This is a genomic window from Zobellella sp. An-6 (assembly GCF_052487945.1).
Window position 1 is genome coordinate 1 of the sequence record NZ_CP199259.1, and the last position, 52,500, is coordinate 52,500.

Genomic DNA, 52,500 nt, shown 5'->3' on the forward strand with positions numbered 1-52,500 from the left:
GTGGACGCGGGCATCACCGGCTGCCACGGCGCCATCGCCGCCACCGGCAGCCTGGTGCTGTGGCCGGGCCCGGCCGAGCCGCGCACCCTGTCGCTGGTGCCGCCGCGCCATATCGCCATCCTCAAGGCCTCCACCCTGCACCCCAACCTGCCGGCCATGATGGCCGCCCAGGGCTGGCACCAGGGCATGCCCACCAACCTGCTGCTGGTGTCCGGCCCGTCCAAGACCGCCGATATCCAGCAGACCCTGGCCTACGGCGCCCACGGGCCCAAGGAACTGCTGGTGCTGATCCTGGAGGACGCATAATGACCGCGCTCATACCCCAACAGACCCTGGCCTATGGCGCCCACGGGCCCAAGGAACTGCTGGTGCTGATCCTGGAGGATGCCTGATGGAACCCCGTTACCAACAACTGGCCGAAGCGCTGGCCGACTTTCTGCCCGCCGGGCGCATCATCCAGGACCCGTCCCTGTGCCTGGCCTACGGCACCGACGCCAGCTTCTACCGGCTGATCCCCAGGATGGTGCTGCGCCTGGCAAGCACCGACGAAGTGGCGCGGGTACTGCAACTGTGCCGCCAGCACCGCATCCACTGCACCTTCCGCGCCGCCGGCACCAGTCTGTCGGGCCAGGCGGTGTCCGACTCGGTGCTGATCACCCTCACCGATGACTGGCGCAAGCACAAAATTATTGAGAACGGCCACCAGATCGCCCTGCAACCCGGGGTGATCGGCGCCGACGCCAACCGCTACCTGGCCCCCTTCGGGCGCAAGATAGGGCCGGATCCGGCGTCCATCAACAGCTGCAAGATCGGCGGCATCGCCGCCAACAACGCCTCCGGCATGTGCTGCGGCACCGCCCAGAATTCCTACCAGACCCTGCACGGCCTTAAGCTAATACTGGCGGACGGCACCCGGCTCGACACCCGGGACCCACAGAGCCGGGCCCGCTTCGCCGAGCAGAAGCCCGAACTGCTGGCCGGCCTCCAACGGCTGAGCGAAGAGGTGAAGGCCAACCGGGAGCTCTGCGAGCGCATCCGCCACAAATACCGGCTGAAGAACACCACCGGCTACAGCCTGAACGCCCTGATCGACTTCGAGGATCCCTTCGACATCCTGGCCCATTTGATGATCGGCTCCGAAGGCACCCTCGGCTTTATGGCCGAGGTCGGTTATAACACCGTGCCGGATCACCCCTTCAAGGCCTCCTGCCTGCTGGTGTACCCGGAAATCGAGACCACCTGCCGGGCGGTGACCGCCCTGGCCGGCACCGAAGTGGCGGCGGTGGAGCTGATGGACGGCCGGGCGCTGAAATCCATCGCCGACAAGGCGGGCATGCCCGCCTTTATCCGCGAGCTGGATCTGGAAGCCGCCGCCCTGCTGGTGGAAGTGCACGGCGCCGACGAGGCCGGGCTGCTGGCCAGGTGCGAGCAGGCGATGGCGGCGGTGGCCGGCTTCGAGCGCCGCAACGAGGTGCCCTTTACCCAGGACAAAACCCGCTGCGCCACCCTCTGGGCCATGCGCAAGGGCATGTTCCCGGCGGTGGGCGCGGTACGCGAAACCGGCACCACGGTGATCATCGAGGACGTGGCGTTCCCCGTGGAACAACTGGCGCCGGCGGTACGCAGGCTCACCGAGCTGTTCGACCGCTTCGGCTACTCGGAAGCCATCATCTTCGGCCATGCCCTGGCCGGCAACCTGCACTTCGTGTTCACCCAGGGCTTCGACTCGCCATCCGAGCTGGACCGCTACGGCGGCTTTATGGACGCCGTGGCCCAGCTGGTGGCGGTGGAATACCAGGGCTCGCTCAAGGCCGAGCACGGCACCGGCCGCAACATGGCGCCCTATGTGGAGCTGGAATGGGGCCAGGACGGCTATGCCCTGATGCAGCGGATCAAGGCGCTGTTCGATCCGGACGGCATCCTCAACCCCGGGGTCATCCTCAACGACGACCACCAGGCCCATCTCAAGGATCTCAAGCCCCTGCCCGCCGCCGACGCCATCGTCGACAAGTGCATCGAGTGCGGCTTCTGCGAGGTGGTGTGCCCGTCCCGGGATCTCAGCCTGACCCCGCGCCAGCGCATCGTGCTGTTCCGCGAGCTGCAGCGCCGGGCCGCCCAGGGCGAAGCCACCGAAGACGGCCTCGAGCAGGTGTTCCAGTACCAGGGGGTGGACACCTGCGCCGCCACCGGCCTGTGCGCCCAACGCTGCCCGGTGGGCATCAACACCGGCGATCTGGTGCGACAGCTGCGCACCGCGCGCTACCGCAAATTCGAGCCCATCGCCCGCTGGACCGCGGATCACTTCGCCGCCACCACCCGCCTGGTGGGCCTGGGCCTGAACTCGGCCGCCCTCGGCCGCCGCCTGCTGGGCGAACAGGCCCTGGGCAAGCTCAACCGGGGGCTGCGCAAGGCCAGCAAGAACAAGGTGCCGCTGTGGCTGCCGGAGACCCCGGCCGCCAACCGGCACCGGCCCAGCGCCAGCAGTCCGCATGAAGGCCGGCCCAAGGTGGTCTACTTTCCCTCCTGCGCCAGCCGCACCCTGGGCCAGTCGCCGGGCGCCAAAGACGGCCGCTCGCTCACCCAGGTCACCCAGGCGGTGCTGGAACGGGCCGGTTTCGACGTGCTGTTGCCCGCGGATCTCGCCAGCCTGTGCTGCGGCCAGCCCTGGCAGAGCAAGGGCATGCTGGCGCTGGCCGACGGCAAGGCCGCCGAGCTGGAGCAGCAGCTGTGGCAGGCGTCGGAGCAGGGCCGCTGGCCGGTGCTGATGGACACCAGCCCCTGTGCCAAACGCAGCAGGGAGCAGGCCAGTCAGCCGCTGGCCATCTTCGAACCGGTGCAGTTCATCCTGGAACAGGCGCTGGACCGGCTCGAACTGAAGCCGGTGCAGGAGACGGTATTGCTGCACATCACCTGCAGCAGCCGGCACCTGGGGCTGGCCGACAAGATGCTGGCGCTGGCCAAACGCTGTGCCGCCCGGGTGGTGGTGCCGGAGCATATCGACTGCTGCGGCTTCGCCGGCGACAAGGGCTTCACCACCCCCGAGCTCAACGCCTCGGCCCTGAAGCCGCTGCGCGCCCAGGTGCCCGCCGGCTGCACCCGGGGGGTGAGCAACAGCCGCACCTGCGAGCTGGGCCTCAGCCACCACAGCGGCATCAACTACGAGTCCATCCTCTATCTGGTGGACGAGGCCAGCCGGTAAGACGGGAGCTGGAAGCGATCAGCAGTCCTTGCGCGACTGCTGATCCCGTGCCCTCTCTCGGCCCTGTTGTCACTCCCGCGAAGGCGGGAGTCCAGTTTTCCGCATCAGGGCAATTGCCGTTACGCCACCATAACCTCTAACATGGCTCCCCTCTTTGCCCGACATCGACGCCGACATGACCAGACTCGCCACCACCAAGCCAAGCCCGAAGAAAACCGCCAAGCACACGCCTGCGGGCCAGTTCCAACTGCTGTGGGAGAGGATAGAAAAGCAGAAAACCCGCCTGGCAGGCCAGGAAAAGCGGGTGCGCAAGATAGTGGATCGCTTCAACGCCGAAATACTGCCCCTGGAGCGAGAGCTGGCCCGTAGCCAGTACCAACTGGTCGAGCGGCTGCTGACCTTTCTCTCCCGCAAGTCCCTGACCCGGTGGCAGAGGGAGGACCTCTGCCACTGGATACAGGACGAACTGGGGGTGCTGTCCAGCAACCCCTTCGCCGATCCCGAGCTGGACAGGGTCCAACTGCTGGTCCGCTTTGAAAGCCTGCTCAAGCAGCACTACCCCCAGCCCGACACCCCGCCACTGACGGAATCCGATCGCGGGAAAATCCGAAGCGATGTCTACCAGGAACTGGGCCTGGAGCTGGACGACGAGGATATCGACCTCTTTATGCACAGCCCGGCCGACTTTCTGCAGCAGATGATGGAAAAGATGCGGGAGGGCGACGAAGACTGGCCGGAAGAGGACGACGAAGAGGACGATATTTTCAGCCCCGGCGAAACCGACGGCCAGGCCGCGGGCAAGGCCCTGATCCACCGCCTGTACAAGCAGCTGGCGAAACGGCTGCACCCGGATATGGAACAGGACAAGGCCCGGAAGGCAGTCAAGCACGAGCAGATGCAGCAACTGCTGGCGGCCAGGCAGGAAAACGACATCCACACCCTGCTCGAGCTACACCGGCAGCATCTCGATGCCGATGCCCTCGATCAGCTCGGGCAGCAGGACCTGAACGGTATCAACGAACTGCTGCGCCGGCAGTTGCGCGAGCTGGAAGAGCAATACGAAGCCGTCTTCATGGACGACAGCCCGGAGTCGGCCATTTGGAACCGCTTCCGGCATCTGGGCAGCACCTCCAGTGACCGCAAGTTCGCCGACCACGCCAGAGGGATCAAGGCCGACATCAGGCACACCAACAGTCTGCTCAACCAGCTGAAAACCCTCAAGGATCTCAAGCAGCTACTGCAGGAAGACAGGGCCTTCGGCTACTGAGTCCCTTTACCACCGCTGTTAACCGTCGTCGGCTCCGTATATGGACTCCCGCCTTCGCGGGAGTGACCACAGAGGAATACGAAGGTTTGTCGGCAGCCTGTATCTCTTCTAGTTACTCCAGCTCCACATCCGACAGGGGAACACAGCAGCAGGCCAGGACGACACCCGCTTCCCGCTCCGCCGCCGACAGGGCCGGGGCCTCGGGCTGCGCCACCTCGCCGGATTTGAGGTTCTGTTTGCAGCTGCCGCAGATGCCGGCGCGGCAGGACCAGGGCAGTTGCAGGCCCTGGCCTTCGGCCTGGGTCAGCAGATCCCGCTGGTTGTTGCCGGTGAACTCATGGCCGCCGATACGCACCCGCACCGCTTTGGTTTCACGTGCCACATCGGTATCGACCGGGCCGCCGAAGCTCTCCTGGTGGATGCGTCCCGCCGGCACCCCCAGCGCCAGCAACCAGGTTCTGGCCTGCTGCATAAAGCCCGCCGGGCCGCACAGGTAGACGTCCCGCTGCTGCAGCGCCGGTATCCCGGCCAGCTGGGCCAGCTCCAGCCGGCCACCCGGGCCCCGCTCCGGCCGGGTCAGCACGAAATCGAGTCGCAGGCCGGCGTGGCGCCTGGCCAGCGCCTTCAGTTCGGCGGCAGCGGGAATGTCCGCCTCGGCGCGGCACACATGCAGGAAGTGCACGTCCTGCAGCCGGTCCAGATCCGCCATGGCCCGCACCATGGACAGCATGGGGGTCACTCCCGAGCCCGCCGACAACAGCAGGTAGCCACGGGCCGGTCGCAGATAGAAGTCGCCCGCCGGAGCATGGGCCAGCAGGGCATGGCCAGGTTGCAGCGCCTCGGCCAGCCAGTTGGACACCACCCCGTCGGGCTGGCGCTTGACGCTGATGCCGTAGCGGCCGGGTCGGGTCGGGCTGGAGCTCAGGGTGTAATGACGCAGGTGGCGCCGGCCGTCGATATCCAACGCCACCGGCAGGTGCTGGCCCGGCCGGTAGTCGGCCAGGGGCCTGCGATCCATCGCCTCCAGCCAGTAGGTGTCCATGTCCCGGGCCAGGGGCTCACGTTCCACGCACACCAGTTGCCGGCGGCGGGGCGCCGCGTCCGGATAGAGGGGAGCGCTGGCGTACTCCAGCACCTCCACCCTGTCATCCAGCCGGATCTCGCCTTCGTTGAGGGGCACCAGGTTCTGGCCGAAATAGACCTCGCCGTCGTCACCCCGACGATAGCGGGTCAGGGTGGCGAGCGGTTCCTTCATGGCATTGAAACGCTCGGAGCCGGGCTCTATGGTGGTCATGATGCAGCGGCTGCAGGGCTTGGCCACCAGGAATTCCACCTCGCCGATGCGGATGCGGCGCCAGCCGTCCTCCTCGAAGGGGCGGCTTCCCCGCACCACCAGGTTGGTGCGGAACTGGGACATATCCATTTTGGCATCGGCGCGCAGGTTGAGATCGGCCAGCGACCCTTCCGAGATCAGCAGCAGGGGGTAGCCGTCGGCGAAGCTGACACCGCTGCCCAGCTTTTCCCGGTAACGGTTGGAGTGCTGGCCCAGCCACAACAGCTGTACCGGCTCTTCCAGGATGGCGCTGAACCAGGCGTCGTAGTCGGCATGGGTGCTCCAGGCGGTGAAGCTGTCTTTCCAGACGCCGGTGGCCACCGGCTGCAACAGAAACCGCTGGTGGCGCAGCGACAACTGCCGGTCGCCATAGTGCAGCTCCAGGCCGCCGGCCACCGGCGTCACCCCGATCCTTTGCAGCCGCGGATGGGTGCGGGCGGTGACGAAGGTGCCGTCCGGTTTGGCCAGCATGTAGCGGCGATCGCCGCGCAGGCCTTCGCGCGATACCCAGGCGTCCGGCACCGCCAGTCCCGCCGCCGACTTGATCGGATAAAGATTGAGCCCCGTGATCACCGCCATATTATTCCACCCTTTTTATCCCCAAAAGTTTACATCTGCATACCAATCGGTAATGGTTGGCAGATAACGCCATTATTATCGTATCAAAGGAGTACAAATGACTATTGAGCGCCAGCAGATCGGCCAGCGCATGAGCCGCATCGTCAAGCACAACGGCACCATTTATCTGTGCGGCCAGGTGTGCAAGGACGCCACTCAGGATATCACCGAACAGACCCGTACCATGCTGGAAAAAGTGGACGAACTGCTGCAACAAGCCGGCTCCGGCCGGGAGCATATCCTCTCCGCCACCCTTTATCTGAAAACCATGGCCGACTTTGCCGCCATGAACGCGGTGTGGGACGCCTGGGTGCCCGAAGGCCATGCCCCCGCCCGCGCCTGCGTGGAAGCCGCCATGGCCCGCCCCGAGCTGCTGGTGGAGATCTCGGTGATCGCCGCCGAGCGTTAAATCACTATACTCAAAAGCCCGGTCTCCCGGGCTTCAGGGTGCTGACAAACCTTCGTATTACTCTGTGGTCACTCCCGCGAAGGCGGGAGTCCAGTGCACTGTGTCCTGGATCTCCGCCTTCGCGGAGATGACCAGGGTTAAAACGGCTGCGAGAAAAGGAAATATCCGGCGAAAAAACAGGAGCTGGACGTTGTCAGCAAGCTGAAAGCCCGGTTGCCCGGGCTTTTTTTGCAGCGCAACAAGATCGATGCCGCGATCCGACCCGATCTACACCGTCAGGTGGCGCTTGACCAGATCGTCGGACAGATCGGCGATCCCGCCCTCGGCCACCTGCCGGCCACGGTCCAGGATCACGAAGCGATCCGCATACTTGCGGGCGAAGGGCAGTTTCTGCTCCACCAGCAGCACGGTGAGGCCGTCTTCCGCCATCAGCCGGCGGATCACCTGGCCGATATCGGCCACGATGTTGGGCTGTATGCCCTCCCCCGGCTCGTCCAGGATCAGCAGTTCCGGCTCCAGCACCAGGGCCCGGCCGATGGCCAGCTGCTGCTGCTGGCCGCCGGACAGATCCCCGCCCCGGCGCTGGCGCATCTCCCTCAGCACCGGGAACAGCTCGTAGACTCGCTCCGGAATGCGGCGCAGGCCGTCGCCCCGGGCCGCCAGGCCGGTGCGCAGGTTTTCCTCCACCGTCATCAGCGGGAAGATCTGCCGGCCCTGGGGCACATAGCCCAGCCCGAGCCGGGATCTGTCCTCCAGCCGCTTTTTGGTGAGTTCGGTGCCGTCGTCCAGGCGGATGCTGCCGCTCTTCGCCGCCACCTCGCCCATGATGCACTTGAGCAGGGTGGTCTTGCCCACCCCGTTGCGGCCCATCACGCAGGTGCAGCGGCCGCGGGGGATGTCCAGGCTCAGATCCCAGAGGGTGTGGCTTTCGCCGTAGAACTGGTTGAGTTTGTCGACTGTCAGCATCAGGCCACCTCGGCGCCGCTTTCTTCCCCCAGGTACACCTCGACCACCCGCGGGTCGTTCGATACCTGGTCCATGGTGCCTTCGGCCAGCACCGCGCCCTGGTGCAGCACCGTCACCTTGCGCGCGATGGCGCGCACGAAGCCCATGTCGTGCTCCACCACCACCACCGACTGCTTGCCCTTGCCGGCCAGTTTGGTCAGCAGCTCGGCGGTCAACTCCATTTCCTGCTCGGTCATGCCCGCCACCGGCTCGTCCACCAGCAGCAGCCGGGGCCGCTGCATCAGCAGCATGCCGATCTCCAGCCACTGTTTCTGGCCGTGGGAGAGGATGCCCGCCAGCTCGTGGGCGGCGGCCTTGAGCCCGATAAGCGCCACCACCTCGTGGATGCGATCCCGCTGCGCCGAACTCAGCCGGGCGGTCAGGGTGGGCAGCACCCGCTTGTCGGCGGCCATGGCCAGCTCCAGGTTTTCGATCACCGTCAGCTCCTCGAACACCGTCGGCTTCTGGAACTTGCGGCCGATGCCGAGCGTGGCGATCTCCGGCTCCGACAGCCGCAGCAGGTTGTGCCTGCTGCCGAACCACACCTGGCCCTTATCGGGCCGGGTCTTGCCGGTGATGATGTCCATCATGGTGGTCTTGCCGGCGCCGTTGGGGCCGATGATGCAGCGCAGCTCGCCGTCGTCGATGGTGAGGTTGAGGTTGTTGATGGCCCTGAAGCCGTCGAAGCTCACGCTCACGTCCTCCAGGTAAAGGATGGGGCCGTGGCGCACGTCCACCGGCGACACCTCGGGCACCATAAAGTCGAACACCTGATCCCGGCGGGCCAGGGATTTGAACATGTTCATTGGCTGACCTCCTTGAGTACAGCGGAAGAACGGCGGCGGGCCAGCAGGCCGGCGATACCCCTGGGCAGCAGCACGGTCGCCACCACGAAGAGGCCGCCCAGGGCGAACAGCCAGGCGTCGGGCATGGTCCCGGTGAACACCGTCTTGGCGTAGTTCACCAGCAGGGCGCCGATCACCGCGCCGTAAAGGGTGGCGCGGCCGCCCAGGGCCACCCACACCACGATTTCGATGGAAAACAGCGGCGAGAACTCGCTGGGGTTGATGATGCCCACCTGGGGCACGTAGAGGGCACCGGCCACCCCGGCCAGCATGGCGGATACCACGAACACGAACAGCTGCACCCGCTCCACCCGGTAGCCGATGAAGCGGGTGCGGGCCTGGGCATCACGCGAGGCCACACATACCCGGCCCAGCTTGCTCAGCACCAGGGCCCGGCACAGCCAGTAGCCCAGCGCCAGGGCGATGCCGGAGGCGATGAACAGTCCCACCCGGGTGGCGTCGGCGCGCAGGTCGAAGCCCAGCAGCTCGCGGAAGTCGGTGAGGCCGTTGTTGCCGCCGAAGCCCATTTCGTTGCGGAAAAACGCCAGCATCAGGGCAAAGGTCAGCGCCTGGGTGATGATCGACAGGTAGACTCCGGTCACCCGGGAGCGGAACGCCAGAAAGCCGAACACCAGCGCCAGCAGTCCCGGTGCCAGCAGCACCATCAGAAAGGCAAACCAGGCCATGTCGAAGCCGGCCCAGTACCAGGGCAGGCTGTCCCAGTTGAGGAACACCATAAAGTCCGGCAGCTCCGGGTGGCCGTACACGCCCCGGTCGCCGATCTGGCGCATCAGGTACATGCCCATGGCGTAGCCGCCCAGGGCGAAGAAGGCGCCATGGCCCAGGCTGAGGATGCCGAGATAGCCCCACACCAGGTCCACCGCCACCGCCAGCAGGGCATAGCTCAGGTACTTGCCGAGCAGGGTGACGGTATAGGTGGACACATGCAGCGGGTGCGCCGCCGGCAGCAGCAGGTTGGCCAGGCTCACCAGCAGCAGGGCCGCCAGCAACACCGCCAGAAATACCCGGGTCTGGCGTTCTTTAAGGGGTTGGGTCAGCCACATGCGTTATGCCTCCGCCGCCCGGCCCTGCTGCGGGAAGAGCCCGCGCGGCCGTTTTTGAATAAACAGTATGATGAACACCAGCACCATGATCTTGGCCAGCACGGCCCCGGCCCAGGGCTCCAGGATCTGGTTGACGACCCCGAGCGATAGCCCGGCCACCAGGGTGCCCCAGAGGTTGCCCACGCCGCCGAACACCACCACCATAAAGGAGTCGATGATGTAGTTCTGGCCCAGGTTGGGACCCACGTTGGTCAGCTGGGACAGGGCCACCCCGGCCAGGCCGGCCACGCCGGAGCCCAGGCCGAAGGTGAGGATGTCCACCCGGGTGGCGCGGATGCCCATGGCCCGGGCCATGGCGCGGTTCTGGGTCACGGCGCGCACCTCCAGCCCCAGCCGGGTGCCCTTCATCACCCACATCAGGCCGGCGAACACCAGCAGGGCGAAGCCCAGCACATAGAGCCGGTTGAGGGTGAGCGACAGGGCGTCGTTCACCACCAGGGAGCCGCTCATCCACTCGGGGGTGACCACGGTGCGGTTGAGCGGGGAGATCAGGGTGCGCACCAGCTGCTGCAGGATCAGGCTGACGCCGAAGGTGGCCAGCAGGGTTTCCAGCGGCCGTCCCTTGAGGAACCGGATGACGCCGCGCTCGATGGCGATACCGGCCAGCGCCGCCACCAGGAAACCGGCGGGAATGGCCAGCAGCAGCGCCAGCCCCGGCTGGCCCGGCAGCCACTGCTGCAGCAGCCAGGTGGTGTAGGCGCCGAGCATGATCAACTCCCCGTGCGCCATGTTGATCACCCCCATGACCCCGAAGGTGATGGCCAGGCCGATGGCCGCCAGCACCAGCACCGAGCCCAGGCTGAGGCCGAAGTAGAGGGTCTCGGCGGCGCGGTTGAGCCTGAGGTTCTGCTCGATGCCGGCCAGCGCCTTGCGGGCCGCCTCGGCCAGCTCGTCGTCGCCCTGTGCCGCCCGGTTGAGGGCGATGCGCGCTTGGTTGTGCAGGCTGCCGGCCAGCGCCTCGATGGCGCTGATGTCGCCCTGCTCCAGCCGGTGGATGGCCAGGGCCTGGGCCAATCGCCGCCGAGTCTGGCCGTCGGCCTCCTCCGGGATCAGCGCCGCCAGGGTGGGCGCCAGTTCGGCATCCACCTCGCCCAGCAGCCGCTCGGCCGAGGCCCGCCGCAGGGCCGGGTCGTCCGCGTGCAGATCCAGCACCGCCAGGGCGCTGCGCAACTGGTTGCGCAGGCGGTTGTTGATGCTGATCCGGCTCAGTTCCCGGCGCCCAAGGGTACCCAGATCCGCGTTATTGAGGGCATCGACCACCGGCCACTGCCGGCCGCCGGTGCCGGTGACCAGCACGAAGCGCCGGTCTGCCTTGCCGCGTTGCAGGCGGCCGTCGAGCAGCGCCGCCAGCCAGTCCCGCGCCCGCGGATCCCGGCTGGCGACAATGGCGTCGATGGCCTCGCCCTTGGCCTCGAAGGCGCGCACGTCCAGCGCCTCGAGCAAGGCCTGGCCGGCATCAACCTGGGCCGCCACCGGCAGCACCGGCGCCAGCAGGCCCGCTACCAGCCACAGCCTGACCATCAGGATCCTGAACATCTTCATGGTGTTATCCTTAATTTCCCAAGGTTTCCGGGTCACGGAAGGGAGCGCAGGCGGGCCGCCTGCACCCCAAGGGGGCATACCACACCCCAGCCACGGCCGCCTGTGTCACCCCCCGCGAAGGCGGGGGTCCATCTGTACCGGCCCCTTATTCCTCTCACAGGATAGGTATTACCCGTTTAGGTCCTCCTGAAAGCTTCCGGCTTCCCGCTCTCAGCTTCCGGCTTAATTCCCCAGCGCCGCCTGGGCTTCCGCCACGGCCTGGCTGCCGCCGCACTTGCCGGTGGTCACGTTGTAGTTGCCGCAGCGCATGGGCGCGGTCCAGTCGGCCACCAGATCCCGGGAGCCGGGCAAGTAATCGGACCAGGCGTCGCCCATCACGGTACCCGCGGTCTGCCAGACCACCTCGAACTGGCCATCGTCCTGGATCTCGCCGATGAGGACCGGTTTGGTGATATGGTGGTTGGGCAACATGGTGGCGTAGCCGCCGCTCAGGTTGGGCACCGTCACCCCGATGATGGCGTCCTTTACCGCGTCCACCTCGGTGCTGCCGGCCTTGCGCACCGCCTCGGCCCACATGTTGAAACCGATAAAGTGGGCCTCCATGGGATCGTTGGTCACGGCGTCGTCGTTCTTGGTAAAGGCGGTCCAGGCGTCGATAAAGTCGCCGTTGGCGTCGCTATCCACGCTCATAAAGTAGTTCCAGGCCGCCAGGTGGCCGACCAGGGGTCCGGTGTCGATGCCGGACAGCTCCTGCTCGCCCACCGAGAAGGCCACCACCGGGATGTCGGCGGCGTCGATGCCCTGGTTGCCCAGCTCGCGGTAGAAGGGCACGTTGGCGTCGCCGTTGATGGTGGACACCACGGCGGTCTTCTTGCCGGCGCTGCCGAAGCGCTTGATCTCGGCCACGATGTTCTGCCAGTCGGAATGGCCGAAGGGGGTGTAGTTGATCATGATGTCGGCCTCGGCCACGCCATGATCACTGAGGTAGGCCTCGAGGATGCGGTTGGTGGTGCGCGGATAGACATAGTCGGTGCCGGCCAGCACCCAGCGCTCCACGCCCAGCTCCTTCATCAGGTAGTCCACCGCCGGAATGGCCTGCTGGTTGGGCGCCGCGCCGGTGTAGAACACGTTCTGGGAGGATTCCTCGCCCTCGTACTGCACCGGGTAGAACAGCAGGCCGTTCAGCTCTTCCACCACCGGCAGCACCGCCTTGCGCGACACCGAGGTCCAGTTGCCGAAGATCACGTCCACCTTCTCCTGGGCCAGCAGTTCCCGCGCCCGCTCGGCGAACAGCGGCCAGTTGGAGGCCGGATCCACCACCACCGGCTGCAGTTTCTTGCCCAGCAGGCCGCCGGCGGCGTTCTGCTGCTCGATCAGCATCAGTACGGTGTCTTTCAGGGTGGATTCGCTGATGGCCATGGTGCCGGACAACGAATGCAGCACCCCGACCTTGATCACGTTGTCCTGGGCCTGGGCGGTAAAGGTGGCCAGCAGGGCGGTATAACAGAGGGATTTTTTCACGATAAGCTCCTTGTGCTGAAACACTTTTTTCGATTGCCTGCTTCGCTTGAAGCAAAGGCTGTGCCAGCACAGAAGCATCTACCAAAACAGTGATATACCCATTATTGGGTATCCTGTTTTCTCCCCTTCCCCTCCAAAAAGGTGCAATACCGGGAGGGCGAGGCAGGGCCCGCACCAAAGTTGGGCGAACCGGAAAAATAAAAGCCCGGTATACCGGGCCTTTAGACGGGGTGGAGCGAACCGCTCGCTTACACCACGCCCTGCTCGATCATGGCGTCGGCCACCTTGCGGAAACCGGCGATATTGGCGCCCAGCACCAGGTTGTGGGGCTCGCCGAACTCGGCGGCGGTGGTGCTGGCGCTGAGGTAGATGTTCTTCATGATCACCTTCAGCTTCTCGTCCACCTCCTCGAAGCTCCAGCGCTGCATGCTGGCGTTCTGGGCCATCTCCAGCTGGCTGGTGGCCACGCCGCCGGCGTTGGCCGCCTTGCCCGGGCCGTAGCAGATTCTGGCGTCGAGGAAGACTTCCACCGCCTCCTGGGTGGAGGGCATGTTGGCGCCTTCGGACACGGCGATCACGCCGTTGGCCACCAGCGCCCGGGCGTCGGCCTCGGTCAGCTCGTTCTGGGTGGCACAGGGGAAGGCCAGCTGGGCCGGGATGCGCCATACCGCGTGGCCGTCGGCCGGGTAGTCGGTCACCGGGATGAACCTGGCGTCCGGATGGGCCACCAGGTACTCGCTCAGCCGCGCCTTGCGCACTTCCTTCAGCTCTTTCAGGGTGGCCAGGTCGATGCCGGCCTCATGGTAAAGGGTGCCGCTGGAGTCGGAGCAGGTCACCGGACGGGCGCCCAGCTCATACAGCTTCTCGATGGTGTAGATGGCCACGTTGCCGGCGCCGGACACCAGGCACTGCTTGCCCGCCAGGCTGTCGCCCTTGTCCGCCAGCATGTACTGGGCGAAGTAGACGCAGCCGTAGCCGGTGGCCTCCTTGCGCACCAGGGAGCCGCCCCACAGCAGGCTCTTGCCGGTGAAGACGCCGTCGTAGTTGCCGGTGAGGCGCTTGTACTGGCCGAACATATAGCCGATTTCCCGGGCACCCACGCCGATGTCGCCGGCGGGCACGTCGGTGGTGGGACCGATGTGGCGGTACAGCTCATTGATGAAGGACTGGCAGAAGCGCATGATCTCGCCGTCGGACTTGCCCTTGGGATCGAAGTTGGCGCCGCCCTTGCCGCCGCCGATGGGCAGGCCGGTGAGGGCGTTCTTGAAGATCTGCTCGAAGCCGAGGAACTTGATGATGCCGGCGTTCACGCTGGGGTGGAAGCGCAGGCCGCCCTTGTAAGGCCCCAGCGCCGAGTTGAACTCGATGCGGTAGCCCTTGTTGACCTGGACCTTGCCCTGGTCGTCGACCCAGGGCACCCGGAACATGATCTGGCGCTCGGGCTCGACCATGCGCTCGATAATGGCGTGGTGCTTGTACTTCTCGTTGGTTTCGAGGATGGGCTGGAGCGAATCCAGCACCTCCTCAACCGCCTGGTAGAACTCTGCTTGTGCCGGACTGGTTTTCTGGAGCTTGACGATGGTGTCGTGGATATACGTCACGATATCTTCCTTGTTGTTATCTTGTTGAACTTTTCATCTGGGATACATATTAAGACCCGCTGGTATTGATATCTGGATACAGTCATCCGGTCAATGGCTGGTGAGTAAATAATTATTACTAAAAAAGCGAATATTTATTCCTAAATTACGCAATACCGAGTCAGGCTGTCCGTGCACCCCCCTGGCATTTCCTCTGCCGGTCGCGCGGCGTTAAGCCAAGTCTTCGATGCCTTTTTCGCTAACATCGGGATAAAATGAATAAAAACCAACCATAAGGATACAAATGAGTCACTTCACCCTCCTCGTCGGCTCAACCCTCGGCGGCGCTGAAGATCTGGCCGATCACCTGGCGGAAAAACTGTGCGATCTTGGTCATCAAGCGGTTATTCACACTTCTCCCCAGTTTGATCACATCTTGATCGAGCCCTGCCACTACCTGCTGCTGATCTGTTCCACCCACGGTGCCGGCGATCTGCCGGACAACATCCAACCCTTTTCCCGGCAACTGCTGGAGCAACGGCCGGATCTGCGCGGCCTGTCGTACCTGGCCGTCGGCCTCGGCGACTCCAGCTACGATACCTTCTGCCAGGCCATACGCAGCCTGGATCAACAACTGCTGGACTGTGGCGCCATGCGGATCGGCGATCGACTGGAAATCGATGTCGGCCAGCCGGATCTTCCGGAAATCCTGGCCGGGCACTGGCTGGATCAACAGCTGGAAAGAGCCGGGATCGACCGCTGAGATCCTCCCGACATCCCCCAACCCGGCCCGGATCGGCGCTCCGGCCGGGTTTCTTTCCACCGAGTTATCAACAGATCGCGCCGATCCCGCCATTCACCATTTCTACCCTCCCCCTCCCTGCGATGTTGATAACTATGATCCAAACCGGTGTTAAACCGTTAGTTATCCTCTTAATCAAATAATCAACCCCCGGCCACTGTGAATAAACCCTATAGTTAACCACCGTCCATACCGATCGTCCGGCGAGGTTTTCCACATCAAGCGATCACCCCTAAGCGCATGATCTTGTAGATCAAAAAACGGTTATTCACAGATCGGGAGCTGGCTAATAATAGATCCAACAGAAGATCGATCTAGAGATCTAAGATCTATTTAGGATCAGCCGGATCCCCTCGATCCGGTTTCCATCCGCCCGGCAAACCAGCTAAAATATCCGCCCTTCGGGATCCTTACACCTGCACGTTTCAAGAGTATCTGTTATGCAATATGAAGAATGGTTTGACGTCATCGTAGTGGGAGGCGGTCATGCCGGCACCGAAGCCGCCGCAGCCGCCGCTCGTATGGGGGCAAACACCCTGTTATTGACCCATAACATCGATACCTTGGGACAAATGTCCTGCAATCCGGCCATCGGCGGCATAGGCAAGGGCCATCTGGTCAAGGAGATCGATGCCCTGGGCGGGATCATGGCCCAGGCCGCCGATCGGGCCGGGATCCAGTTCCGTACCCTCAACGCTTCCAAAGGGCCGGCGGTGCGCGCCACCCGGGCCCAGGCCGATCGCCAACTGTATCGGCAGGCGGTCAGGACCCGGCTGGAAAACCAGCCCAACCTGAAGATCTTCCAGCAAGCCTGCGACGATCTGCTGCTCGACGGCGATACCGTGGTGGGTGTCGTGACCCAGACCGGCCTCAGGTTCCGTGCCAAAACCGTGGTGCTGACCGTCGGCACCTTCCTCAACGGCCTGATCCATATCGGCATGGACAACTACCGGGGCGGCCGCGCCGGGGATCCGCCCTCGATCGCCCTCGCCCAACGGCTGCGTGAACTGCCCCTGCGGATCGACCGGCTGAAAACCGGTACCCCGCCGCGGATCGACGCCCGCAGCGTCGATTTCTCGGTGATGCAGCCCCAGCCCGGCGACAGTCCGACCCCGGTGTTCTCCTTCATCGGCAGTCGGGCGGATCATCCCCGGCAGGTACCCTGCTACATCACCCACACCAACGAGCGCACCCACGAGGTGATCCGCAACAACCTGGATCGCAGCCCCATGTACGCCGGGGTGATCGAGGGGATCGGCCCCCGCTATTGTCCCTCGATCGAAGACAAGATCATGCGCTTCGCCGACAAGGCCTCGCACCAGATCTTCGTGGAGCCGGAAGGACTGACCAGCACCGAGCTCTATCCCAACGGCATCTCCACCAGCCTGCCCTTCGATGTGCAGCTGGCGATCGTCCGTTCGATCAAGGGCTTCGAGCAGGCCCATATCGTCCGTCCCGGCTATGCCATCGAGTATGACTACTTCGATCCCCGGGATCTGAAGACCAACATGGAAAACAAGTGTCTGCACAACCTGTTCTTCGCCGGCCAGATCAACGGCACCACCGGCTACGAGGAAGCCGGTGCCCAAGGGCTGCTGGCGGGGCTGAATGCCGCCCTGCGCGCCTTCGGCAGGGAAGCCTGGTCGCCACGCCGGGATCAGGCCTACCTGGGGGTGATGATGGACGATCTGTCCACCCTGGGCACCCGCGAGCCCTACCGCATGTTCACCAGCCGGGCCGAATACCGGCTGCTGCTGCGGGAGGACAATGCCGATCTGCGCCTGACCGAGGAAGGCCGCCGGCTCGGGTTGGTCGACGATCAGCGCTGGGCCCTGTTCAGCGACAAGCTGGAGCGGATTGAGCGGGAAACCCAGCGCCTGCGGGACACCTGGATCACCCCCAAACATGCGGCCGCGCCGGCCCTGAACGAAAAACTGAAAACCCCGCTCAGCCGGGAGCACAACCTCGAGGAGCTGCTGCGCCGGCCCGAGCTGAACTACGCCGGCCTGATGGCGGTGGAAGGCATAGGCCCGGGCATCGAGCATGAACAGGCCGCCGAGCAGGTGGAAATCCAGATCAAGTACGCCGGCTATATCGATCGCCAACGCGACGAAATCCAGAAGCAGCTGCGCAACGAACACACCAGGCTGCCGCTGGATCTGGACTACAAGGAGGTCCCGGGCCTGTCCAACGAGGTGGTGGTCAAACTCAACCAGGCCAAACCCGAAACCCTGGGGATGGCGTCGCGCATTTCCGGGGTGACCCCGGCGGCCATCTCCATCCTGCTGGTCCACCTGAAGAAGCGCGGCCTGCTGCGCAAGTCGGCGTGAGGGCCATGATGCGGGAAAAACTGCAACAACTGCTGGCCCAGGCCAGCCTGGAAATCGGCCACGAGCAGCAGGAACAGCTGCTCGAACTGGTGGCACTGCTGCACAAGTGGAACAAGGCCTACAACCTCACCTCGGTGCGCGACCCCGAAGCCATGCTGGTGCGCCATATCATGGACAGCCTGGTAGTGAGTCCTTACCTCGAGGGCGAGCGCTTTATCGACGTGGGCACCGGTCCGGGCCTGCCCGGCCTGCCGCTCGCCATCATCAATCCCGGCAAGCGGTTCGTGCTGCTCGACAGCCTGGGCAAGCGCATCCGCTTTATCCGCATGGTGGTGCATCACCTCGGCCTGACCAACGTGGAGGCGGTGCAGAGCCGGGTGGAAGCCTTCAACCCGGAGCAAAAGTTCGATGGGGTACTCAGCCGGGCCTTTGCTTCCCTGAACGACATGCTAAGCTGGTGTGCGCATCTGCCGGGGCCGGACGGACGCTTCCTGGCGTTGAAAGGACAATATCCCGAGCAAGAGTTACAATCATTGCCTGCTCACCTGGTGCTGGAGAGGGTCTATCCCCTGACCGTGCCCGAGCAGGAAGGCGACCGCCATCTGGTGGTCATCCGCAAGACCAGCCAGTAGAGGTTTCCGGTGGGAAAAGTCATCGCCATTGCCAACCAGAAAGGGGGAGTGGGCAAGACCACGACCTGTGTCAACCTGGCGGCATCCATGGCCGCCACCCGGCGCAAGGTGCTGGTGATCGATCTGGATCCCCAGGGCAACGCCACCATGGCCAGCGGCGTCGACAAGTATCAGGTGGCCAATACCGCTTATGAGTTGCTGGTGGACGATGTGCCCGTCGAGCAGGTGGTGGAGCGGGAAACCAGCGGCGGCTATCACCTGATCGCCGGCAACGGCGACGTGACCGCCGCCGAAATCAAGCTGATGGAGTTCTTCGCCCGGGAAGTGCGCCTGCGCAACGCCCTGGCGCCGGTGCGCGACTACTACGACTATGTGTTCATCGACTGCCCGCCTTCGCTCAACCTGCTCACCGTCAACGCCATGTCGGCGGCGGATTCGGTGCTGGTGCCCATGCAGTGCGAGTATTTCGCCCTGGAAGGGCTGACCGCCCTGGTGGATACCATCAGCAAGCTGGCGGCCGTGGTCAACCCTTCGCTCAGGATCGAAGGCATACTGCGTACCATGTTCGATCACCGCAACCGCCTGGCCAATGAGGTGTCCGATCAGCTCAAGGCCCATTTCGGCGACAAGGTTTATCGCACCGTCATTCCCCGCAACGTCCGCCTGGCCGAAGCCCCCAGTTTCGGTACCCCGGCCATGTACTACGACAAATCCTCGGTGGGAGCCAAATCCTATCTGGCCCTGGCCGGCGAGATACTGCGCCGGGCCGAGCTGGAGCAGGACTCCCCGGAAAATTCGGAACAAACAGCATGACCATGAAACGACGCGGCCTGGGCAAGGGTCTGGATGCCCTGCTCAGCACCAGTTCGGCGGCCAGCCTGCGCCAGCACCAGGCCGAGATCCACTCCCGGCCCGGTGCCAACAGCGAACTGCAGAGCCTGGCCCTGAGCGAGTTGCGGCCGGGCAAGTACCAGCCCCGGCGGGACATGTCCCAGGTGGCACTGGAAGAGCTGGCGATGTCCATCCGCCAGCAGGGCATCATCCAGCCCATAGTGGTGCGCCCGCTCGAGGACGGCGGTTACGAGATCCTGGCCGGCGAACGGCGCTGGCGGGCCGCGCGCATGGCCGGCCTCAGCCTGGTGCCCTGCCTGATCAAGCCGGTCGAAGATCGGGAAGCCATGGCCATCGGTCTGATCGAGAATATCCAGCGGGAGGACCTCAACGTGATCGAAGAGTCCCGAGCCCTCACCCGGTTGATCGAGGAATTCGGCTTCACCCACCAGACGGTGGCCGAGGCGGTGGGCAAGAGCCGCAGCACCGTCAGCAACCTGTTGCGGCTCAACCAGCTCAACGACGAGGTCAAGCAGCTGGTGGAGCACGGCTCCCTGGAAATGGGCCATGCCCGCGCCCTGCTGGCCCTGGCCGGCGAGCAGCAGACCGAGCTGGCCAGGCTGGTGGCCCAGAAGGGGCTGACCGTGAGAGAGACCGAAAAACTGGTCAAACAGATGATTACTCCGAAAAAAGAGAAAATCGACCAGCCCAGATCCTTGCTTATGAACCAGCTTGAACAGGAAATTGGTGAAAAGTTAGGAACAAAAGTAGAAATCAAATCGACCCACAAGGAAAAGGGTAAACTGGTTATTTCATATAACTCATTGAATGAATTAGATAAAATAAGTCAATTCTTCGGGTTGAACGAGATGCTGGAAGATTGATTTGTAGTAAACATTCAATCAGTTTAACCCGTTGTAAATGGTCGGAAAAATCGCGCAAAGCTGTCAAAAATAAGGATTTCCTGCAATTGCATTTGCGCCGATCACGGGTATAATTTGACCTGCTTTTTTGGGGCCTGACTGACGACACTCCGGTGTAGCCAGCAAGCCCCTAACTGTGTCAGGAGTAGTGGTGAAACAGAAGAAGTGGCTCCTAAGCGACAGGCAGGTGGCGCTGGTGATGCTGTTCTGCCAACTGCTCCTGGTGGTGGCTGTCGCCACCCTGTTTTTTTACCAGCAGGGTGATGCAGCCGCCCGTTCCGCCCTCATTGGGGGCGGAATCTACTGGGTCCCCCAATGTCTGTTCAGTGTTCGGGTATTGGTGCGCAGCACCGAGCAGTCGACGCCGGGCAGTGTTGTGGCGGACTTTTACAGCGGGGCAGGGATTAAGCTGGGCAGCACTATCCTGTTGTTCGTGATAGCGCTCAAGTACATGGAGGTGCTTCATGCTCCCCTGTACACGGCTTACGCCCTAGCATTGCTGATGCAGTGGATTCTTTCATTCACTCTCAACAACCGTTACTAGGAAAACACATGGCTGCAACAGGAGATGTCTTAACTTCCCAGGGTTATATCTCTCACCACCTGCAACACCTGCAGGTCGGATCGGGGTTCTGGGCGTTAAATATCGATTCTTTGCTTGTTTCCGTTGTCCTGGGGGTGCTGTTTTTGTGGGGCTTCAGCAAGGTTGCATCCCGTGCAACCAGCGGAGTTCCGGGAAAACTGCAGTGCGCCGTTGAGCTGCTGGTCGAGTTCGTGGATAAATCCGTCAAGGACGTCTTCCATGGCAAGAGTGCGTTGATTGCGCCCCTGGCGCTGACCATTTTTGTCTGGGTCTTCCTGATGAACCTGATGGACCTTATCCCGGTCGACTACCTGCCTTACGGGGCACAGTTGCTTGGCGTTCCCTACCTGAGGGTTGTTCCTTCCGCCGATGTTAACATCACCATGTCCATGGCGTTTGGCGTCTTCTTCCTGATCATTTTCTACAGCATCAGGATGAAGGGCGTGTCCGGCTTCGTTAAAGAGCTGACCATGCAACCGCTGAACCACTGGTCCATGATCCCCGTTAACTTGGTGCTTGAGACCGTGTCCATGATCGCCAAGCCCATTTCGCTGGGCCTGCGTCTGTTCGGCAACATGTATGCCGGTGAGATGATCTTCATCCTTATCGCCGGTCTGCTGCCGTGGTGGTCTCAATGGGTCCTTAATGTGCCTTGGGCGATTTTCCACATCCTGGTTATCACCCTGCAGGCTTTCATCTTCATGATCCTGACCGTCGTGTACCTGTCGATGGCCTATGAAGAACATTAATAACAAGATAACAAAATATTAACAAGCAAGTCGTTCTAACCACTAACAATTGGAGAAAAAAAATGGAAATGATTTTCATCGCTGCCGCTCTTATGCTGGGTCTGGCTTCTATCGGTGGTGCTATCGGTATCTCTATGCTGGGTGGCAAATTCCTGGAAAGTGCTGCTCGTCAGCCCGACATGCTGCCTGCCCTGCGCGGCAACTTCTTTATCGTGGTTGGTCTGGTTGACGCCATCCCCATGATCACCGTTGGTATGGCTCTGTACCTGATCTTCGCCGTTGCCTAATGGCCCGGTCTATCAATCAGTTAGCTAACCATTTTTAAAGGAGAGTTGCGATGAACATGAACGCAACAATCCTCGGTCAGACGATCGCGTTTATCCTGTTCGTTTGGTTCTGCATGAAGTTTGTATGGCCGCCCATCATGGCCGCCATCGAAAACCGCCAGAAAGAGATCGCTGAAGGCCTGTCCTCAGCCGAGCGGGCCAAGAAAGACCTGGCCCTGGCGCAAAACAATGCAACCGAACAACTGAAGGAAGCCAAGCTGCAGTCCGCTCAAATCGTTGAGCAGGCCAACAAGCGCAAGGCCCAGATCATCGAGGATGCAACGCGTGAGGCCCAGGCCGAGCGTGAAAAAATTCTGGCACAAGCCCAGGCGGAAATTGAAGCCGAACGCAATCGTGTCAAAGAGGAACTGCGTAAGCAGGTTGCTGCTCTTGCCCTGGTGGGTGCAGAGAAGATCCTCGAGCGTCAGATTGATGCCGCTGCCAACAGCGACATCGTTGAGAAAGTAGTAGCTGAACTGTAAGGGATATAGAGCCATGGAAATGAAAACCATTGCTCGCCCCTATGCCAAAGCAGCTTTCGATTTTGCCGTTGAGAAAAACGCGGTTGAGAACTGGTTGTCCATGCTGACGTTTGCTGCCGAAGTGGCAAGCAACAGCGCCATGGCCAACGTACTCAGCAGCGATCTGAACGCGGAAAAGATGGCCGATGTGTTTTTGGCTGTCTGTGGCGAACAGCTCGATGAGCAAGGCCAGAACCTGATGAAGGTGATGGCCGCAAACGGACGCTTGAGTGTGTTGCCGGCGGTGGTGCAGGAGTTCGCCTTGATGAAGGCGGAACTGGACCGGGAAGTGGAAGCCGAGGTGGTTTCCGCAGCCAAACTGACCAAGCAACAAGTGGCCAAGATTCAGGCTTCCCTGGAACAGCGCCTGGGGCGCAAGGTGAAGCTGAATTGCAGCGTCGACAATAGCCTGATGGCTGGCCTCATCATCAAGGCCGGTGACATGGTGATCGACGGAAGTGTGCGGGGCCGCCTGTCCCGCTTGGCCGAAACGCTGCAATCTTGATTGGGGAATAGAGCATGCAACTGAATTCAACTGAAATTGCCGAGCTGATCAAACAGCGTATCGAGCAATTCAATGTTGTCAGTGAAGCACGAAACGAAGGCACCATCGTATCCGTAAGCGATGGCATCATTCGTATTCACGGCCTTGCTGACATCATGCAAGGTGAAATGATTGAACTGCCGGGTAACCGTTACGCCCTGGCCCTGAACCTGGAGCGCGACTCCGTCGGCGCCGTGGTCATGGGACCCTACGCGGATCTGGCCGAAGGCATGAAGGTTCAGTCCACCGGTCGTATCCTGGAAGTGCCGGTCGGTCGCAGCCTGCTGGGCCGCGTGGTCAACACCCTGGGTGAGCCGATCGACGGCAAAGGCGCCATCGAGACCGATACTTTCTCTCCGGTGGAAGTGATCGCCCCGGGCGTTATCGACCGTCAGTCGGTGGATCAGCCGGTACAGACCGGTTACAAGGCCGTCGACGCCATGATCCCCATCGGCCGTGGCCAGCGGGAGCTGATCATCGGCGACCGTCAGGTGGGCAAGACCGCCCTGGCCGTCGACGCCATCATCAACCAGAAAGACTCCGGCATTAAGTGTGTGTACGTGGCCATCGGCCAGAAAGCGTCCACCATCGCCAACGTGGTACGCAAGCTGGAAGAGCACGACGCTCTGAAGAACACCATAGTGGTGGTGGCTTCCGCGTCTGAGTCCGCCGCCCTGCAATACCTGGCGCCTTACGCCGGTTGTGCCATGGGTGAGTTCTTCCGTGACCGCGGTGAAGATGCGCTGATCGTGTATGACGACCTGTCCAAACAGGCCGTGGCTTACCGTCAGATCTCCCTGCTGCTGCGCCGTCCTCCGGGCCGTGAAGCCTATCCGGGTGACGTGTTCTACCTGCACTCCCGTCTGCTGGAGCGTGCGTCCCGCGTGTCCGCCGACTACGTGGAGCGTTTCACCAAGGGTGAAGTGAAAGGCCAGACCGGCTCGCTGACCGCGCTGCCGATCATCGAAACCCAGGCCGGCGACGTGTCCGCCTTCGTTCCGACCAACGTGATCTCCATCACCGATGGTCAGATCTTCCTGACCACCGAGCTGTTCAACTCCGGTATCCGTCCGGCGGTTGATCCGGGTATCTCGGTATCCCGGGTAGGTGGCGCGGCCCAGACCAAGATCGTGAAGAAGCTGTCCGGTGGTATCCGTACCGCCCTGGCTCAGTATCGCGAACTGGCGGCCTTCGCCCAGTTCTCTTCCGACCTGGACGAAGCCACCCGCAAACAGCTGAGCCACGGTCAGAAAGTGACCGAGCTGATGAAGCAGAAGCAATATCGTCCCATGTCCGTGGCCGAGCAAGCCCTGGTGCTGTTCGCCGCCGAAAACGGTTACCTGGACGATGTCGAGCTCAAGCTCATCACTACGTTCGAAGCCGCCCTGCTCGCTTACGCCGATTCAGAACATGCCGCCCTGATGGCGGAGATCAACGAGAAAGCCGACTACAACAACGACGTTGTAGCCAAGCTGACTGCGTTGCTGGATAGCTTCAAGGCTACCCAGTCCTGGTAACCATGTGGCAGCAACCGCTGCCACCTGAATTGGAGAAGCGACATGGCCGGCGCAAAAGAAATACGTAGCAAGATCGGGAGTGTGAAAAACACTCAGAAGATCACCAGCGCTATGGAAATGGTGGCCGCCTCGAAAATGCGCAGAGCGCAGGATCGGATGGCCCACAGCCGTCCATACGCTGAAACCATACGCAAGGTGATCGGCCACATCGCGCAGGGGAACTTGGAATACAAGCACCCCTACCTGGAGGACCGCGAGGTCAAGCGCGTTGGGTTTATTATCGTCTCCACCGATCGGGGCCTCTGTGGTGGCTTGAACATCAACGTGTTCAAGGCCGCCATGAACGAAATGAAAGCATGGTCCGATAAAGGGGTGGGTATCGACCTGGCCCTTATCGGCAACAAGGCGGTAGGTTTTTTCAACCGCTATGGCGGCAAGGTGGTCGCTCAGGCCACGGGATTGGGTGACAACCCCTCCCTCAGCGAGCTGATCGGCTCCGTCAATGTCATGCTGGAGGCGTTCGATAACGGTGAGATTGACAGGCTGTATCTGGTGTACAACAAGTTCGAAAACACCATGGTGCAGAAACCCCGGGTCGATCAACTGTTGCCTTTGCCTGCATCGGAAGAAGAAGTGGCCAGCCACAGCTGGGATTACATCTACGAGCCGGATCCCAAATCGCTGCTGGACAAGCTGCTGGTGCGCTTTGTGGAATCACAGGTGTACCAGGGCGTGGTGGAAAACCTGGCCAGTGAGCAGGCCGCCCGGATGGTGGCGATGAAGGCCGCTACCGATAACGCCGGCAACCTGATCAACGATCTGCAACTGGTGTACAACAAGGCCCGTCAGGCCGCCATTACCCAGGAACTGAGCGAGATCGTGGCCGGGGCCGGTGCCGTATAAGGCGAAGGTATTCAAAGGTTTAGAGGATTTGACATGAGTAAGGGTATCATAGTCCAAATCATCGGCGCGGTCGTGGACGTGGAATTCCCGCAAGATGCGGTTCCCCACGTGTACGATGCGCTGAAGATCACGACTGAAGGCCAGGGCCAGGGTCTGGTTCTGGAAGTTCAGCAGCAAATCGGCGGCGGCGTAGTACGCTGTATCGCCATGGGTTCCTCCGACGGCCTGCGTCGCGGCCTGGAAGTGGAAAACACCAATGCACCCATCCAGGTGCCGGTGGGCGTAAAAACCCTGGGCCGGATCATGGACGTGCTGGGCAACCCCATCGACGAGAAAGGTCCGGTGGGCGAAGAGGAGCGCTGGTCCATCCACCGCGAAGCCCCCAGCTACGAAGAGCAGTCCAGCTCTACCGAACTGCTGGAAACCGGCATCAAGGTAATCGACCTGGTCTGCCCCTTCGCCAAGGGCGGTAAGGTCGGCCTGTTCGGCGGCGCCGGCGTGGGCAAGACCGTTAACATGATGGAGCTGATCCGTAACATCGCCATCGAGCACAGCGGTTACTCCGTGTTCGCCGGTGTGGGCGAGCGGACCCGTGAAGGTAACGACTTCTACCATGAGATGACCGAGTCCAACGTACTGGACAAGGTATCCCTGGTTTACGGTCAGATGAACGAGCCGCCCGGCAACCGTCTGCGCGTGGCGCTGACCGGCCTGACCATGGCCGAGAAGTTCCGTGACGAAGGTCGTGACGTACTGCTGTTCGTCGACAACATCTACCGTTACACCCTGGCCGGTACCGAGGTATCCGCACTGCTGGGCCGTATGCCCTCCGCGGTAGGTTACCAGCCGACCCTGGCGGAAGAGATGGGCGTGCTGCAGGAGCGGATTACCTCCACCAAGACCGGCTCCATCACCTCCGTGCAGGCCGTTTACGTACCCGCGGACGACTTGACCGACCCCTCTCCGGCCACCACCTTCGCCCACCTGGACGCGACCGTGGTACTGAGCCGTCAGATCGCCGCCCTGGGTATCTACCCGGCCGTTGACCCGCTGGATTCCACCAGCCGTCAGCTGGACCCGCTGGTGATCGGTCAGGAGCACTACGACGTGGCCCGTGGCGTGCAGTCCGTACTGCAGCGCTACAAGGAGCTGAAAGACATCATCGCCATCCTCGGGATGGACGAGCTGTCCGAAGACGACAAGCTGACCGTAGCCCGTGCCCGTAAGATCGAGCGTTTCCTGTCCCAGCCGTTCTTCGTGGCCGAGGTATTTACCGGTTCTCCCGGCAAGTACGTATCGCTGAAGGACACCATCAGTGGCTTCAAAGGCATACTGAACGGCGACTACGATGCGCTGCCCGAGCAGGCGTTCTACATGGTTGGCTCCATCGACGAAGTGGTCGAAAAAGCCAAGAAACTGTAAGCCTCGAAGGAGGACCTGATGGCTGACTATAGCTTTCACCTGGACATTGTCAGTGCCGAGGAACGTCTGTACTCCGGCTCTGTCACCGCGGTGACTGTCTCCGGCTCTGAGGGTGAATTGGGGATCCGTTACGGACATGCCCCCTTGTTGACGTCCATTCGTCCCGGCCTGGTGCAATACGTGACCAAGGCCGGCAAACAAGAAGTCCTGTACGTTTCCGGCGGCATGCTGGAAGTACTGGGCAGCAGTGTGATGGTTCTGGCCGACACTGCGATTCGCGCCGAAGATCTGGATAAAGCCAAGGCCGAAGAAGCCAAGAGAGCGGCGGAAGCTAAGCTGCATGGTTCGTCTCACGACACCGACTATGCGGAAGCGGCCGCCGAACTGGCCCGGGCTATGGCGAAACTGCGCGTGCTGCAGTTGGTTAAAAAGAACGTGCGCTGATCCCAGCGCGGCAAAAAAGCGACCTCAGGGTCGCTTTTTTTTTATAAAAAAATCAGAATAGCCCGCAGCAAAATTCAGCAAACAGAGATGGGATTATCAAGCTTATGAGCATTCAGGCGGTTATTCTGGCGGCGGGCAAGGGCACCCGCATGCGTTCCTCCCTGCCCAAGGTGCTGCACCCGGTGGCGGGACAACCCATGGTCGGCCATGTGCTGGCGGCGGCCAGGGCCTGCGGCGTGGACGGCATCCACCTGGTCTACGGCCACGGCGCCGACCAGCTCAAGGCCAGGATAGAAGCGCCCGGCATCACCTGGGTACACCAGGAGGAGCAGCTGGGCACCGGCCATGCGGTGGCGGTGGCGCTGCCGGAGCTCAATGACGACGACAGGGTGCTGGTGCTCTACGGCGACACCCCCCTGCTGCAGGCCGACACCCTGGGCCGGCTGCTGGCCGCCCATCCCGGCAACGGCATCGCCCTGCTCACCGTCCGGCTGCCCGATCCCACCGGCTATGGCCGCATCGTGCGGGAAAACGGCAAGGTCACCGGCATCGTCGAGCAGAAGGACGCCAGCCCCGAACAGCTGGCCATCGACGAGGTCAACACCGGGGTGCTGGTGGCCAGGGCCGGCCAGCTGAAGGCCTGGTTGGGCCGGCTCGACAACGACAACGCCCAGGGTGAGTACTACCTGACCGATATCTTCGCCATGGCCCATGCCGAGGGCTGCGAGATCAATACCGTGCACCCGGCCAGCACCTATGAGGTGGAAGGGGCCAACGACCGGCTGCAACTGGCCGGCCTGGAGCGGGCCTACCAGCGGATGCAGGCCGAGCGGCTGATGCGCGAAGGGGTGACCCTGCTGGATCCGGCCCGCTTCGATCTGCGCGGCGAGCTGAGCGTGGGCGAAGAGGTGGTGATCGACGTCAACGTCATCATCGAAGGCGAGGTGCGGCTGGGCAACCGGGTGCGCATCGGCGCCGGCGCCATCCTCAAAAACTGCGTGATCGGGGACGACGCCGAAGTGAAGCCTTACTCCCTTATCGAGGGCGCCGAGCTGGGCCAGGCCAGCAGCGCCGGCCCCTTTGCCCGGCTGCGCCCCGGCGCCGTGCTGGCGGAAGATGCCCACGTGGGCAACTTCGTGGAGATGAAGAAGGCCCGGCTGGGCAAGGGCTCCAAGGCCGGCCACCTGAGTTACCTGGGCGATGCGGAGGTAGGCGAGAAGGTGAACATCGGCGCCGGCACCATCACCTGCAACTACGATGGGGTGAACAAGTTCCAGACCGTGATCGAGGACGGCGTCTTCGTCGGCTCCGACACCCAGCTGGTGGCGCCGGTGCGCATCGGCAAGAACGCCACCCTGGGTGCCGGCTCCACCGTCACCAAGGACGTGGCCGAGGCCGAACTGGTGATAACGCGGGTGCCCCAGCGCCATATCAAAAACTGGCCCAGACCGGTTAAAAAATAGCTATCAGCTTTAAGCTGGAAGCTTGAAGAAAGACGGCGCGGCTGCGATTTCACAGCCGCGCTTTTTTATTTCCTTAGCGCTTCATGGCTTTAACTCTGCTCCGTATTCTTCCAGCTTCCAGCTTCCAGCTTCCAGCTTCCAGCTTCCAGCTTCCAGCTTCCAGCTTTAGTTCTTGATCGTTTATCTTTTGATCTGCTAGCATTAGGTTTCGATTCGAAACTTAGTGCGACCATGTCGAAACGCAATACCCAACAGCGCCGTCATATCATCGTCTCCCTGCTCAACGAGCAGGGCGAGCTGACGGTGGACGAGCTGGCCCGCCGCTTCGAGACCTCGGAAGTGACCATCCGCAAGGATCTGTCGGCCCTGGAGAAGAACGGCCTCTTGCTGCGCCGCTACGGCGGCGCCGTGCCGGTGCCCAGCGAAATGGTGGCCGAGCACGGCGGCGAGCCGGTTTCGGAACGAAAGCAGGCCATCGCCCGGGCGGCGGCGGCGCGCATCCGCGATCACAACCGCATCATCATCGACAGCGGCAGCACCACGGCGGCGCTGCTCGGCGAGCTCGGCAGCAAGCACGGCCTGGTGGTGATGACCAACTCGCTCAGTATCGCCAATATCCTGCGCGAACTGGAGCCGGAGCCGACCCTGCTGATGACCGGCGGCACCTGGGATGCATCATCCGAGTCGTTCCAGGGCCAGGTGGCGGAGCAGGTGCTGCGCTCCTACGACTTCGATCAGCTGTTTATCGGCGCCGACGGCATCGACATTCAGCGCGGCACCACCACCTTCAACGAACTGACCGGCTTGTCGCGGGTGATGGCGGAAGTGGCCCGGGAGGTGGTGGTGATGGTGGAGTCGGACAAGATAGGCCGCAAGATCCCCAACCTGGAGCTGCCCTGGACGGCCATCCACACCCTGATCACCGACGGCGGCCTGTCGGCCGCCGCCCAACAACAACTTGAACTGAAGGGCATTAACCTGGTTATTGCCCCCGAACACTGAGGATTTGACTATGTGCGGAATTGTAGGGGCGGTTGCCCAGCGGGACGTGGCGGAAATACTGGTGGAAGGCCTGCGCCGCCTGGAATACCGGGGTTATGACTCGGCCGGGGTGGCGGTGATCGACGGCGAGGGCAAACTCGGCCGGGTGCGCCGGCTGGGCAAGGTTCAGGCCCTGGCCGAGGCCCTGGAGCAGCAGCCGCTGGCCGGCGGCACCGGCATCGCCCATACCCGCTGGGCCACCCACGGCGAGCCCTCGGAGCGCAACGCCCACCCCCATGTGTCCGGCGACATCACCGTGGTGCACAACGGCATCATCGAAAACCACGAGGAGCTGCGCGCCGAGCTGCAGGCCAAGGGCTACGAGTTCGTGTCCGACACCGATACCGAAGTGATTGCTCACCTGGTGCACTGGCACCGCCAGCACAGCGACTCCCTGCTGGCCGCCCTGCAGACCGCGGTCAGGCAACTGCGCGGCGCCTACGGCACCGTACTGATGGATACCAAGGATCCCTCCCGGCTGGTGGTGGCCCGCTCCGGCTCGCCCCTGGTGATCGGCCTGGGGCTGGGCGAGAACTTTATCGCCTCGGATCAGCTGGCGCTGCTGCCGGTGACCCGCCGCTTCCTGTTCCTGGAGGAAGGGGACGTGGCCGAGGTGACCCGCCGCGATATCCGCATCTTCGATGTGAACGGCGAGCCGGTGGTGCGCGAAGAGCTGGAATCCGACGTGTCCCACGATGCGGGCGACAAGGGCGAGTACCGCCACTACATGCTGAAGGAAATCTTCGAGCAGCCCAAGGCCATCACCGACACCCTGGAAGGGCGCATTGCCGACAGCCATGTGGTGGTGGAGTCCTTCGGCAACGGTGCCCGCGCCATTTTTGAGCGGGTGGAGCATATCCAGCTGATTGCCTGCGGCACCTCCTACCACTCCGGAATGGTCGCCAAATACTGGTTCGAGGCCCTGGCCGGGGTGTCCTGCGATATCGAGATCGCCTCCGAGTTCCGCTACCGCAAGTCGGTGGTGCGGCCCAACAGCCTGCTGATCACCCTGTCCCAGAGTGGCGAAACCGCCGATACCCTGGCGGCGCTGCGCCTGGCCAAGGCATCCGGCTTTATGAGCAGCCTGGCCATCTGCAACGTGCCCGGCTCTTCCCTGGTACGGGAGTCCGACCTGGCGTTCATGACCCGGGCGGGCGCCGAGATCGGCGTGGCCTCCACCAAGGCCTTCACCACCCAGCTGGCCGGCCTGCTGATGCTGGTGGCCGCCATCGGCCGCTGCCGCGGCAACATGGATGCCGACACCGAAGCCCGGCTGGTGCAGGCGCTGCGCAGCCTGCCGGCCCATATCGGCGAGACCCTGGCGCTGGCCAGGGACATCGAAGCCCTGGCGGAAGAGTTTGCCGACAAGCACCACAGCCTGTTCCTCGGCCGCGGCGATCAGTACCCCATCGCCATGGAAGGGGCGCTCAAGCTCAAGGAGATCTCCTATATCCATGCCGAAGCCTATGCCGCCGGCGAGCTCAAGCATGGCCCGCTGGCGCTGATCGACGCCGACATGCCGATCATCGTGGTGGCGCCCAACAACGATCTGCTGGAAAAGCTCAAGTCCAACGTGGAAGAAGTCCGCGCCCGGGGCGGCATCCTCTACGTGTTCGCCGACAAGGAAGCGGGCTTCAAGGGCGACGCCACCATGAGGGTGATGCCGCTCAACCACGTGGACGAGCTGATCGCCCCCATCGTCTACACGGTGCCGCTGCAGCTGCTGTCCTACCATGTGGCCCTGATCAAGGGTACCGACGTCGACCAGCCGCGTAACCTGGCAAAATCGGTCACGGTTGAATAAGAAAGACAGTAGAGTAGATAAAAATGTGGGATGAAAATAAAGTGTCATCCCATAAAATAAAGTCTCATCATTGAAAATAGAGTTTCATCATCGCCTGCCATCGACTATGTTGAATTTATCAACAGTCGGTGGCGGGCGTTTTTATGGCAGGGACATTCAAGGGGCTGAGCCAGCAGCAGATTGATAAGCGGCTGCGAGAAGGGCGCGGCCAGGGCAACGGACCTGAGTACAAGCCGTTCATCTATACCCGTGACGTTTCTTCTCTAGGACGCTCTCACCGCCTTCCTGGCTCCAGATGCCCTCGTTTGTATCATCTTCTTTCTGATCTGGAACTGGCAGTGTTCCTGATGCTGGATTGGTCGCTCAAAGTTCTCGATATACGCGAGCAATATCCGCTACGGCCAGAGGACACCGTCCGGATCGCCAGAGACCTTGGCATTCCTCACGCTTCTTTCAAGGGCACACCACAAGTCCTCAGCAGTGATTTCCTGGTGGATTTCGATAACCCGGACATGCCCATGATGGCGTTTCAGGCCAAGTACAGCACCGATCTCAGGAAGCCCGAAACCATAGAGCGGTTGATGCTCGAAAAGCGTTATTGGGAGGAAAAAGGGATCCCCTGGAAACTGCTTTCCGAAAAAGAGCTATCCAGGCCGGTACAGGACAATATCCAGTGGCTTTACCCGGCAAGTGCTGAAAAAGACGTGCCTCTAGACGAGTTACATCATTATCAATCTTTGTTTGTAAAAGAGTTTGAGCAGAACCCGAATATGCTCCTGACGACCATTAGCCAGCGTTTGGATATGGCTTACAACCTTCAGGCAGGTCATACGCTGTACTGGCTCAGACAGCTGCTGGCCCGTCGTGTTTTCATGTTTGATATCAACTTGTCTTACCGCAAGTTGACCTCTGCCGATATTCGTCTGAATCGCCACAATGATGGCGGGGAGGTAGACATTGCTTCCGGTTAATCAGGTTTTCTCATGGGCAGAGCATCGTTACCGATTGTTATGGTGTTCTGGTGATATAGCCGTCTGGATTGAAATCGACGATGAAGCATCGTTGCCGGTGTGTCTTCCTCTTGATGAGTTGGAAAGACTGCTTCTGGATGGGGAAATACAGCGGATTGATGATCCTTTTATTCATGCCACCATGCGGGAAGTGGTTGAGGGGACACCGGACTGGCAGAAGAGGGAACGGGCATGGAATATGCTGGCAGCGCATGTCGAAGATCCGAGTTTACTGGACAGCAGCACCAGAGGTCATATCGTCAAGTCTATCATGGAGGAACATGGAGTTACCCACCAGACGGTATATCGCTACCTTAAGCGCTACTGGCAACGAGGAATGTGTAAAAACGCTCTATTGCCCGACTACTTCAAATCGGGAGGTAAAGGCAAGAAACGCCAGGCTGCGGGTACCAAGCTGGGCAGGCCCAGAGTGGTGCGGGACGGCACCGGCGTCAACATAACGCCCGACATCGAAAAGGTGTTCAGAAGGATCATCGAAACTCGCCTGTTGAAGGAAAAGCATATCTCTGTGGCTGATGCCCACGCCAAGTCTCTGAATTTTATCAGGGCCATGTATCCAGACTCTCCAGCCTCTGAAATGCCAACACCGGAGCAATTCCGCTATTTCTTCCGCAGGGAATATGAAAAGACCAGCGTGCTTGAAAAGCAGTCCTCGGCGATTGATTTTGCCAAGGACATCAGGCCCCTGAGGAGTACCTCTACGGCAGAAGCCCTGGGGCCTGGCCATCGCTACCAGATCGACGCGACTGTTGGAGACCTTTATCTGGTTTCGGAGCATGATCGCAGCCTGATTGTGGGCCGCCCCGTTGTCTACGTTGTTGTCGATGTTTTCAGCCGAATGGTCACTGGGCTGTATATCGGTTTTGAAGGGCCGTCTTGGGTCAGTGCCATGATGGCTCTGGCTAATTCGGTAGCCGACAAGGTCGAGTATTGCCAGCAGTTTGGTATTGAGATCAGCCCCGAAGACTGGCCGGTGCAAGGCCTGCCGGATGTCATCCTGGCGGATAAGGGGGAACTGAATGGTACCAAGGTAGAGTCTTTCTCCGAGGCCTTCGGGATCCGTATCGAAAACGCTTCCGCGCAGCGAGGGGATGCCAAGGGCGTAGTGGAAAGGATGTTTCGTACCTTACAGGAAGGATTCAAACCCTATATTCCTGGTGTGGTGGAGGTGTCAACGAGCCGCAAACGCGGTGGCCATGATTACCGGCTGGATGCCAGTCTGACGTTATCTGAATTCACGCGATTTATCATTGCTGCGGTACTCTATCAAAATAACTTCAGGACCATGGCGAAGTATGACAGAGCCGAGTCCATGCCCAGCCAACTTCCTGCTGTTCCTTTGAAGATATGGAATTGGGGGCTAGCCAATATGACGGGGCGCTTGCGCCAAGCCCCCGAAGAGTTGGTTCGTATTAACTTGCTTCCTCATGATTCTGCAACTCTATCGGACCGAGGGATCAGGCTGTTTGGTTGTTACTACACCTGTCCCGAAGCCATCAAGGCTGGCTGGTTTCACCGAGGGGCGGGGCAAAGGCCCGATAAGGTTCTGGTGGCTTACGATCCCCGTTGCGCAGACCATATTTACATTCGGCCCAGCAAGTCACTCAAGGATTACTGGGTATGCGACCTGGCCGATCTCAGCCGGCGTTTCCGGATAATGACTTTCTGGGATGTGTGGAAAATCACCAGAGAAGAGAAAAAAGCTGATGCCAATGCGTCCATGGTTGCCGTTCAGGAAAAAGGGAAATTGCTTGAACAACTGGAAGCCATTGTGGCCGAGGCTGATGCTAGCCGCCCAGATCGTTCCGGGCTGACCAAGAAAGATTTGGGTACGCGCATCAGAGAGAATAAGCAGGACGAGAAACACCACGAACGAGCCCGAAGTGCCGTAAAGCCAATTAAGAAACAGCAGGACAAAACCGCTGACGTAGTGCCGCTGAAGGGGAAAAAGCCGGATGACTATGCTTTTCCTGATATGGGTGATCTGATTTTCGGAGATGACGACGATGAGTGAGCCGACCAGTGTAGGTGGCATTCCTGAGGCAAAATATCAGGATCCTCTGTTGCCCGAATACCGGAGTAACCCACTGATTTGTGCCTTGCCCCCGATTTATGACTTGCAGGAGGTAGTCGGCAAGCTCCAGTTAAAGCCATCTTTTGACCCTCAGGAGGTATTTTTGAATGGGCGGCTCAGGGGACATGCCATTGCTCGTTTGCTGCACTCATTTTTCCAGCCACTGAATCATCACCTTGAACTTGAAGGAAAAATCAGCCTGATGATCCGTCAGGGATACATTGGGCGTAATCCTGCCAGTGGTGCCTGGTATTCACACCTGCAAAACGGTTTTCGGCGGGTTGAGGAGGAAGATCTAGAGGCCCGGGTATATGAAAACGTTGCATCCACCGCCAGCAGCCTGTCGCTATTCGGATGCTCAGGGTGTGGTAAGACCCGGACTCTGGAGCGCATTCTGAGTATGTATCCCCAAGCATTATTCCATCCTGAGTACAACATTACCCAGCTGACATATCTCAAGGTGGATTGCCCCATTGACGGCGATCTCGATGAATTGTGCCTCAGTTTCTTCAATCAAGTAGACAGGGTTTTGGGTACTCAGTACAGCAGGAGCCATGGTCGCAAGAAATTGGGGACCAAGCGCCTGCTGGCCAGCATGTGCCAGATTGCCAATCTTCATGCTCTTGGGGTACTGATTATTGATGAGGTACAGAACCTCAACGAGGCCAGATCTGGCGGTGCCGAGAAAATGCATAACTTTTTCGTCTCCCTGGTCAATACCATAGGAGTACCCATCATCCAGGTGGGGACTCACAGAGCCAGTAAATTCTTCCAGCGGACATTCAGGGCTGCCCGCCGTATTTCAGGGCTTGGCAGCATTCGCTGGGACCGCTTGCCCCAGGATCAGCTCTGGCAGAGGATGCTGAAGCGCCTGTGGAAGTACCAGTGGCTGAAGAATGCCGCTCCTCTGGATGATGAGCTTGAAGGTACCATGTATGAGTTGACCCAGGGCGTCATGGATATCGTGGTCAAGCTATTCGTGCTGGCCCAGATCCGGGCTATTGTGACCGGCGTGGAATCCATCAAGCCGCAGCTGTTACGCAAGGTCTATGAGGACGAATTCAAGCCGGTCCACCCTATGCTGGCGGCCCTGAGAAGCAACAGAGCAGAGCTTATTGCCCGGTACGACGACTTGCTTATGCCTGAGATCGAAGGGCGGCTTATTTCCCTAACCCAAGCACTGGAAAACATTCCTGAGCCTAAGCCAGCCCCGCCGCCAAGCGATGATAAGACTAAACGACTGCTGGCTTTGCTAGAAGCTATGGACATCCCCCGAGATATTGCCATGCCAATGGCTGACGACCTTTTGAGGGAGCATCCGGATATTCCGTTGGCGGCCCTAGTGCACAAAGCCACCCTTTACCTTGCCTTAGATGAGGACAAGCCAAAGCCACCAAAGACTAGCAAAGTGAAGTTGGCCGAATGGGGAAAGCTGCCCCCCGGCGACCTGCGGAACATCTATGCTTCCGGCCCTGAGGACGAAGTTTACGAGAGAATCAAACAAGCCGGCCTTGTTTTTGACTTGAGCACCCTGTTGGATAAGGCAGGGTGATGCATGTATTTCCCCAGACCCTACCCCGACGAGCTATTGTACAGCCTTGCTGCCCGCTGTCGGGTTCACCTTGGGCTTGATAGTCATAAAGGCCTTTTAAGACTTTTGTTTAATGACATAAGGATTGCAGCGGTTACTGATCTGCCTACCCATTTGGAATTACTTGCCAGCAACATTGGGTGGAATGCGGAGGAGTTGCTTCAGCAGCATACCCTATTTCCGCTGTATGCCCCTTTCATCCCCGAGGCCCGCAGGAACCGGTTGCGCCAAGCCATGCTCGCAGCCGATATTCCCGGAGCCATTGGTGTGGCGGGTTTAAGTACATCATTAATCAAGTGGCCAGCCTGGCTACGTTACTGCCCTCTCTGCTTTGAAGAAATGAAGGACAGGTTCGGTGAGGTGTACTGGCGGCGATGCTGGCAGGCCATGGGGGCGGACGCTTGCCCAGTGCATGGCTGTATTTTGCAGGACTCTCCCATACCGTATCGGCGGCAGGAGCGGCATGAATTTATTGCGGCTTCTCCTGTGTTTGAAAAACTAAACAACTCTGTTAACCCCGCGAGCAGTAACATCATAGCCGTATCCTGCTTAGCACAACAGCTGCTTTCCCTGGAACAGTGCCCATCACCCGGACACTCCGGCTGGACTCGTTTTTATCAAAAACTAGCCGCTGAGCATGGTGCCTGTCGAGGGAGGCAGGTGAGATCCAGTTTACTGTGGGAGCGAGTGCGTGCGTTCTATTCCACTGAGTGGTTGGCTGGTAACTGTTTGCTTGGAGAAGAGCCACCAAGCTGGTTCTTTGCAATATTCCGAAAGCATCGGAACAGCTTCAGCTTTCTACAACATCTCATGCTCTGGTCGGTGTTTCGGCCCGGCCAAGCTGTGGAGGACATCATCAGGGAAGCCTGTAGCGTGCCGCAAGTATCTGAACCAACGCCGTCAGAGCAGCTTTCGGCAGAGCCCAGAGAATTGCTACATCGCCGTGAGTGCTGGCTTGCCGCGCTTTCCCGACATTGCGGTGCCAAGCAAGCCAGGAGTTGTGGTGGTGGTGCCTTGTATGCTTGGCTGTACCGGCATGATCGGGAGTGGCTGATGCAAACCAATAATGCCAAACGTACCAAGTCGGGTAACAACAGCCAAGTTGACTGGGGCTTGCGGGATCGACAGCTGGTCCGGTTACTGATTCAAATAGAAAAACAAACGGCTGAAGAGCTCACGCTGCCGCGCAAGAGCAGAAACTGGTACTTGGGCCAGCTTCCGCATCGTGCCTCGGTGGCATGCCACCTTGGGAAAATGCCCCTTTGCCGAGCTTTCCTGGATCGGTACTCCGAATCCATTGGAGAGTTCCAAATACGCAGGATGACCCGGGAAATATTGAAAGATTTCCAGCGGGGTAACCATTCGCGCTTGTGGGAGCTGGAAAGGCGCTGCGGGCTGCAAAAGGGAAAAATGGCACCACTGACGGTTAGGTTTATCAACAGAATGGGAGATTGGGATTGAGCAAAATCTTATTTCGCCAGATCCCTGAAGGGAGTAAGTTACGGGCAATAGGCAATTTTTTTAAAGGACAAGGGGCAAGTTCACAATGGCGCCTTGTCTCCTTTTTTTACCGGGATGGCCAACTCCATGATCCCCACTTCGGACTCGAGATGGCCTGTATTCTGGGTGTTGGTCGAGAGTTCATTGCGGAAGAAAATATACCGTATCAGTCCCACGGTTTTTACAAAAAACTGGTGTTACCCCCTGTCGAGGAATGGACTGAGGGCTGTTTGGGTCATTGCTCCCGATTGTCCAAAAAGTTGGCTCAAAACCCTGAAATAGCCGGGCAGCAATGTTTTGTGTTCGAGGTTGATGGTATTACCTTCTGGCTGCCGAAGTTTGAGTTGGCCCGAAAGCTCTTCTTTCATGCAGGATTTTTGGTCCGTGCAGCTTTTGAGCCTAATGGGCTGGATATGGCTTTTTCCGTGATGCAGGAAGAAGGTGCATATCATATCCACACTCCTTCCAGAACGGGAGCGTCAAGCCAGTTACTCAAAATCAAGGGCTACCGGGATCTGTTCAGCTGGTTGCTGTTGGATAGCGAAGTAAGAAACTCTTTCGAATCTATCTGGATGTGCCTGAATCTGGAGCAGGTTCGGGGAAATTCACGGTACGCCAGATGGCAGTTCAACTTTTTGCCACCCAAGTGTCTTGCCGGTGTCACAATGGAAGTTCAGGGCCCTTTAGACCGGGACAGTGGAGAAATGCTGATCTGGGAAATCAAGTCTTTACAGGGGCTGAATTTCGAGGTTCATAACGAGATATTTTTTCATCATCCTTCCCTCAAGGTATCAGTCCGAGGAGAGGGTGGTAGCTGGAGTTCTCCTGAGCGGGGTGGAGCCGATATCGAGGTAGATGCGGATGAAGAACCGGATGAGGACAAGCAGCGGCAGCTTGTCGAGCTGCCGATAGAAGGCATGGACTTTAACAGAAATCCCGATACCAGAGTGGCTTACACGGGGCAACGTACCAATGGCCATGGCAAAAAGGTGAATGATGAGCAAATGCCAGGGGGCGGGGCAAACATCCTGGGGTTGGCTGACGATGTTACAGGAGGCACCATTGCGCCAGGCGAATTCCACCAACTGGAAGGGCAAGAGCAGGAAGAGTTTCCCAATCGCTTTGTGATGCTCAGGGAGATCATTCAGCAGATCGCCGATGATTCAGGTATTACGTTGCTGAATCTGGAGGTTAAGCCCTTGCCCCAGGTGCCGCGTTGCAGTTATCACATGATGGCTGATGGCACACCACGCTGTTACTTGATGGCCAGTTTCAAGCGGGAAGATGGTGGAAAGAGGTTTTTGCTGGAAATAGATACCTCTGATAACAAAAAGCGATTATCGACCCGAATGCTAGTTTTAAAGCCAAGAAGTGGTGAAAAAAGAGTCATTAATGAGTTCATGAAGGAATTGGTGAAAGGCTCTCTGAGATGGCCAGGAACCATGAGGAAACAGTGTTCATTATTGCACTCAATACACCACCCCAAAGAAAATTCAATGGATACGTATCAGGTGCGAATGGCCAGCTGGAAGCTGAGGATACGAGGCTACCTGGAGGACTAATTTTATATAGAGCCTACCTTCCGGTGGGCTCTATATGAGCTCAACTCACGGAATCGAAAAACCGTACGCTAAGCTAAGCCTTGTCATGCCAACCCAGCACGATGATTGACATGCCAAGTAGCGCGATACCAGCCCCGGCCCAATCCAGCGCGGACAGTTTCACGCCATCCACGACTCGCAGCCAGACCAGCGCAGTAGCCACATAAACGCCGCCATAGGCCGCGTAGACGCGACCACTGGCAGTTGGGTGTAATGTGAGTAGCCAGACAAAGAGAGCCAAGCTCATTACTGCCGGAATGAGAACCCACATGGGACCGCTCTTGCGCAACCACAGGTAAGGCAGAAAGCAGCCGATGATCTCGGCCAGCGCTGTGGCGATGAACAGTCCGGTCGTTTTCAGAATCAATGTCAGTAGCTCCACGGTTGATAATCCTTACGAAGACATTGCCAGCAGAGCCGGAACCTGCCTTGTCTAGCATCTGCGTTCTGCCGCCAGACAAGGTAGCCTACCGAGGGGAATGTCAGGGGGAAATATATGGTGTTTGACGGTATGTGCCAATTAATTCCAAAGGATACTCTATCCTGACACCAAGTTACTGACATAGTTCTCAGGTTTTAATAAAATATTCGCTCGGATTTTGAGCGAGTGAGACATGATGAAACCGACGGGAGCGGCTAAGGAATATCGTCGAGTGCTGGCGGTGCAATGGGCCGATGAGGGCGTTAAACAATCGGTTATCGCCGAACGACTTGGGGTGACCCAAGGCTGTGTCAGCCAGTGGGTCAAGCGGGCCCATCAAGGTGGAAAAGAGGCGCTGAAAACCAAACCTTTTCCTGGCCATCCACCCAAACTGCCAGACGCCGCTGTCCCGCTGATCCTGAAAGCATTGGAAGAGTTGGGCCCAGAAGGCTTTGGCTATGAAGATCAGCGCTGGACGACACAGCGGATCGCCGATGCCATTGCTACTCTGACAAAGATCCAGTACAGCCAGTCACACATGAGCAAGTTGCTGCGACGCTGGGGATGGTCCTGGCAGAAACCCAAACGCCGTGACATTCGGCGTGATGAGACCGCCATTACCCATTGGCAGCAGCAGATCTGGCCGGCGTTAAAAAAAACAGGCGAAGGAACAGGATGAAACCTTGGTATTCATTGATGAGTCCAGCTTTCACCTGTGCTCGCATCATGCCAAGACCTTCGCGCCGGTAGGACAGACGCCGGTTGTAAAAGGCAAGCGAGGGCAAACACCTCGCTTTATGGTCACGGGCGCCGTTTCTCCCGAAGGACGAACGTATTTTAGCTGGACGACCGAGCATGTGACCGGTGAGACCGTGGTCGAGTTTTTGAAGAAACTGCTTCGTTACTGGCCTGGTAAGCTACGGGTCATCTGGGATAACGCTCCCGTGCATAGAAGCAAGGCCGTTAAATCCTGGTTATCGATGCCTGAGGTTCAGCAGCGTTTGTCGCTGGAAGCGTTGCCACCGTACGCCCCGGAGCTGAACCCGGCAGAAGCGCTATGGAGTTGGCTCAAACGGCAACGTGCGAACCTGGCCTTCAAAGACGGCTTGGCCTTACGGCAATGGTTGGAGCAGAAAACGAAGTGGCTAAAACGGCAGTGCCGTTTTGTAACGAAATTGATGAAGGCTTCGCCAATATATTAATCAGTAATAATTAGGTCAGTAGATGTATGGCTCAGATTAGGCTGACATTCGCAGAGAGAGCCTTTGTCAGGGTCGACACTCAGGGATTGCTTTCTTCTTGTTTTCCTGTAACATTTTTCGACAACTGATTTACCTAAAACTTTTTATAAGACCTAATGCTTACCCTGCAAAACATGCCTACGCCGCCATAGCGCTTTTCCTGCATCATCTGTGACTGCTTGCTCTGCCAGCGGTCGCACTCTGCTGTGCTTTATGTTTAACCATTCGCCACAGTCCTCTAAATCCTACAATTTGACCTCGTATTGACCAATTGCACATGGCCTGCGTCATGCTGCACTGTGCGATCTATTGCTTCGGGAGTTCTGATCTGATGTTCCAATCGTTAAAACAAACCTGGTTATCCAATATTCGCGGCGACATGCTCGCCGGTATTGTCGTCGCTCTGGCGCTCATACCCGAAGCCGTCGCCTTCTCCATTATCGCTGGCGTCGACCCCAAGGTCGGGCTCTACGCTTCTTTCTGTATCTGTGTGGTCACCGCCTTCGTCGGCGGCCGCCCGGGCATGATTTCCGCCGCCACCGGCGCCATGGCGCTGCTGATGGTGACCCTAGTGCGCGAGCATGGCCTGGAATACCTGCTGGCCACCACCATTTTGTGCGGCATACTGCAGATCATCGCCGGCTATCTGAAGCTTGGCGAGCTGATGCGCTTTGTGTCCCGCTCCGTGGTCACCGGCTTTGTCAACGCCCTGGCCATCCTGATCTTTCTGGCCCAGTTGCCGGAGCTGACCAACGTAACCTGGCATGTGTACGCCATGACCGCCGCCGGTCTCGGCATCATCTACCTGCTGCCGCTGGTGCCGGTTATCGGTAAAATGCTGCCCTCACCCCTGGTGTGCATTGTCACTTTGACGGCGGTTGCCATGATCTATGGCATCGACGTGCGTACCGTGGGCGACATGGGCGAGCTGCCCGACAGCCTGCCGTTTTTCCTGTGGCCCGACGTTCCGCTCAACCTCGAAACCCTGACGATCATCTTTCCCTATGCTCTGTCATTGGCAGTGGTCGGCCTGCTGGAATCGATGATGACCGCCACTATAGTGGACGATCTTACCGATACCAAAAGTGACAAAAGTAAAGAGTGCAAAGGTCAGGGTATTGCCAATATTTTCTCCGGTTTCCTCGGTGGCATGGCAGGCTGCGCCATGATCGGCCAGTCGATCATCAACATTCAGTCCGGTGGCCGCAGCCGGCTGTCTACCCTGTTTGCCGGTGTTATTCTGCTGATCATGGTGGTGTTCCTCGGCCCCTGGGTGGCCCAGATTCCCATGGCCGCGCTGGTAGCGGTCATGATCATGGTGTCCATTGGTACCTTCAGCTGGGAGTCGGTTAAAAACCTCAAGACCCACCCCAAGAGTACCAGTCTGGTGATGATCGCCACTGTGGTGGTGGTAGTCTTTACCCATAACCTGGCCTACGGAGTATTGGTTGGCGTGCTACTCAGTGCTCTGTTTTTCGCCAACAAGGTGGGACAGATCCTTTATATCGGATCCGAAAAAACGGAAGAAAACGCCCGTGAGTACCGTGTGGTAGGCCAGGTTTTCTTTACGTCTGCTGAGCAATTCATTGCAGCCTTCGATTTCAATGAGGTCATTGATCATGTCCGTATTGACCTCAGTCATGCCCATTTTTGGGATATCACCGCCATCAGCGCGCTGGACAAAGTGGTGGTCACCTTCCGCCGTGATGGCACCGAGGTCGAACTGGTCGGACTGAACAAAGCCAGTGCAACCTTGGTAGACAAATTTGCCGTTCACAACGACCCTAATGCGGTCGAAAAGCTGATGGGCCACTAAAAGGAGGAACCATCCATGACTACAAATGTAATCGCCTGCATTGACGGCTCCAGTCATGCTGCCGCCGTCTGCGATATGGCCTCTTGGGCCAGTCTGCGCCTGACGGCGCCACTCACCTTGATTCATGTACTCGATAAAAGTGAAGCCCCAGTCAAGGGGAATCTGAGCGGAAGTATTGGCCTTGGCAGCCAGGAGCATCTGCTGGAGCAACTGGCAGAGCTGGATGAAAAGCGGGGAAAACTGGCTAAAGAGCAAGGCCGACTCATGCTTGAAGCTGCCCGTACTCGCACCATGGATAATGGCGTCAGCGAACCTGTTATCCTTCAGCGCCATGGCAACCTGATAGATACCCTGGTGGAACTGGAGCCTGATACCCGGCTACTCGTGCTGGGCCGCCATGGCGAGGAGTCCACCTCCGCCTTTGCCCATCTGGGTGGGCACGTAGAGCAGGTGATTCGGGCTATGCACAGGCCCATTCTGGTCACTCTGGGGGAGTTTCGCACGCCGGAAAAAATCATGCTGGCTTTCGACGGCAGCAGCACCACCCGTAAGGGGGTGGAGATGCTGGCACAAAGCCCGCTGTTCAATGGCCTTGAGCTGCATGTCGTGCTGGTAGGGGCAGACACCGATGAAAACCGGGAACAGATCAACTGGGCCAAAAACACACTGGCCCAAGCCGGCATTAATGTGCACACCGCCATCGTCCCCGGCGAAGTAGACAAGGCCTTGCCTGAATACCAACAAACTCATGGCATCGACATCATGGTGATGGGGGCCTACGGCCACTCCCGTATCCGCCAGTTACTAGTAGGCAGCACCACCACGGCAATGATCCGTGACGCCAGGATCCCCTTGCTGATCTTGCGCTGACTGGAGGCTTCGGGCAGCCAGTGAAGGCTGCCCTGTTTACTCTCCAAACAAAAACGATAGCTTGTTGTAATGGAAAAGTCTTTACAAGAGCCGTTCATCTCCAAGCTGCTGTTCGGTGCCGTATTTGCTGTCCATTCATCCCTGCACAGTTACCTGATCATCAGCTATGCCAAAAGTGATGGCGTATCCATGGATGTAGGCTTTTATTACATGTCTAACGCCATGGGACGTTTGCTTGGCACTGTACTGTCGGGCTGAGTATTCCAGTGGGCAGGGCAGCGCCGGAATACAGGCCTGTTTGTGGGTATCAACGGCGTTTTTGCTGCTGACGTCGCTCATTTCCATAAAGTTACCGTGCCTGACACTATCGGGTTGATCTGTCGCATTTACACTTTCTATGATGAAACTTTATTTTTATGGAGCCGGCAGGTTTGAGCATCATGCCTATGGTTAAGGATGATACTTTAGCTTTGGAAGTGAACAAAAAATCGCCAAATTAGGCGGTTTTTTCACATTTCATGATGATTCTTTATTTTCATTCCACAAAAAACATGCCGGGGCAAGCCCGGCATGTTGCTGTCGGAAGGGGCTCTTACTTCAGATCGAAACGATCCGCGTTCATCACCTTGGTCCAGGCGCTGACGAAGTCCTTGACGAATTTCTCCTTGGCATCGTCCTGGGCATAGACCTCGGCATAGGAGCGCAGCACCGAGTTGGAGCCGAACACCAGATCGACCCGGGTGGCGGTCCATTTCACCTTGCCGGACTTGCGTTCGACGATTTCGTACAGGTTGTTGCCGGCCGGCTTCCAGTTGTAGGCCATGTCGGTCAGGTTGACGAAGAAGTCGTTGCTCAACACGCCGACGCGATCGGTGAAGACGCCCTCCTTGCCACCACCGTGGTTGGTGCCCAGCACCCGCATGCCGCCGACCAGCACCGTCATTTCAGCCGCCGTCAGGCCCATCAGTTGAGTGCGGTCCAGCATCAGCTCTTCGGGGGTGACCACATAGTCCTTTTTCAGCCAGTTGCGATAGCCATCATGCAGGGGCTCGAGCACGGCGAAGGATTCCTGGTCGGTCATCTCCTCGCTGGCGTCGCCACGTCCCGGGGCGAAGGGCACGGTAATAGCCACACCGGCGTCACGCGCCGCCTTTTCCACCGCCGCGGAGCCGCCCAGCACGATCAGGTCGGCCAGGCTCACCTTCTTGCTCAGCCCGGACTGGATATTTTCCAGCGCACTCAGCACCTTTTGCAGCCTGGCAGGCTCGTTGCCCTCCCAGTCCTTCAGCGGTGCCAGGCGGATGCGGGCGCCATTGGCGCCGCCCCGATAGTCGGAGCCGCGGAAGGTGCGGGCACTGTCCCAGGCGGTGGCGACCAGCTCTGAGATGCCGAGGCCACTGGCCAGGATCTTCGCCTTGAGATCGGCGATGTCGGCGTCACTCAGGGTATAGTCCACGGTGGGGACGGGATCCTGCCAGATCAGGTCCTCTTGCGGCACATCCGGGCCCAGGTAACGGCTCTTGGGCCCCATGTCCCGGTGGGTGAGTTTGAACCAGGCGCGGGCGAACACCTCGGATAGATAGGCGGGATCCTGATGGAAGCGCTCGGCAATCTTGCGGTAGTCCGGATCCATCTTCATCGCCATGTCGGCGTCGGTCATGATGGGCTTGCGGCGAATGGACGGATCCTCCACGTCGGTCGGCATGTCCTCTTCCTTGATGTCGACCGGTTCCCATTGCCAGGCCCCGGCCGGGCTCTTCTTCAGCTCCCACTCGTGCTCGAGCAACATCTTGAAGTAACCGCTGTCCCACTGGGTCGGGTGGGTGGTCCAGGCGCCCTCTATGCCGCTGGTCACGGTATCGCGGCCGACACCCCGGGTCTGGTGGTTCATCCAGCCCAGGCCCTGCTCTTCCAGTTCGGCCGCTTCGGGAGCCGGCCCCAGGTTGGCGGCATTGCCGTTGCCGTGGGTCTTGCCCACGGTATGGCCGCCGGCGGTCAGGGCCACGGTTTCTTCGTCGTTCATCGCCATGCGGGCGAAGGTAACGCGCACGTCCTGCGCGGTTTTCAGCGGGTCCGGTTTGCCGTCCACCCCTTCCGGGTTGACGTAGATCAGCCCCATCATCACCGCCGCCAGCGGGTTTTCCAGGTCGCGCTCACCGGAGTAGCGGCTGTTGGGACCGCCGCTGGGCTGAAGCCATTCCTTCTCGGAGCCCCAGTAAATGTCTTTTTCCGGGTGCCAGATATCGGCACGGCCGCCGCCGAAACCGAAGGTTTTCAGGCCCATGGACTCATAGGCCATGTTGCCGGCCAGGATGATCAGGTCGGCCCAGGAGAGCCGGTTGCCGTATTTCTTTTTGATCGGCCACAGCAGACGGCGGGCCTTGTCGAGGTTGGCGTTGTCCGGCCAGCTGTTCAGCGGCGCGAAGCGCTGGTTGCCGGTGCCGGCACCGCCCCGGCCATCGGCAATACGGTAAGATCCGGCGGCGTGCCAGGCCATGCGGATCATCAGGCCGCCGTAGTGGCCCCAGTCGGCCGGCCACCAGTCCTGGCTGTCGGTCATCAGGGCGCGCAGGTCCTGCTTGACCGCTGCCAGATCCAGCTTCTTGAATTCTTCCGCATAATCGAAGTCTTCCCCCAGCGGGTTGGTCTTGGTGTCATGCTGGTGGAGGATGTCCAGGTTCAGTGCCTTGGGCCACCAATCCATATTGGATGCACCGGCCGCGGTATGGGCACCGTGCATGACGGGGCACTTTCCGGAAGCACTGTTGCTGTGATGACTCATGTTCAACCTCCCTTTCGCGTTGTGGTTGGTTTGTTACCAAGGAATACCCGTGGCCTAGTTAAATAATAGTGCTACATCGACCGGGCACCGCACGCAGGCACGCCGTGAACCCACCCCTGGCGCGAAGGGCCTGCTTGGCGGCCCCCTGTCGCTGCCGGTAGTGAACTACTATGCGGAACAGCTAGTGAAGATGAAGAAGCCGTGAGCCCGTCTCGCTCATAAGAGGATAGACTATCCATGAGATTCGCTGTTTTCTAAATTAGCAAGAATTTGTTAGCGTCTGTCCGCCCGAGCGAGACAGGGACAGAACGTGGGGACACCGGTGTCAGGCGCGGCGGAGGAGGCGACGAGGCTCCGCGTGGCAAGGCATGTTGCTCGAGGCCCTGGCCCGGGGACCGGGCTCAGCTCCGCAGCGCGGGATAGCGGAAATCCTGGCGTAACAGCGGCTCTATTTCCTCGGCCGACATGGGCTTGGCCAGCAGGTAGCCCTGGCCTTCGTCACAGGCCTGGCGGCTCAGTTGCTGCAGTTGGTATTCGTTTTCGATGCCTTCGGCGATAACGGCGATTTTCATGCTGTGGGCCAGGGTGATGATGGAGTTGACGATGGCCATGTCCCCCTTCTGCCGGGCCAGATCCTTGATAAAGGACTTGTCGATCTTCAGGCGGTGAATGGGAAAACGCTTGAGGTAGGCGAGGGATGAATAACCGGTGCCGAAGTCGTCGATCGCCAGTTTTACGCCCAGGCGATTCAGCGAAGTCATGGTCGCCACCGCCATTTCCATTTCTTCCATCAGCATGCTTTCGGTGATTTCCAGCTCCACCGAACAGGGATCCAGTTTGAGCTCTCCGAGCAGCACGGCGATGTCTCGGGCCAGGCCGGGTTGCCGAAACTGCCGGGCCGAGAGGTTGATGGCCATGCGCAGCGGACCCAGGCCGACGGCCTGCCAGCGCTGCAGTTGGCGACAGGCCGTGGTCAGTATCCACTGGCCCAGGGGCAATATCATGCCGGTCTGCTCCGCCAGGGGAATAAAGTCGCCGGGATAAATCAGGCCAGTGCCCGGTTTGTTCCAGCGCACCAGGGCCTCAACCCCGATAAGTTTGCCGTCACTCAGGCGAAACTGGGGTTGGTAGTGCAGCACCATCTGGTTCTTCTCCAGGGCCTGGTGCAATTCTCCGCTGATTTTCATCATGTTCACGGCGCGGACATTCATGCCGCTTTCAAACAGCTGCACCTGGTTGCGGCCCTTTTCCTTGGCCTGGTAGAGGGCGGTATCGGCGTGCTGCATCAGGGTTTCCATGTTGGTGCCGTGCTGGGGGTAAAAGGCCACGCCTATGCTGATACTGAGATAGAGGCTTTGTCCCTGGATCAACACCGGCTTGGCGAAGGCATCGACGATACGTTGCGCCGTCGCCCTGGCCTGCTGGAGCGAGAGGGTATGGGTGATCAGAAGAATGAATTCATCGCCCCCGAAGCGGCACAGGATATCCTCCTTGCGGCTGTGGCGCTGGAGGCGTTTGGCGGCAATCTGCAGGAATTCGTCGCCGACCTGGTGACCCAGGCTGTCGTTGATCTGTTTGAAGCGATCCAGATCGATGAACATCATCGCCAGGCTGGCGCCGTGGCGCTCGGCTCTGGAGTGGGCCTGCTTGAACAGCTCGGCGAACAGGGTACGGTTGGCCAGTCCGGTCAGGGCGTCGTAGTGGGCCATTTTCTGCAGCTGGTGCTGGGTTTCCTTGAGCATGGAGATATCGGAGAACACCGCCACATAGTGCCGCCGGCCCGGTGCGGGATTTAAGGCGGTGACCGACAGCCAGATCGGGTAGGAGGTCCCACTCTTGCGCAAGCCGGATGCTTCGCCACGCCAGTATCCGGTCGATCTCAGGGTCTGCCACATGGTGGTCAGCTGGGGGTAACTGTTTTGTAACTGGAGGGCGGTTCTGGGTTTTTCTCCGAGCATTTCCGCCGGTTGGTAACCACTGATGGTGGCAAAGGCGTGATTGGCGTAAATCAGCCGCAGGCGGTGATCGAAAATGAGCACGGCCTCCATGATGTTCTTCAGCACCAGGTCGTTGAGTTGCAGGGACGCTTCGGCCTGCTTCAGGGGGGTGATATCCTGCCCCTGGGCTAACACCGCCACCACAACACCCTGCTCGTATACCGGGGCCAGGGTCCAGATCTGGTGGTGTTGTTCCTTGCCGCCCTGGGTCAGGCTGACTTCTACGCCATTGAGGATGTGGCCCTGCCTGGCCCGGTGGATGGCGTCGGCTAAGGGAGCCAGTTGCAGGGGACTGAAGTGGTCCGCCAGCGGGGTGCCTACCAGGGTCTCGGCGGGTTGGTTGAACAACCGGATAGCGGCCGGGTTGAGGGCCTGGATACGACCATGGCAATCCAGCATGATGGTCAGGGAATTGGCCGAATTGAACAAATTGGCCAGGTCCCGTTCCCTGCGACGCAGGATATCGACCATTTTTTCCAGGCTCTTACCGAGGAAATTGAACTCTTCTATTCGTCCGGCCTGAAAACGGGCCGGCTGACCTTTACCGATCCGCTCGGCATAGTCGGTCAGCCGGGCCAGGGGATGGGCGATCAGTCGCAGGGTGTAGAGGGCGAGCAACAGTGCCGTGAGCAGAACCAATAGCAGCGCGAGCAGGCCGTGATAGCCGTAGGACTGGCGCAGTTGCTGGTTGGCCTGGTTATCGGCAATGACCAAGGCTTGCAATGTGCCGGCCTGCTCACCCAGCTGCAACGGCTGTATGCTGACGTGATATCCCTGCAACCGGCCAGCGATCCGTGCCCGGGACAGGATGGTATTGAAGGTTTCCGGTGCCAGGGTGCTGCTGCTGGGGGCGGGGCCAAGCAGGTTACCCTGATGAAGCAGCCGGATATTGAGCTGTTCCAGTCCCTGGCCGAGCTGGTTGAGTAAGGTCAGGTTGTCGTCCAGCACTATTCCCCCCAGCAGGTTGCCTTCGACCCGCCCCGTGTCGTCGTCGATGATGGGATAAGCATGCAGCAACAGGTTAAGGTTTTGCTCCAACTGGAACAGGTGCCACGTCCGCTCCTGGCCCGCGGCCGCGATCAACTGGGGATGGTACCGAGCCAGGTCGTAGTAGGGGGAGTTGAGATCGAGCCAAGCCTGGCCCCTGTGCTCCAGCAGCAGGATATCCAGGTATTCACCATCCGGTTTTTCCAGCACTGCCTGCAAGATTGCCTCGGCAGCGGTCCGGTCCCCGTCGATGATTTTCCTGGCCAGCCCGGTATGTTCGGTGGTGGCCGAAAGCAGGGCATGGAGCCTGTTGAGATAGGCGTCCAGGTTGTTTTGCAGCCGGTTTTCGGCCTGTCGGAACTGCCATTGCAGACTTTGTTCCATGATCCGGGATGAGCTGTAATAAGTGAGGACCAACAGGGCCAGGGCCAGCATCATGAAGGCGGGCAGCAACGCCAGCAGGAGCAGGCGCAGGAAACGATGGGAGCGGGAGGGATCAGTGGGAATAGCGGAAGGCATAGGCTTTCAATCGCTCCAGTTCGGCCTCGGGCGTCTCCTGGGTGATGACCGCAAATTCACCCGAGTAGACATGGGGTATGGCTCCTGAGTTTCCTTCCCAATCCAGGCGGATGGCATCCGCGATGGCAACGCCGCTGTCATCATTCATCCGCATCACGGTCAGATCGAGCCGGCCTTGGCGCAGGGCTTCCAGTTCATCCTGCCCCCCGCCCCAGCCATTAATAATCACATCGTCGTCTCTGCCCGCCTGTTCCAGGGCCTCGATGCTGGCCAGGGCGATATCCGTGGTGCTGGCATAGATCAGGTTGAGCTCCGGTATCTCGGACAGTGCCTGCAAGACCAGGGTGCGGGTTCTTTCCGGATCCAGGTTGGTATAGGCTCGCTGGCGTAAATGAAAATTGGGGTTGGCGGACATCAGCCGGATAAATTCGTCCCCCCGGGCCTGGCTGACATGGCCCCGGGTGCCGTACAGCATCAGGTAGTGCACCGTTTGGGTGGTGGTCAGCGTCGGCAGTGTCGTGGCCAATTGTTGTGTTCCCTGGGCGTGGTCAAATCCCACGTAGAGCAGGGGCTGGCGCTGCTGCCAGAGTTTTAGCGGGGTGGTGATGTTTTGTAGTATCAATTTCGGGCGGCCACGGGCCAGCAACTTTTCGATCAGCACCTGGTGACGCCGGGTGTCCAGGGTGAGGATAAGGTAGTCGGGATCCTGCTCCAGAATGTCGGCCAGCAGTCGCTCCTGCTCCCGCATGGGGCTGTGGGGGGGCGTAAAGTAGCAATCCAGCCGGTAGGGAATGGTCATTTCCTCCAGCCGAGCCAGTATGCTTTTTCTGTTGCGACGCCAGTAATCCGAGAGTTGTCCGCCGGGGGATACCATCGCAATACGCACTTCTTCGTCGGTGGCGCCTTGCCAGGGGGGAGCGGGAGTCCTGATCCCTTGGGAAAAGGCCTCGAGCCGGATCTGCTGGTCCGGAAAGCGGGCCAGGTAATCCTGCAATGACCAATAGGGCGATTCCCCGGCATGGCCCCGCCAGGAGAGGAACAGCATGATAGCCAGCCCGCAGGCAAGTCGGGTTGATGTAGGCATTTATCCGTGCTCGTCTTTTATTTTATTAGCATCAGTGTAGCTCAGTTGAGTCTTTCCGCCGCTGTCGTTTTGGTGGAGGGGGACTCAATATGTGCCTTTTTGGCGGGGTTATGGCCATGCCCAGTACAGATTTGGGGAACACATCGTGGGTGGTAGCGGTGCCAAGTTGGAAATAACACCTGCTTTATGTTAGATATGTAGAACATTTCGTTGGTTCTTGTTGGTTTCGAAACCTTATTGTCAACCGTCGGCTCACGGCGCTGGCACCCCCCCGTATATCGGTAGTAAACAAAAATGACAGTCTTTGAGCATATGCTGGTGATAGTGCTGTTGGTGGCAATCAGCTCGTTTTTTTCCGTTTCCGAAATCGCATTGGCGGCGGCCCGCAAGATGAAGCTCCGGCTGATGGCTTCCGACGGTGATATCAACGCCGAGAAAGTACTGTTGCTGCAGGAGCAGCCCGGCAATTTCTTCACCGTGGTACAGATCGGGCTGAACGCCGTCGCCATTTTGGGCGGTATCCTGGGGGAGGCGGCCTTTACGCCCTTTGCGCAAGGACTGCTCGGCTTCTTCTTCGACGGTGCCTGGGTAGCCAAGGCCGCCTTTATCCTGTCCTTCTTTATCGTCACCTCGCTGTTCATCCTGTTTGCCGACCTCATGCCCAAGCGGCTGGCGATGATAGCGCCGGAGCGGATCGCGGTGGCGGTTGTCAGGCCCATGGGGCTCTTTATTGTGGTGCTTAAGCCGCTGGTCTGGTTTTTCAACGGCCTGGCCAACCTGTTTTTCCGCCTGTTCAGGGTGCCGACCATGCGCCAGGACGAGATCACCCCCGAGGACATCATCGCCATGATGGACGCCGGGGCCCAGGCCGGTGTACTGCAGGAGCAGGAGCACCACCTGATCGAGAATGTGTTCGAAATGGAGTCCCGCACCGTCACCTCGGCCATGACCGCCCGTGAGAGCCTGATCTATTTCACCCTCGCCGAAAACCAGGAAAGCATCAAGGCCAAGATTGCCGAGCATCCCCATGCCAAGTTCCTGGTGTGCGAGGACAGCCTGGACAGGGTGATCGGTTATGTGGATTCCCGCGATATCCTGATGCAGGTGCTGCATCAGCAGCCGATCTCGCTGCAGAAAGAGGGGATCATCCGTACCCCCCTGATCATCCCCGACACCCTGTCGATGTACGAGGTACTGGAGCACTTCAAAACCACGGGCGAAGACTTCGCCATCATCATGAACGAATATGCCCTGGTGGTCGGCATCATCACCCTCAAGGACGTGATGAGTATCGTCATGGGCGAGCTGGTGCACTCACCGGAAGAGCAGATAGTGGCCCGGGACGACAGCTCCTGGCTGGTGGAGGGGCTGACACCCCTGGCGGATGTGATGCGGGTACTGGATATAGACAGTTTCCCCGATGACGAGAACTATGAAACCATCGCCGGCTTTATGATGTATATGCTGCGCAAGATCCCCAAGCGTACCGACTTCGTGCTGCATGCCGGTTATAAATTCGAGGTGGTCGACATCGACAGCTACAAGATAGACCAGCTGCTGGTCACCCGGATTGGCTCATCCGAGCCTGGGCCAGAGGAGAAAAAGCAGTAAAAAACGCCTCTTTGTTTAAGTTTTGCTCGAGTGGCAGAAAAAGTGATGTTTTTCACAAAAAAGCCCTTGCGCAAAAACCGCGGCTGCCTATAATGCG

Annotated in this window: 43 protein-coding genes; 32 read left to right on the forward strand and 11 right to left on the reverse strand. The window is 59.8% G+C overall.

The features are described from left to right. From ACT7DK_RS00005 to ACT7DK_RS00015, 3 genes are all read left to right on the forward strand, one after another. A partial coding sequence (locus ACT7DK_RS00005) for a LutC/YkgG family protein (RefSeq protein WP_445395089.1) occupies positions 1–306 on the forward strand: 306 nt, incomplete at its 5' end. Positions 307–391: 85 nt separating this feature from the next. Beyond that, positions 392–3,199, forward strand: coding sequence for an FAD-binding and (Fe-S)-binding domain-containing protein (locus tag ACT7DK_RS00010; RefSeq protein WP_445395091.1), 2,808 nt, complete (start codon positions 392–394; stop codon positions 3,197–3,199). A gap of 175 nt (positions 3,200–3,374) precedes the next feature. Continuing rightward, the gene (locus ACT7DK_RS00015; protein ID WP_445395093.1) at positions 3,375–4,466 is read left to right on the forward strand and encodes a hypothetical protein; all 1,092 of its coding nucleotides are present in this window, start codon (positions 3,375–3,377) and stop codon (positions 4,464–4,466) included. Between the two features lie 112 nt (positions 4,467–4,578). On the opposite strand, the gene ACT7DK_RS00020 is transcribed toward ACT7DK_RS00015, so the two are convergent. Next, on the reverse strand, positions 4,579–6,378 hold the full coding sequence (locus ACT7DK_RS00020; protein ID WP_445395095.1) for an MOSC N-terminal beta barrel domain-containing protein: 1,800 nt from the start codon (positions 6,376–6,378) through the stop codon (positions 4,579–4,581). A 97-nt stretch (positions 6,379–6,475) separates the two neighbouring features. Between ACT7DK_RS00020 and ACT7DK_RS00025 the strand changes: the two genes are divergently transcribed. Beyond that, positions 6,476–6,826 carry a RidA family protein gene (locus tag ACT7DK_RS00025; RefSeq protein WP_445395097.1) on the forward strand — a complete coding sequence of 117 codons (351 nt, stop codon included), beginning with the start codon at positions 6,476–6,478 and terminating at the stop codon, positions 6,824–6,826. 267 nt (positions 6,827–7,093) lie between these two features. Here the strand turns inward: ACT7DK_RS00025 and urtE are convergent, their stop codons facing one another. From urtE to gdhA, 6 genes are all read right to left on the reverse strand, one after another. Beyond that, positions 7,094–7,792 (reverse strand): urea ABC transporter ATP-binding subunit UrtE, encoded by a 699-nt coding sequence (urtE, locus tag ACT7DK_RS00030; protein ID WP_445395099.1) that lies wholly within the window; start codon positions 7,790–7,792, stop codon positions 7,094–7,096. Further along, the gene (urtD, locus tag ACT7DK_RS00035) at positions 7,792–8,637 is read right to left on the reverse strand and encodes an urea ABC transporter ATP-binding protein UrtD (protein ID WP_445395101.1); all 846 of its coding nucleotides are present in this window, start codon (positions 8,635–8,637) and stop codon (positions 7,792–7,794) included. The genes urtE and urtD overlap by 1 nt, the downstream gene beginning before the upstream one ends. Next, a complete protein-coding gene (gene urtC / locus ACT7DK_RS00040; RefSeq protein WP_445395103.1) occupies positions 8,634–9,740 on the reverse strand; it encodes an urea ABC transporter permease subunit UrtC in 1,107 nt (368 codons plus the stop codon). Before urtC ends, urtD begins: the two co-directional genes overlap by 4 nt. A gap of 3 nt (positions 9,741–9,743) precedes the next feature. After that, on the reverse strand, positions 9,744–11,342 hold the full coding sequence (urtB, locus tag ACT7DK_RS00045; RefSeq protein WP_445395105.1) for an urea ABC transporter permease subunit UrtB: 1,599 nt from the start codon (positions 11,340–11,342) through the stop codon (positions 9,744–9,746). A 222-nt stretch (positions 11,343–11,564) separates the two neighbouring features. Then, entirely contained in the window at positions 11,565–12,863 is a 1,299-nt protein-coding gene (gene urtA / locus ACT7DK_RS00050) for an urea ABC transporter substrate-binding protein (protein ID WP_445395107.1), read from the reverse strand. A 248-nt stretch (positions 12,864–13,111) separates the two neighbouring features. Next, positions 13,112–14,464, reverse strand: coding sequence for an NADP-specific glutamate dehydrogenase (gene gdhA / locus ACT7DK_RS00055; protein WP_445395109.1), 1,353 nt, complete (start codon positions 14,462–14,464; stop codon positions 13,112–13,114). Between the two features lie 283 nt (positions 14,465–14,747). Here gdhA and mioC point away from each other — a divergent pair, with 283 nt between their 5' ends. The 22 genes from mioC to ACT7DK_RS00165 all read left to right on the forward strand — a co-directional run bounded on the left by mioC (position 14,748) and on the right by ACT7DK_RS00165 (position 39,036). Next, the gene (mioC, locus tag ACT7DK_RS00060) at positions 14,748–15,206 is read left to right on the forward strand and encodes an FMN-binding protein MioC (RefSeq protein WP_445395111.1); all 459 of its coding nucleotides are present in this window, start codon (positions 14,748–14,750) and stop codon (positions 15,204–15,206) included. A 479-nt stretch (positions 15,207–15,685) separates the two neighbouring features. Beyond that, entirely contained in the window at positions 15,686–17,575 is a 1,890-nt protein-coding gene (gene mnmG / locus ACT7DK_RS00065) for a tRNA uridine-5-carboxymethylaminomethyl(34) synthesis enzyme MnmG (RefSeq protein WP_445395113.1), read from the forward strand. Between the two features lie 8 nt (positions 17,576–17,583). Further along, complete coding sequence (gene rsmG / locus ACT7DK_RS00070) at positions 17,584–18,207, forward strand: 16S rRNA (guanine(527)-N(7))-methyltransferase RsmG (RefSeq protein ID WP_445402235.1); 624 nt, start codon at positions 17,584–17,586, stop codon at positions 18,205–18,207. A gap of 9 nt (positions 18,208–18,216) precedes the next feature. Next, positions 18,217–19,020 carry a ParA family protein gene (locus ACT7DK_RS00075; protein ID WP_445395115.1) on the forward strand — a complete coding sequence of 268 codons (804 nt, stop codon included), beginning with the start codon at positions 18,217–18,219 and terminating at the stop codon, positions 19,018–19,020. After that, positions 19,017–19,922, forward strand: a complete 906-nt coding sequence (locus ACT7DK_RS00080; RefSeq protein WP_445395117.1) for a ParB/RepB/Spo0J family partition protein — start codon at positions 19,017–19,019, stop codon at positions 19,920–19,922. The genes ACT7DK_RS00075 and ACT7DK_RS00080 overlap by 4 nt, the downstream gene beginning before the upstream one ends. A 190-nt stretch (positions 19,923–20,112) precedes the next feature. Next, positions 20,113–20,505 carry an ATP synthase subunit I gene (locus ACT7DK_RS00085; protein ID WP_445395119.1) on the forward strand — a complete coding sequence of 131 codons (393 nt, stop codon included), beginning with the start codon at positions 20,113–20,115 and terminating at the stop codon, positions 20,503–20,505. Positions 20,506–20,513: 8 nt separating this feature from the next. Beyond that, positions 20,514–21,293, forward strand: coding sequence for a F0F1 ATP synthase subunit A (gene atpB / locus ACT7DK_RS00090; protein ID WP_445395121.1), 780 nt, complete (start codon positions 20,514–20,516; stop codon positions 21,291–21,293). Positions 21,294–21,355: 62 nt separating this feature from the next. Next, positions 21,356–21,580: a F0F1 ATP synthase subunit C gene (gene atpE, locus ACT7DK_RS00095; RefSeq protein ID WP_071471457.1), complete on the forward strand. Its 225-nt coding sequence runs from the start codon at positions 21,356–21,358 to the stop codon at positions 21,578–21,580. Positions 21,581–21,630: 50 nt separating this feature from the next. Then, a complete protein-coding gene (atpF, locus tag ACT7DK_RS00100; RefSeq protein ID WP_445395124.1) occupies positions 21,631–22,101 on the forward strand; it encodes a F0F1 ATP synthase subunit B in 471 nt (156 codons plus the stop codon). Between the two features lie 13 nt (positions 22,102–22,114). Next, complete coding sequence (gene atpH / locus ACT7DK_RS00105; protein ID WP_445395126.1) at positions 22,115–22,645, forward strand: F0F1 ATP synthase subunit delta; 531 nt, start codon at positions 22,115–22,117, stop codon at positions 22,643–22,645. Positions 22,646–22,659: 14 nt separating this feature from the next. Next, entirely contained in the window at positions 22,660–24,201 is a 1,542-nt protein-coding gene (gene atpA, locus ACT7DK_RS00110) for a F0F1 ATP synthase subunit alpha (RefSeq protein ID WP_445395128.1), read from the forward strand. A gap of 42 nt (positions 24,202–24,243) precedes the next feature. After that, positions 24,244–25,104 carry a F0F1 ATP synthase subunit gamma gene (atpG, locus tag ACT7DK_RS00115; protein WP_445395130.1) on the forward strand — a complete coding sequence of 287 codons (861 nt, stop codon included), beginning with the start codon at positions 24,244–24,246 and terminating at the stop codon, positions 25,102–25,104. Positions 25,105–25,137: 33 nt separating this feature from the next. Beyond that, positions 25,138–26,526, forward strand: a complete 1,389-nt coding sequence (atpD, locus tag ACT7DK_RS00120) for a F0F1 ATP synthase subunit beta (protein ID WP_445395132.1) — start codon at positions 25,138–25,140, stop codon at positions 26,524–26,526. A gap of 18 nt (positions 26,527–26,544) precedes the next feature. Then, entirely contained in the window at positions 26,545–26,970 is a 426-nt protein-coding gene (locus tag ACT7DK_RS00125) for a F0F1 ATP synthase subunit epsilon (protein WP_445395134.1), read from the forward strand. A gap of 104 nt (positions 26,971–27,074) precedes the next feature. Beyond that, positions 27,075–28,433: a bifunctional UDP-N-acetylglucosamine diphosphorylase/glucosamine-1-phosphate N-acetyltransferase GlmU gene (gene glmU, locus ACT7DK_RS00130; RefSeq protein WP_445395136.1), complete on the forward strand. Its 1,359-nt coding sequence runs from the start codon at positions 27,075–27,077 to the stop codon at positions 28,431–28,433. A 231-nt stretch (positions 28,434–28,664) separates the two neighbouring features. Then, complete coding sequence (locus ACT7DK_RS00135) at positions 28,665–29,435, forward strand: DeoR/GlpR family DNA-binding transcription regulator (protein WP_445395138.1); 771 nt, start codon at positions 28,665–28,667, stop codon at positions 29,433–29,435. A gap of 10 nt (positions 29,436–29,445) precedes the next feature. Beyond that, the gene (glmS, locus tag ACT7DK_RS00140; protein ID WP_445395140.1) at positions 29,446–31,278 is read left to right on the forward strand and encodes a glutamine--fructose-6-phosphate transaminase (isomerizing); all 1,833 of its coding nucleotides are present in this window, start codon (positions 29,446–29,448) and stop codon (positions 31,276–31,278) included. A gap of 143 nt (positions 31,279–31,421) precedes the next feature. Continuing rightward, complete coding sequence (locus ACT7DK_RS00145) at positions 31,422–32,249, forward strand: TnsA endonuclease C-terminal domain-containing protein (RefSeq protein ID WP_445395142.1); 828 nt, start codon at positions 31,422–31,424, stop codon at positions 32,247–32,249. Continuing rightward, complete coding sequence (locus ACT7DK_RS00150; RefSeq protein WP_445395144.1) at positions 32,236–34,323, forward strand: Mu transposase C-terminal domain-containing protein; 2,088 nt, start codon at positions 32,236–32,238, stop codon at positions 34,321–34,323. The genes ACT7DK_RS00145 and ACT7DK_RS00150 overlap by 14 nt, the downstream gene beginning before the upstream one ends. After that, positions 34,316–35,935, forward strand: a complete 1,620-nt coding sequence (locus ACT7DK_RS00155) for an ATP-binding protein (RefSeq protein ID WP_445395146.1) — start codon at positions 34,316–34,318, stop codon at positions 35,933–35,935. Before ACT7DK_RS00150 ends, ACT7DK_RS00155 begins: the two co-directional genes overlap by 8 nt. Positions 35,936–35,938: 3 nt before the next feature. Further along, on the forward strand, positions 35,939–37,435 hold the full coding sequence (locus ACT7DK_RS00160) for a TnsD family Tn7-like transposition protein (protein WP_445395148.1): 1,497 nt from the start codon (positions 35,939–35,941) through the stop codon (positions 37,433–37,435). Further along, positions 37,432–39,036, forward strand: a complete 1,605-nt coding sequence (locus tag ACT7DK_RS00165) for a Tn7-like element transposition protein TnsE (protein WP_445395150.1) — start codon at positions 37,432–37,434, stop codon at positions 39,034–39,036. Before ACT7DK_RS00160 ends, ACT7DK_RS00165 begins: the two co-directional genes overlap by 4 nt. Positions 39,037–39,109: 73 nt before the next feature. Here ACT7DK_RS00165 and ACT7DK_RS00170 read toward each other — a convergent pair whose 3' ends face one another. After that, the gene (locus tag ACT7DK_RS00170) at positions 39,110–39,448 is read right to left on the reverse strand and encodes a YnfA family protein (RefSeq protein ID WP_445402237.1); all 339 of its coding nucleotides are present in this window, start codon (positions 39,446–39,448) and stop codon (positions 39,110–39,112) included. Between the two features lie 241 nt (positions 39,449–39,689). On the opposite strand from ACT7DK_RS00170, the gene ACT7DK_RS00175 reads away from it, so the two are divergent. The 5 genes from ACT7DK_RS00175 to ACT7DK_RS00195 all read left to right on the forward strand — a co-directional run bounded on the left by ACT7DK_RS00175 (position 39,690) and on the right by ACT7DK_RS00195 (position 43,681). Further along, on the forward strand, positions 39,690–40,175 hold the full coding sequence (locus tag ACT7DK_RS00175) for an IS630 family transposase (protein WP_445395152.1): 486 nt from the start codon (positions 39,690–39,692) through the stop codon (positions 40,173–40,175). A gap of 4 nt (positions 40,176–40,179) precedes the next feature. Beyond that, the gene (locus tag ACT7DK_RS00180) at positions 40,180–40,698 is read left to right on the forward strand and encodes an IS630 family transposase (protein ID WP_445395154.1); all 519 of its coding nucleotides are present in this window, start codon (positions 40,180–40,182) and stop codon (positions 40,696–40,698) included. Positions 40,699–41,068: 370 nt separating this feature from the next. Continuing rightward, a complete protein-coding gene (locus ACT7DK_RS00185; protein WP_299155427.1) occupies positions 41,069–42,553 on the forward strand; it encodes a SulP family inorganic anion transporter in 1,485 nt (494 codons plus the stop codon). Between the two features lie 15 nt (positions 42,554–42,568). Beyond that, positions 42,569–43,423, forward strand: coding sequence for a universal stress protein (locus tag ACT7DK_RS00190; RefSeq protein ID WP_445395157.1), 855 nt, complete (start codon positions 42,569–42,571; stop codon positions 43,421–43,423). Positions 43,424–43,492: 69 nt separating this feature from the next. Continuing rightward, the gene (locus ACT7DK_RS00195; protein ID WP_445395159.1) at positions 43,493–43,681 is read left to right on the forward strand and encodes a hypothetical protein; all 189 of its coding nucleotides are present in this window, start codon (positions 43,493–43,495) and stop codon (positions 43,679–43,681) included. A gap of 334 nt (positions 43,682–44,015) precedes the next feature. Here the strand turns inward: ACT7DK_RS00195 and katG are convergent, their stop codons facing one another. The 3 genes from katG to ACT7DK_RS00210 form a co-directional block, all read right to left on the reverse strand. After that, positions 44,016–46,205: a catalase/peroxidase HPI gene (gene katG, locus ACT7DK_RS00200; protein WP_445395161.1), complete on the reverse strand. Its 2,190-nt coding sequence runs from the start codon at positions 46,203–46,205 to the stop codon at positions 44,016–44,018. Positions 46,206–46,606: 401 nt separating this feature from the next. After that, positions 46,607–49,708 carry an EAL domain-containing protein gene (locus ACT7DK_RS00205; protein WP_445395163.1) on the reverse strand — a complete coding sequence of 1,034 codons (3,102 nt, stop codon included), beginning with the start codon at positions 49,706–49,708 and terminating at the stop codon, positions 46,607–46,609. Continuing rightward, positions 49,686–50,792 carry a substrate-binding domain-containing protein gene (locus ACT7DK_RS00210; RefSeq protein ID WP_445395165.1) on the reverse strand — a complete coding sequence of 369 codons (1,107 nt, stop codon included), beginning with the start codon at positions 50,790–50,792 and terminating at the stop codon, positions 49,686–49,688. The genes ACT7DK_RS00205 and ACT7DK_RS00210 overlap by 23 nt, the downstream gene beginning before the upstream one ends. Positions 50,793–51,086: 294 nt before the next feature. Between ACT7DK_RS00210 and ACT7DK_RS00215 the strand changes: the two genes are divergently transcribed. Beyond that, positions 51,087–52,403, forward strand: a complete 1,317-nt coding sequence (locus ACT7DK_RS00215) for a hemolysin family protein (protein ID WP_445395167.1) — start codon at positions 51,087–51,089, stop codon at positions 52,401–52,403. The last annotated feature ends 97 nt before the right edge of the window (positions 52,404–52,500 follow it).

Bases quoted from the DNA above. Each gene is read 5' to 3' on its own strand.
- ACT7DK_RS00015 (WP_445395093.1), top strand. From the start codon at position 3,375: ATGACCAGACTCGCCACCACCAAGCCAAGCCCGAAGAAAACCGCCAAG.
- ACT7DK_RS00080 (WP_445395117.1), top strand. From the start codon at position 19,017: ATGACCATGAAACGACGCGGCCTGGGCAAGGGTCTGGATGCCCTGCTC.
- ACT7DK_RS00175 (WP_445395152.1), top strand. From the start codon at position 39,690: ATGATGAAACCGACGGGAGCGGCTAAGGAATATCGTCGAGTGCTGGCG.
- urtB (WP_445395105.1), bottom strand. From the start codon at position 11,342: ATGAAGATGTTCAGGATCCTGATGGTCAGGCTGTGGCTGGTAGCGGGC.
- atpG (WP_445395130.1), top strand. From the start codon at position 24,244: ATGGCCGGCGCAAAAGAAATACGTAGCAAGATCGGGAGTGTGAAAAAC.
- glmU (WP_445395136.1), top strand. From the start codon at position 27,075: ATGAGCATTCAGGCGGTTATTCTGGCGGCGGGCAAGGGCACCCGCATG.
- atpB (WP_445395121.1), top strand. From the start codon at position 20,514: ATGGCTGCAACAGGAGATGTCTTAACTTCCCAGGGTTATATCTCTCAC.
- ACT7DK_RS00160 (WP_445395148.1), top strand. From the start codon at position 35,939: ATGTATTTCCCCAGACCCTACCCCGACGAGCTATTGTACAGCCTTGCT.
- urtE (WP_445395099.1), bottom strand. From the start codon at position 7,792: ATGCTGACAGTCGACAAACTCAACCAGTTCTACGGCGAAAGCCACACC.
- katG (WP_445395161.1), bottom strand. From the start codon at position 46,205: ATGAGTCATCACAGCAACAGTGCTTCCGGAAAGTGCCCCGTCATGCAC.
- glmS (WP_445395140.1), top strand. From the start codon at position 29,446: ATGTGCGGAATTGTAGGGGCGGTTGCCCAGCGGGACGTGGCGGAAATA.
- ACT7DK_RS00185 (WP_299155427.1), top strand. From the start codon at position 41,069: ATGTTCCAATCGTTAAAACAAACCTGGTTATCCAATATTCGCGGCGAC.
- urtC (WP_445395103.1), bottom strand. From the start codon at position 9,740: ATGTGGCTGACCCAACCCCTTAAAGAACGCCAGACCCGGGTATTTCTG.
- ACT7DK_RS00145 (WP_445395142.1), top strand. From the start codon at position 31,422: ATGGCAGGGACATTCAAGGGGCTGAGCCAGCAGCAGATTGATAAGCGG.
- ACT7DK_RS00190 (WP_445395157.1), top strand. From the start codon at position 42,569: ATGACTACAAATGTAATCGCCTGCATTGACGGCTCCAGTCATGCTGCC.
- ACT7DK_RS00010 (WP_445395091.1), top strand. From the start codon at position 392: ATGGAACCCCGTTACCAACAACTGGCCGAAGCGCTGGCCGACTTTCTG.
- mnmG (WP_445395113.1), top strand. From the start codon at position 15,686: ATGCAATATGAAGAATGGTTTGACGTCATCGTAGTGGGAGGCGGTCAT.
- urtD (WP_445395101.1), bottom strand. From the start codon at position 8,637: ATGAACATGTTCAAATCCCTGGCCCGCCGGGATCAGGTGTTCGACTTT.
- atpF (WP_445395124.1), top strand. From the start codon at position 21,631: ATGAACATGAACGCAACAATCCTCGGTCAGACGATCGCGTTTATCCTG.
- atpH (WP_445395126.1), top strand. From the start codon at position 22,115: ATGGAAATGAAAACCATTGCTCGCCCCTATGCCAAAGCAGCTTTCGAT.
- rsmG (WP_445402235.1), top strand. From the start codon at position 17,584: ATGCGGGAAAAACTGCAACAACTGCTGGCCCAGGCCAGCCTGGAAATC.
- ACT7DK_RS00210 (WP_445395165.1), bottom strand. From the start codon at position 50,792: ATGCCTACATCAACCCGACTTGCCTGCGGGCTGGCTATCATGCTGTTC.
- ACT7DK_RS00025 (WP_445395097.1), top strand. From the start codon at position 6,476: ATGACTATTGAGCGCCAGCAGATCGGCCAGCGCATGAGCCGCATCGTC.
- ACT7DK_RS00195 (WP_445395159.1), top strand. From the start codon at position 43,493: ATGGAAAAGTCTTTACAAGAGCCGTTCATCTCCAAGCTGCTGTTCGGT.
- atpA (WP_445395128.1), top strand. From the start codon at position 22,660: ATGCAACTGAATTCAACTGAAATTGCCGAGCTGATCAAACAGCGTATC.
- ACT7DK_RS00020 (WP_445395095.1), bottom strand. From the start codon at position 6,378: ATGGCGGTGATCACGGGGCTCAATCTTTATCCGATCAAGTCGGCGGCG.
- ACT7DK_RS00205 (WP_445395163.1), bottom strand. From the start codon at position 49,708: ATGCCTTCCGCTATTCCCACTGATCCCTCCCGCTCCCATCGTTTCCTG.
- ACT7DK_RS00125 (WP_445395134.1), top strand. From the start codon at position 26,545: ATGGCTGACTATAGCTTTCACCTGGACATTGTCAGTGCCGAGGAACGT.
- ACT7DK_RS00155 (WP_445395146.1), top strand. From the start codon at position 34,316: ATGAGTGAGCCGACCAGTGTAGGTGGCATTCCTGAGGCAAAATATCAG.
- atpD (WP_445395132.1), top strand. From the start codon at position 25,138: ATGAGTAAGGGTATCATAGTCCAAATCATCGGCGCGGTCGTGGACGTG.
- mioC (WP_445395111.1), top strand. From the start codon at position 14,748: ATGAGTCACTTCACCCTCCTCGTCGGCTCAACCCTCGGCGGCGCTGAA.
- atpE (WP_071471457.1), top strand. From the start codon at position 21,356: ATGGAAATGATTTTCATCGCTGCCGCTCTTATGCTGGGTCTGGCTTCT.
- ACT7DK_RS00135 (WP_445395138.1), top strand. From the start codon at position 28,665: ATGTCGAAACGCAATACCCAACAGCGCCGTCATATCATCGTCTCCCTG.
- ACT7DK_RS00215 (WP_445395167.1), top strand. From the start codon at position 51,087: ATGACAGTCTTTGAGCATATGCTGGTGATAGTGCTGTTGGTGGCAATC.